48 protein-coding genes, 1 tRNA gene and 1 riboswitch (1 of these 50 only partly in view) are annotated in these 56,150 nt (G+C 73.1%); of the genes, 19 read left to right on the top strand and 30 right to left on the bottom strand.

What is annotated here, in order from left to right; all coding sequences use genetic code 11:
- Positions 1–358, top strand: partial view of a type III PLP-dependent enzyme domain-containing protein gene (locus tag AC07A6_RS11610; protein ID WP_478776971.1) — the end only. 989 nt of this gene lie to the left of the window's left edge; the window shows 358 of its 1,347 coding nt (coding positions 990–1,347); its start codon lies beyond the left edge, outside the window; the stop codon is at positions 356–358.
- Positions 359–660: 302 nt separating this feature from the next.
- On the opposite strand, the gene AC07A6_RS11605 is transcribed toward AC07A6_RS11610, so the two are convergent.
- Entirely contained in the window at positions 661–1,221 is a 561-nt protein-coding gene (locus AC07A6_RS11605) for a TetR/AcrR family transcriptional regulator (RefSeq protein WP_478776970.1), read from the bottom strand.
- Positions 1,222–1,339: 118 nt separating this feature from the next.
- Between AC07A6_RS11605 and AC07A6_RS11600 the strand changes: the two genes are divergently transcribed.
- Positions 1,340–2,503, top strand: a complete 1,164-nt coding sequence (locus tag AC07A6_RS11600) for an FAD-dependent oxidoreductase (RefSeq protein WP_478776969.1) — start codon at positions 1,340–1,342, stop codon at positions 2,501–2,503.
- Between the two features lie 53 nt (positions 2,504–2,556).
- Here the strand turns inward: AC07A6_RS11600 and AC07A6_RS11595 are convergent, their stop codons facing one another.
- A complete protein-coding gene (locus tag AC07A6_RS11595; protein ID WP_478776968.1) occupies positions 2,557–3,399 on the bottom strand; it encodes a MurR/RpiR family transcriptional regulator in 843 nt (280 codons plus the stop codon).
- 148 nt (positions 3,400–3,547) lie between these two features.
- Between AC07A6_RS11595 and AC07A6_RS11590 the strand changes: the two genes are divergently transcribed.
- Entirely contained in the window at positions 3,548–3,919 is a 372-nt protein-coding gene (locus tag AC07A6_RS11590) for a hypothetical protein (protein WP_478776967.1), read from the top strand.
- 354 nt (positions 3,920–4,273) lie between these two features.
- Here AC07A6_RS11590 and AC07A6_RS11585 read toward each other — a convergent pair whose 3' ends face one another.
- Complete coding sequence (locus AC07A6_RS11585) at positions 4,274–5,656, bottom strand: cystathionine beta-synthase (protein WP_362474637.1); 1,383 nt, start codon at positions 5,654–5,656, stop codon at positions 4,274–4,276.
- A 125-nt stretch (positions 5,657–5,781) separates the two neighbouring features.
- On the opposite strand from AC07A6_RS11585, the gene AC07A6_RS11580 reads away from it, so the two are divergent.
- From AC07A6_RS11580 to AC07A6_RS11570, 3 genes are all read left to right on the top strand, one after another.
- Positions 5,782–6,813: an SGNH/GDSL hydrolase family protein gene (locus AC07A6_RS11580; protein ID WP_386271532.1), complete on the top strand. Its 1,032-nt coding sequence runs from the start codon at positions 5,782–5,784 to the stop codon at positions 6,811–6,813.
- Positions 6,814–6,957: 144 nt separating this feature from the next.
- A complete protein-coding gene (locus tag AC07A6_RS11575) occupies positions 6,958–8,178 on the top strand; it encodes an acetyl-CoA C-acetyltransferase (protein WP_362474629.1) in 1,221 nt (406 codons plus the stop codon).
- 314 nt (positions 8,179–8,492) lie between these two features.
- Entirely contained in the window at positions 8,493–9,326 is an 834-nt protein-coding gene (locus AC07A6_RS11570; protein ID WP_362474640.1) for a hypothetical protein, read from the top strand.
- Here AC07A6_RS11570 and AC07A6_RS11565 read toward each other — a convergent pair.
- On the bottom strand, positions 9,310–9,666 hold the full coding sequence (locus tag AC07A6_RS11565) for a hypothetical protein (RefSeq protein ID WP_478776966.1): 357 nt from the start codon (positions 9,664–9,666) through the stop codon (positions 9,310–9,312). The genes AC07A6_RS11570 and AC07A6_RS11565 overlap by 17 nt on opposite strands.
- Positions 9,667–9,768: 102 nt before the next feature.
- Here AC07A6_RS11565 and AC07A6_RS11560 point away from each other — a divergent pair, with 102 nt between their 5' ends.
- A complete protein-coding gene (locus AC07A6_RS11560) occupies positions 9,769–9,999 on the top strand; it encodes a DUF4287 domain-containing protein (RefSeq protein WP_362474634.1) in 231 nt (76 codons plus the stop codon).
- 100 nt (positions 10,000–10,099) lie between these two features.
- On the opposite strand, the gene AC07A6_RS11555 is transcribed toward AC07A6_RS11560, so the two are convergent.
- Positions 10,100–10,954 carry a Bax inhibitor-1/YccA family protein gene (locus tag AC07A6_RS11555; RefSeq protein WP_478776965.1) on the bottom strand — a complete coding sequence of 285 codons (855 nt, stop codon included), beginning with the start codon at positions 10,952–10,954 and terminating at the stop codon, positions 10,100–10,102.
- A gap of 136 nt (positions 10,955–11,090) precedes the next feature.
- Positions 11,091–11,173, bottom strand: a tRNA-Leu gene (locus tag AC07A6_RS11550).
- 442 nt (positions 11,174–11,615) lie between these two features.
- On the opposite strand from AC07A6_RS11550, the gene AC07A6_RS11545 reads away from it, so the two are divergent.
- Complete coding sequence (locus AC07A6_RS11545) at positions 11,616–12,383, top strand: ABC transporter ATP-binding protein (RefSeq protein WP_385762965.1); 768 nt, start codon at positions 11,616–11,618, stop codon at positions 12,381–12,383.
- A gap of 78 nt (positions 12,384–12,461) precedes the next feature.
- Positions 12,462–15,011, top strand: a complete 2,550-nt coding sequence (locus tag AC07A6_RS11540; protein ID WP_478776964.1) for an ABC transporter permease — start codon at positions 12,462–12,464, stop codon at positions 15,009–15,011.
- 97 nt (positions 15,012–15,108) lie between these two features.
- Here the strand turns inward: AC07A6_RS11540 and AC07A6_RS11535 are convergent, their stop codons facing one another.
- Entirely contained in the window at positions 15,109–16,497 is a 1,389-nt protein-coding gene (locus AC07A6_RS11535; RefSeq protein WP_478776963.1) for a class I SAM-dependent methyltransferase, read from the bottom strand.
- A 204-nt stretch (positions 16,498–16,701) separates the two neighbouring features.
- Positions 16,702–18,087 carry an NAD(P)/FAD-dependent oxidoreductase gene (locus tag AC07A6_RS11530; protein ID WP_042800997.1) on the bottom strand — a complete coding sequence of 462 codons (1,386 nt, stop codon included), beginning with the start codon at positions 18,085–18,087 and terminating at the stop codon, positions 16,702–16,704.
- A 576-nt stretch (positions 18,088–18,663) separates the two neighbouring features.
- Here AC07A6_RS11530 and AC07A6_RS11525 point away from each other — a divergent pair.
- A complete protein-coding gene (locus AC07A6_RS11525; protein WP_362459069.1) occupies positions 18,664–18,951 on the top strand; it encodes a hypothetical protein in 288 nt (95 codons plus the stop codon).
- 70 nt (positions 18,952–19,021) lie between these two features.
- Here AC07A6_RS11525 and AC07A6_RS11520 read toward each other — a convergent pair whose 3' ends face one another.
- The 7 genes from AC07A6_RS11520 to AC07A6_RS11490 form a co-directional block, all read right to left on the bottom strand.
- Entirely contained in the window at positions 19,022–19,963 is a 942-nt protein-coding gene (locus tag AC07A6_RS11520) for a Ppx/GppA phosphatase family protein (RefSeq protein WP_362459072.1), read from the bottom strand.
- Positions 19,960–20,514, bottom strand: coding sequence for a DUF501 domain-containing protein (locus tag AC07A6_RS11515; protein WP_362459075.1), 555 nt, complete (start codon positions 20,512–20,514; stop codon positions 19,960–19,962). Before AC07A6_RS11515 ends, AC07A6_RS11520 begins: the two co-directional genes overlap by 4 nt.
- Positions 20,515–20,565: 51 nt before the next feature.
- Positions 20,566–21,054, bottom strand: coding sequence for an FtsB family cell division protein (locus AC07A6_RS11510; RefSeq protein WP_362459078.1), 489 nt, complete (start codon positions 21,052–21,054; stop codon positions 20,566–20,568).
- 126 nt (positions 21,055–21,180) lie between these two features.
- Entirely contained in the window at positions 21,181–22,467 is a 1,287-nt protein-coding gene (gene eno, locus AC07A6_RS11505; RefSeq protein WP_362459081.1) for a phosphopyruvate hydratase, read from the bottom strand.
- Between the two features lie 316 nt (positions 22,468–22,783).
- On the bottom strand, positions 22,784–23,530 hold the full coding sequence (locus AC07A6_RS11500) for a transglycosylase family protein (RefSeq protein ID WP_362459084.1): 747 nt from the start codon (positions 23,528–23,530) through the stop codon (positions 22,784–22,786).
- A gap of 2 nt (positions 23,531–23,532) precedes the next feature.
- Positions 23,533–23,707: riboswitch (cyclic di-AMP (ydaO/yuaA leader) on the bottom strand.
- A gap of 275 nt (positions 23,708–23,982) precedes the next feature.
- Complete coding sequence (locus AC07A6_RS11495; protein ID WP_478776962.1) at positions 23,983–25,032, bottom strand: LysM peptidoglycan-binding domain-containing protein; 1,050 nt, start codon at positions 25,030–25,032, stop codon at positions 23,983–23,985.
- Between the two features lie 127 nt (positions 25,033–25,159).
- Entirely contained in the window at positions 25,160–26,386 is a 1,227-nt protein-coding gene (locus AC07A6_RS11490) for a cytochrome P450 family protein (protein ID WP_478776980.1), read from the bottom strand.
- A gap of 197 nt (positions 26,387–26,583) precedes the next feature.
- On the opposite strand from AC07A6_RS11490, the gene AC07A6_RS11485 reads away from it, so the two are divergent.
- Positions 26,584–27,756, top strand: coding sequence for a globin domain-containing protein (locus AC07A6_RS11485; protein ID WP_478776961.1), 1,173 nt, complete (start codon positions 26,584–26,586; stop codon positions 27,754–27,756).
- Here AC07A6_RS11485 and AC07A6_RS11480 read toward each other — a convergent pair.
- Positions 27,753–28,775, bottom strand: coding sequence for a nucleoside triphosphate pyrophosphohydrolase (locus tag AC07A6_RS11480; RefSeq protein WP_478776960.1), 1,023 nt, complete (start codon positions 28,773–28,775; stop codon positions 27,753–27,755). The two genes, AC07A6_RS11485 and AC07A6_RS11480, sit on opposite strands and share 4 nt — an antisense overlap.
- 28 nt (positions 28,776–28,803) lie before the next feature.
- Positions 28,804–29,430, bottom strand: a complete 627-nt coding sequence (locus AC07A6_RS11475) for a SurA N-terminal domain-containing protein (protein WP_362459095.1) — start codon at positions 29,428–29,430, stop codon at positions 28,804–28,806.
- Between the two features lie 177 nt (positions 29,431–29,607).
- Between AC07A6_RS11475 and AC07A6_RS11470 the strand changes: the two genes are divergently transcribed.
- On the top strand, positions 29,608–32,013 hold the full coding sequence (locus AC07A6_RS11470; protein WP_478776959.1) for a YfhO family protein: 2,406 nt from the start codon (positions 29,608–29,610) through the stop codon (positions 32,011–32,013).
- 31 nt (positions 32,014–32,044) lie between these two features.
- Here AC07A6_RS11470 and AC07A6_RS11465 read toward each other — a convergent pair whose 3' ends face one another.
- The 3 genes from AC07A6_RS11465 to AC07A6_RS11455 form a co-directional block, all read right to left on the bottom strand.
- Positions 32,045–33,559, bottom strand: coding sequence for a protein kinase domain-containing protein (locus tag AC07A6_RS11465; RefSeq protein WP_478776958.1), 1,515 nt, complete (start codon positions 33,557–33,559; stop codon positions 32,045–32,047).
- Positions 33,556–34,233 carry a hypothetical protein gene (locus tag AC07A6_RS11460; RefSeq protein WP_362459104.1) on the bottom strand — a complete coding sequence of 226 codons (678 nt, stop codon included), beginning with the start codon at positions 34,231–34,233 and terminating at the stop codon, positions 33,556–33,558. Before AC07A6_RS11460 ends, AC07A6_RS11465 begins: the two co-directional genes overlap by 4 nt.
- 106 nt (positions 34,234–34,339) lie before the next feature.
- Positions 34,340–36,403: an N-6 DNA methylase gene (locus tag AC07A6_RS11455; RefSeq protein ID WP_478776957.1), complete on the bottom strand. Its 2,064-nt coding sequence runs from the start codon at positions 36,401–36,403 to the stop codon at positions 34,340–34,342.
- A gap of 168 nt (positions 36,404–36,571) precedes the next feature.
- Here AC07A6_RS11455 and AC07A6_RS11450 point away from each other — a divergent pair, with 168 nt between their 5' ends.
- The 3 genes from AC07A6_RS11450 to AC07A6_RS11440 all read left to right on the top strand — a co-directional run bounded on the left by AC07A6_RS11450 (position 36,572) and on the right by AC07A6_RS11440 (position 39,066).
- Positions 36,572–37,354 (top strand): hypothetical protein, encoded by a 783-nt coding sequence (locus AC07A6_RS11450; RefSeq protein ID WP_478776956.1) that lies wholly within the window; start codon positions 36,572–36,574, stop codon positions 37,352–37,354.
- 67 nt (positions 37,355–37,421) lie between these two features.
- Positions 37,422–38,177 carry a hypothetical protein gene (locus tag AC07A6_RS11445; protein WP_478776955.1) on the top strand — a complete coding sequence of 252 codons (756 nt, stop codon included), beginning with the start codon at positions 37,422–37,424 and terminating at the stop codon, positions 38,175–38,177.
- Between the two features lie 31 nt (positions 38,178–38,208).
- Positions 38,209–39,066 carry a hypothetical protein gene (locus AC07A6_RS11440; RefSeq protein ID WP_478776954.1) on the top strand — a complete coding sequence of 286 codons (858 nt, stop codon included), beginning with the start codon at positions 38,209–38,211 and terminating at the stop codon, positions 39,064–39,066.
- Positions 39,067–39,085: 19 nt separating this feature from the next.
- Here the strand turns inward: AC07A6_RS11440 and AC07A6_RS11435 are convergent, their stop codons facing one another.
- Both AC07A6_RS11435 and mfd read right to left on the bottom strand, forming a co-directional pair.
- Positions 39,086–39,640 carry a GNAT family N-acetyltransferase gene (locus AC07A6_RS11435; protein WP_478776953.1) on the bottom strand — a complete coding sequence of 185 codons (555 nt, stop codon included), beginning with the start codon at positions 39,638–39,640 and terminating at the stop codon, positions 39,086–39,088.
- Positions 39,641–39,666: 26 nt separating this feature from the next.
- Complete coding sequence (gene mfd / locus AC07A6_RS11430) at positions 39,667–43,203, bottom strand: transcription-repair coupling factor (protein WP_386271547.1); 3,537 nt, start codon at positions 43,201–43,203, stop codon at positions 39,667–39,669.
- Positions 43,204–43,433: 230 nt separating this feature from the next.
- On the opposite strand from mfd, the gene AC07A6_RS11425 reads away from it, so the two are divergent.
- A complete protein-coding gene (locus tag AC07A6_RS11425; RefSeq protein WP_478776952.1) occupies positions 43,434–44,849 on the top strand; it encodes a DUF2079 domain-containing protein in 1,416 nt (471 codons plus the stop codon).
- A gap of 162 nt (positions 44,850–45,011) precedes the next feature.
- Here AC07A6_RS11425 and AC07A6_RS11420 read toward each other — a convergent pair whose 3' ends face one another.
- Complete coding sequence (locus AC07A6_RS11420; protein WP_478776951.1) at positions 45,012–47,585, bottom strand: FtsX-like permease family protein; 2,574 nt, start codon at positions 47,583–47,585, stop codon at positions 45,012–45,014.
- The gene (locus AC07A6_RS11415) at positions 47,582–48,358 is read right to left on the bottom strand and encodes an ABC transporter ATP-binding protein (RefSeq protein ID WP_385764792.1); all 777 of its coding nucleotides are present in this window, start codon (positions 48,356–48,358) and stop codon (positions 47,582–47,584) included. Before AC07A6_RS11415 ends, AC07A6_RS11420 begins: the two co-directional genes overlap by 4 nt.
- 417 nt (positions 48,359–48,775) lie before the next feature.
- Between AC07A6_RS11415 and AC07A6_RS11410 the strand changes: the two genes are divergently transcribed.
- Both AC07A6_RS11410 and AC07A6_RS11405 read left to right on the top strand, forming a co-directional pair.
- Positions 48,776–50,419, top strand: a complete 1,644-nt coding sequence (locus AC07A6_RS11410) for an MDR family MFS transporter (RefSeq protein WP_478776950.1) — start codon at positions 48,776–48,778, stop codon at positions 50,417–50,419.
- Positions 50,420–50,546: 127 nt separating this feature from the next.
- Positions 50,547–51,398, top strand: a complete 852-nt coding sequence (locus AC07A6_RS11405) for a hypothetical protein (RefSeq protein ID WP_478776949.1) — start codon at positions 50,547–50,549, stop codon at positions 51,396–51,398.
- Positions 51,399–51,448: 50 nt separating this feature from the next.
- Here the strand turns inward: AC07A6_RS11405 and AC07A6_RS11400 are convergent, their stop codons facing one another.
- From AC07A6_RS11400 to AC07A6_RS11390, 3 genes are all read right to left on the bottom strand, one after another.
- Positions 51,449–51,973 (bottom strand): hypothetical protein, encoded by a 525-nt coding sequence (locus AC07A6_RS11400; protein WP_478776948.1) that lies wholly within the window; start codon positions 51,971–51,973, stop codon positions 51,449–51,451.
- Between the two features lie 140 nt (positions 51,974–52,113).
- Positions 52,114–52,503: a hypothetical protein gene (locus AC07A6_RS11395; RefSeq protein WP_478776947.1), complete on the bottom strand. Its 390-nt coding sequence runs from the start codon at positions 52,501–52,503 to the stop codon at positions 52,114–52,116.
- The gene (locus AC07A6_RS11390; RefSeq protein WP_478776946.1) at positions 52,500–53,060 is read right to left on the bottom strand and encodes a CGNR zinc finger domain-containing protein; all 561 of its coding nucleotides are present in this window, start codon (positions 53,058–53,060) and stop codon (positions 52,500–52,502) included. The genes AC07A6_RS11395 and AC07A6_RS11390 overlap by 4 nt, the downstream gene beginning before the upstream one ends.
- A gap of 82 nt (positions 53,061–53,142) precedes the next feature.
- Between AC07A6_RS11390 and AC07A6_RS11385 the strand changes: the two genes are divergently transcribed.
- Entirely contained in the window at positions 53,143–54,003 is an 861-nt protein-coding gene (locus tag AC07A6_RS11385) for an alpha/beta fold hydrolase (protein WP_478776945.1), read from the top strand.
- Here the strand turns inward: AC07A6_RS11385 and AC07A6_RS11380 are convergent.
- The 3 genes from AC07A6_RS11380 to AC07A6_RS11370 form a co-directional block, all read right to left on the bottom strand.
- A complete protein-coding gene (locus tag AC07A6_RS11380; RefSeq protein ID WP_478776944.1) occupies positions 53,978–54,424 on the bottom strand; it encodes a hypothetical protein in 447 nt (148 codons plus the stop codon). The genes AC07A6_RS11385 and AC07A6_RS11380 overlap by 26 nt on opposite strands.
- Before the next feature lies 1 nt (position 54,425).
- The gene (locus AC07A6_RS11375) at positions 54,426–55,034 is read right to left on the bottom strand and encodes a DUF7691 family protein (RefSeq protein ID WP_362459155.1); all 609 of its coding nucleotides are present in this window, start codon (positions 55,032–55,034) and stop codon (positions 54,426–54,428) included.
- Positions 55,035–55,119: 85 nt separating this feature from the next.
- Positions 55,120–55,992, bottom strand: coding sequence for a cellulose-binding protein (locus tag AC07A6_RS11370; RefSeq protein WP_478776943.1), 873 nt, complete (start codon positions 55,990–55,992; stop codon positions 55,120–55,122).
- Positions 55,993–56,150: the final 158 nt, after the last annotated feature.

Genomic DNA, 56,150 nt, shown 5'->3' with positions numbered 1-56,150 from the left:
CGCGCCGGCGGCCTGGCCGCTGCGGATCCTGGCGTACGACGCCGGGGGCGTCCCCAGGACCGGCGCCCCGGTGGCCCAGGACGTCGCGGGCCCGGCCTGTTTCGCGGGGGACCTGCTGGCCACCGCCCGGGAGCTGCCGCAACTCTTCCCGGGCGACGTGATCGCCGTCCCGGACACGGGCGCGTACGCCTTCACGGCCCACTACGGCTACAACAGCCTCCCCCGCCCGGCGGTCCACGGCTTCACGGCGGACGGCGGCCCGGGCAGCCACGTGCGCTTCACCCTGGCCCGCCCGGCCCAGACCCCGCAGGAGATCGTCAAGGAGGCAGGCGCCGACCACCGGGACGCGCTGCTGTAGCAACCGGGCCCGAACGGGCACCCCCGGCCCCGCCGACACCCCCTGCACCTCCGGCCCCGGCCGGCACATTCCAGCCTCGCCGGCGTTTGAGGCGCGGGGGTCTGGGGGCGGAGCCCCCAGAAGGGGTCCGGGCGCAGCCCGGGGAACGGTGGAAGGGCGGGTAGGGGACCCAGCCCCGCGCAGCGGCACCCCCGCCCCACGGCCGGCCCCCGCCGATGCGCACGCCCCGGCGGAGCCCCGGGCCCGGGTGGGGGGGACCCGCCCGGCCGGACCCACCCCCCGGCGGAGCCCCCGCCCCGGGACTACGCCCCCGCGAGGGTGGCCGCGAGGCCCGGGGTGAGCCCCGCCACGACCTCGTCCGGGTCCAGGTCGGCCACCCCCGGCAGCCGCAGCAGGTAGCGGCTCAGCCCGAGGCCGAGAAGCTGGGCGGCGACCAGCCCGGCCGCCCGCGCGGCCCGCTCCGGGCCCAGGGCGGCCGCCAGCGCCGGCGCCACCTGCGCGGCGAACACCTCCCGCATCCGGCCCGCCGCCCGCTCGTTCGTCACCGCCGACCGCAGCAGCACCAGCAGCGTGTCGTCCGCCGGGTCGCCCTCCCAGCGCTCGACGAAGTGGCGCACCAGGGCGGCCGGGAGTCCGCCGGCGGGCACGGCGGCCAGGTCCGGCAGCCGCAGGTCCACCGCGAGGGCGGCGTCGAAGAGCCGCTCCTTGCTGCCGAAGTACCGCATGACCATCGAGGGGTCGATCTCCGCGTCGGCCGCGACGGCCCGGATGGTGGTGCGCTCGTAGCCCTGCGCGGCGAAGCGCTCGCGCGCGGCCCGCAGGATCGCGGCCCTGGTCTCGTCGGAATTGCGTCGTCCGGTCACGCCCCCACGGTAGGCCAACAACCGTGGGCCAACAACTGTTGACTTACCGGCCGGTAGAGCGCACATTGAAGTCAACAGCCGTTGGCCAACAAGCGTTGGCCTGCCGGAGGAGGCCCGCATGACCAGCACCGCCGCACTCCCGCTCCCCGCCACCACCGAGGTGGCGATCGTCGGCGCCGGGCCCACCGGGCTCGCGCTCGCCGTGACCCTCGCCGAGGCGGGCGTCGGCTTCGTCCTCCTCGACCGGCAGGCCGAAGGCGCCAACACCTCCCGCGCCGCCGTCGTCCACGCCCGCACCCTGGAGGTCCTCGACGAACTCGACCCCTCCGGCACCCTCTCCGCCGCACTGGTCGCCCGGGGCGTCCCCGTCACCCGGTTCCAGGTCCGCGACGGCGCCCGCCCGCTCGCCCGCATCCCCTTCGACGGCCTGCGCACCGCACACCCGTACGCCCTGATGGTCCCCCAGTACGAGACGGAGGCCGTGCTGCTGGAGCGCCTGCGCGCCCTCGGCGGCGAGGTCCACCGCCCCTACGAGGTCACCTCCGTCACCCAGGACGCGGACGGGGTCACCCTCACCACCGCCACCGGCGAAACCCTGCGCGCCGCCCATGCCGTCGGCGCGGACGGCATGCACAGCACGGTCCGCGAAGCCGCCGGGATCGGCTTCACCGGCTCCGCGTACGGGGAGTCCTTCGTCCTGGCCGATGTCGTCATGGACTGGGCACCCGGCCCCCGCGAGGTGTCCCTCGCCTTCGGCACGAGCGGCCTCACCGTCGTCGCACCGCTGCCCGGAGGGCACTACCGGATCGTCGCCACCGTCGCCGAGGCCCCCGCCGAACCGGACCTCCCCTTCGTCCGGGCCCTGCTGGACGAGCGCGTCCCCGGCCAGGCCACCGTCCGCGAACTCGCCTGGTCCTCCCGGTTCCGCATCCACCACCGGGTCGCCGACCGCTACCGCGCCGGGCGCCTGCTGCTCGCCGGCGACGCCGCCCACGTGCACAGCCCGGCCGGCGGCCAGGGCATGAACACCGGGATCCAGGACGCCTACGCCCTCGGCCGCGCCCTCGCCTCGAAGGACCCCGCCGCGCTCGCCGGCTACGAGGCCCGGCGCCGCCCCGTCGCCCGGCGGGTGGTGGCCCTCACCGACCGGATGACCCGCATCGCGACCACCCGGCACCCGGCCCTGCGCGCCGTGCGCAACACCCTGCTCCCCGCCCTGTCCCGGATCCCGGCGCTGCGCGGCCGACTGGCCAGGGAACTCGCCGAACTCGACTACCGCTGAGGTCCCGCCCGGCGGGGCGGTGGCGGTGGCGGTGCAACGGCAAGGACAAGGACCTACTCCACGAACAGCCCCCGCGCGGCGGCCCGCGCGTCGAAGTCCTCCAGCCGTGCCTGCGCGTCCGGGAGGGCGTCCGCCATCGCCTCCAGCAGCACCCGGCCCAGCAGCATCGGCGCGCACGCCGTGTCGAAGGCCAGCCCGGTGCCGACCGGCGCCGGGATCAGCAGGTCCGAGTGCCGGGCGACGGGCGCGAAGGCCGAGTCGGCGACCGTCACCGCCGTCAGCCCCGCCGCCCGCGCATGCTCCAGGGCCTCCACCACCTCGCGCGGGTGCCGCGGCAGCGCGAAGCACAGCAGCGCCGAGGCCCCGGCGGCGGCCGCCGCGTCGATCCGGTCGGCGAGCATGGAGCCGCCCTCGTCGAGGAGGCGCACGTCCGGGTGCACCTTGGCCGCGAAGTACGCGAACCCGCGCGCCTGCGAGGACGCCGCCCGCAGCCCGAGCACCGGCAGCGGGGACGACCCGGCCAGCACCCGGCCCGCCTCCTCGACCGGAGCCGGGTCCGCGAGCATCGCCGAGAGCCGCTGGAGGTTCTCGATCTCCCCCTGCACGGCCTGCTGGTACTCGTTGTACTGGCCCTCGCGCGCCGGCTCGGGACGCCCGGCCGGAGCGACCTCGCGCAGGTGCCGGCGCAGCGCCGGGTACCCGTCGAAACCGAGGGCCACGGCGAACCGGGTCACCGAGGGCTGGCTCACCCCGGCCAGCTCGGCGAGTTCCACGCTCGACAGGAAGGGCACCTCCGCCGCGCCGCGCACCATGCAGTGCGCGATGCGCCGCTGGGTCGGCGTCAGCCGGTGTCCCTCGAACAGCTGTTGCAGCCGTGCGGCCGGGCTGTCGTTCATCGCCGCCCCCTCCGTCCCGTCCCCGGTCAGATATTCAGTCACCCTGCACTCTGCATGTGTCTATGCAGCTCGGCAAGCCGGTGACCGCGATCCGGATACGGGGGCTACCCCCAGTGCGGGCCGCGGCGGCCCTTCCTACGGTGGCCGCATGACAGAGCTCAAGAAGGATCTCGCCGCCACGCTGGAGGCCCGGCGGGAGCTCGGGCCCGAGTACGAGGCCGCGCTCGTGGACTCCTTCGTGGACAAGGTCGACACCCAGGTCCGGCGCCGCCTCGCCGAGGAGCGGCTGCTCCAGGCGCGCGGCGGGACGCGCGGGCAGGGCCCCGGCGGATCCCAGGTGAGCGCCTTCGGGGAGCGCTTCGGCTTCGCGATCGTCACGCTGGTGCTGGCGGTCCCGCTGTCGGCCATCGGCGTCACCCAGGGCATCGGCGGCCTGGTGGCGACCTGGGCGGGCATCGTGGGCGTCAACCTCGCCCACACCGGCCGCCTGCGCCGCCCCGGCCGCGACCCGCACGCCTAGACCGCCCCACCGCGCCCTTCGCGCAAACGGTACGGGGGCGACACGTGACGGCAGCACCCGCTTAACACGGCTGCGCCACAGTGGTTGTCGTCGGCAGGGGATCCCGGGAGACCGGGAGGCAGCGACCCCGGCCGGCGCCTCGCACGGCGCCCGCGCGCCTCCGGAGCGGCTCCCGGAACGCGCCGGTGCCACGGACGCGGACGGCCCTGACCCGGCCCGTGTCCCGGGCGGGGACCGCCGTCGTCCCGCCCCCCGGCCCGCCGGGGGTGCGGCGGTCCCCGCCTTCTGCGCGACCGCGGGGAGCCGGCGGCCCCGTGGCCCGCCGCCTCCCCGTCCGCGCAGGCGTACGCGGTACTACTTGGCCGTCTTGGCCAGGAACGCCAGCAGGTCCTGACGGCTCACCACACCGGTGGGCTTGCCCTCGACCAGCACGATCGCCGCGTCGGCCTCGCCGAGCACCGACATCAGCTCGGACACCGGCTCACCGGAGCCGACCTGCGGCAGCGGCGCGCTCATGTGCTTCTCCAGCGGGTCGCCGAGCGAGGCCCGCTGCGCGAACAGCGCCGCGAGGAGCTCCTTCTCCACGACCGAGCCGATGACCTCGGCGGCCATCACGTCGGGGTGGCCGGCGCCCGGCTTGACGATCGGCATCTGCGAGACGCCGTACTCGCGCAGCACCTCGATGGCCTGGCCGACGGTCTCCTCGGGGTGCATGTGGACGAGCGACGGGATGCCGCCCTCCTTGTCGGCGAGGACGTCGCCGATGCGCGCGGCGGGACCCGCCTCCTCCAGGAAGCCGTGCCCGGCCATCCACTCGTCCGAGAAGATCTTGCTGAGGTAGCCGCGGCCGCTGTCCGGCAGCAGGACGACGACCACGTCGTCCGGGCCCAGGCCCTCGGCGGCGCGCAGCGCGGCGACGACCGCCATGCCGCAGGAGCCGCCGACCAGCAGGCCCTCCTCCTTCGCCAGGCGGCGGGTCATCTGGAAGGAGTCCTTGTCGGACACCGCGATGATCTCGTCGGTGACGTTCGGGTCATATGCGGTCGGCCAGAAGTCCTCGCCGACACCCTCGACGAGGTACGGGCGGCCGCTGCCGCCGGAGTAGACGGAGCCCTCCGGGTCCGCGCCGATGACCTTGACCTTCCCGCCGCTGACCTCCTTGAGGTAGTTGCCGGTGCCGGAGATCGTGCCGCCCGTGCCGACGCCGGCCACGAAGTGCGTGATCTTCCCGTCCGTCTGCTCCCACAGCTCGGGACCGGTGGTCTCGTAGTGCGAACGGGGGTTGTTCGGGTTGCTGTACTGGTCGGGCTTCCAGGCGCCGGGCTCCCGCGCGAGGCGGTCGGAGACGTTGTAGTACGAGTCCGGGTGCTCGGGGTCGACGGCGGTGGGGCAGACCACGACCTCCGCGCCGTACGCGCGCATCACGTTGATCTTGTCCATGGACACCTTGTCAGGGCAGACGAAGATGCACTTGTAGCCCTTCTGCTGGGCCACGATGGCGAGTCCGACGCCGGTGTTGCCGCTGGTGGGCTCCACGATGGTGCCACCGGGCTTGAGGGCACCGCTCTGCTCGGCGGCCTCGATCATCCGGACGGCGATGCGGTCCTTCACCGAACCGCCGGGGTTGAAGTACTCGACCTTGGCAAGCACGGTGGCCTGCAGGCCTTCGGTCACGCGGTTGAGCTTCACCAGCGGGGTGTTGCCGACGAGGCTGATCATCGAGTCGTGGAATTGCACCATGTTCTCCAAGAAGGGGACTCCACGGGTTCTCCGGGAGGTCCGGCCAGAGTATGCGGAAAGGGATTGGCCGACCGGCAGTACGGGGCAGGTAGGTCAACACGACGCAGGAGGTGGCTCCAAGGGTGTCCAGGGCGAGGACGGCCCGCCGGATCGCGGCGGGGGCAGCGTACGGCGGTGGCGGTCTCGGGCTGGTCGGGGTCGCCGCGTTCGGGCTGGTGCTGGCGGAGGTGCAGTTCGCGAAGCGCACGGTGGGCAACGGGCTGGGTGATCCGCCGCGCGCGGACGGCCTCTACGGGAGCGAGTTCAGCGGGCCGGAGATGAGTCCCGGCCCGCTGCGGATGGGCATGCTCGGCGACTCCACGGCGGCCGGGCTGGGCGTCCACCGGGCCCGCCAGACGCCGGCCGCGCTGCTGGCGTCCGGTCTGGCGGCGGTGGCCGAGCGGCCGGTGGAGCTGCGCAACGTGGCGCTGTCCGGGGCCATGTCGGACGACCTGGACCGCCAGGTGAGCCTGCTGCTGGACGGGCGCGGGCCGGCGCCGGACGTGTGCGTGATCATCATCGGCGCGAACGACGTGACCAGACGGATGCCGCTGACGCAGTCGGTGCGGCTGCTGACCGCGGCGGTACGAAGACTGCGGCTCGCGGGCTCGGAGGTGGTGGTCGGGACCTGCCCCGACCTGGGCACCATCGAGCCGGTGTACCAGCCGCTGCGGTGGATGGCCCGCCGGGTGTCGCGGCAGCTGGCGGCGGCGCAGACGATCGGCGTGGTCGCGCTGGGGGCGCGCACGATCTCGATGGGCGACCTGCTGGGCCCGGAGTTCGCGGCGAACCCCCGCGAGATGTTCGGCCCGGACTCGTACCACCCCTCGGCGGAGGGTTACGCGACGGCGGCGATGGCGGTGCTGCCGACGCTGTGCGCGGCGCTGGGGCTGTGGCCGGGGTCGGACCGGCTGGACGTCTCGCGGGACGAGGACATGCTGCTGGTGGCCAAGGCCGCCTCGGCCGCGGCGGGCGAACCGGGCACGGAGGTCACCCCGGCCCGCGGCCCGTGGGCCCTCCTGAAACACCGCCGCCGCCGGCGCCTCCCGGAACCCGAATCCCCGCAGCCGGCCGCCACCTCCGGCTCCGCCGCCGCCCACGAAGACCCGGCGTGACCCCGCCCCGGCCGGGGCCGAGCCGCGCGAGCGGCACGTGAAAAGGAGTCCGGGGTCACATGCTGCGCACCGTGACCCCGACCGTACGGGGCGGTAACTTCGCTTGCGGTCCCGCAACGACGCACGCACCCCCTTGGAGTCCCGATGCCCGAAGCCGTCATCGTTTCCACCGCCCGCTCCCCCATCGGGCGCGCCGGCAAGGGCTCGCTGAAGGACGTGCGCCCGGACGACCTCACCGCCACGATCATCCAGGCCGCCCTCGCGAAGATCCCCGAGCTGGACCCGCGCCAGATCGACGACCTGATGCTCGGCTGCGGCCTCCCCGGCGGCGAGCAGGGGCACAACCTCGCCCGTATCGTCGCCGTGCAGATGGGCATGGACTACCTGCCCGGCACCACGATCACGCGCTACTGCTCCTCCTCCCTCCAGACCTCCCGGATGGCGCTGCACGCCATCAAGGCGGGCGAGGGCGACGTGTTCATCTCCGCCGGCGTCGAGACGGTCTCCCGGTTCGTGAAGGGCTCCTCCGACGGCCTGCCGGAGACCCACAACCCGCTCTTCGCCGACGCCGAGGGCCGCACGGCCGCCGTCGCGCAGAGCGAGGGCAGCGACTGGCACGACCCGCGCGAGGACGGCCTGATCCCCGACGCGTACATCTCGATGGGGCAGACCGCCGAGAACCTGGCCCGCCTCAAGGGCGTGACCCGCCGGGACATGGACGAGTTCGGCGTGCGCTCGCAGAACCTCGCCGAGGAAGCCATCAAGAACGGCTTCTGGGCCCGCGAGATCACCCCCGTCACCACCCCGGACGGCACGGTCGTCAGCAAGGACGACGGCCCGCGCGCCGGCGTGACGCTGGAGGGCGTGGAGGGCCTCAAGCCCGTCTTCCGCCCCGACGGCCTGGTCACGGCCGGCAACTGCTGCCCGCTCAACGACGGCGCCGCCGCGCTCGTCATCATGAGCGACACCAAGGCGCGGGAGCTGGGCCTGACCCCGCTGGCGCGGATCGTCTCCACCGGCGTCACCGCCCTGTCCCCCGAGATCATGGGCCTGGGTCCGGTCGAGGCGTCCAAGCAGGCCCTGAAGCGGGCCGGGCTGACCGTCGGCGACATCGACCTGTTCGAGATCAACGAGGCCTTCGCGGCCCAGGTCATCCCGTCCTACCGCGACCTGGAGATCCCGCTCGACAAGCTGAACGTCAACGGCGGGGCCATCGCCGTCGGTCACCCGTTCGGGATGACCGGTGCCCGCATCACCGGCACCCTGATCAACAGCCTCCAGTTCCACGACAAGCAGTTCGGTCTGGAGACGATGTGCGTCGGCGGCGGCCAGGGCATGGCCATGGTGATCGAACGCCTGTCGTAGTCCCGGGCGGCCCCGGCGATCACGGGATCGAGCGGGGCACCCAGGCCCCGCAAGGGATCCTCCAGGTCCGTGCGCTCTACTGACGGCAAATCCAATCCCGTCGCGGCCGAGCTGTGACCGAATCTCCCCCAGGATGTGACCTTTGTCCTGGGGGATCGGCATTTGCCCAGGTCAGAAGCCATCCCCCATGGCCCGCAAGGACGAAAGACCTGTCCATTTCATGACGTAATGCACTGCACGCCATTCCCAGCACAGGACAAGCTGATGTAGGAAGTCGGGGGATCGAATCAACCAGGAGTTAGTCAGTGAGCGCCATGTCTCTTGCCCTGCTGCTGACCACGGCCGCTGCCACGGCCGTGGGCGCTGCTGCGCTGCACGCCGTCCACGGACTGCGCAAGCAGGTCACCGCCCTGCGCGGTGAGCTTGCGGTGTCGGCCCACCCGCGCGCCGCCGCGACCGTCCCGCACGCCCGCGCCGCGGTGCAGTCCCCCGCTGCCGAGATACGAGCCGCCGTCGCCGAGGCCCTGGCCGAGGAGCGCGAGCGCGAGCTGGCCGAGGCGCGGGCCTTCTGGGCCGCGCAGGAGGCCCGCGACGCCGCCGACGCTTCCCCCCGCTTCGCCGGGGAGACCCCGACGTCGCTGCTCGGCGGCCTGCCCGGCCTCGGTGAGGACGGCCCGCTCTTCCTGCCCCGGCAGGCGGACATGGTCGGCCTGGAGCCGGTCCTGGGCGACGACCTCGCCGACGAGTACCCCGAGGATTCGGCCGAGCTGGCCGCGGCCCGCCGCCGCCACCCCTCGCACCCCGACTTCGTCCCGGTCCAGCCGAACCCCGGCGCCGACCACGAGCGCACCGTCAGCCGCCTGGAGGAGCTCGCGGAGGCCCGTACGGCCCTCGCGGACGTCCGCCCGGGGCCGCTGGGCACCCTCGACGTGTACGTGTTCACCGACGGCACCACGCTCTGCATGACCCCGGGCCACCGGGAGACCGCGGAGCGCCTCGCCGAGGCCCTTCGCTCGGGCACCGCACCGGTCCTGCTGGGCGGCTCCGGCATCTCCGGCGCCTACGCGCTGACCTTCTCCTGCGGTGACGCCGAGGACCCCGACAGCAACGTCTACATCCTCGCGGACCGGGTCATCGCATCGCTCTGACTTCCGCCCGCTCCACCAGCGCCACGGCCTCGTCCAGCACCTCGGACGGGGCCTTCGCGCCGTCCGGGCCCGTTCCGGGGGCCGCCGCGCGCAGCGCCTCGGCGAGGTCGAGGCCGGCCACCGCCACCTGGTCCCCGACGGTGAAGAGGCCCGCGTCCGGCATCACGCGCGCCGGAGCCGCCCCCTCGGGGTCCTCCAGCCGCTGGGCGCGCTGAGCGAGCTCACGGGCCAGCTCCAGGGCCTCCGCGGCCGCACCCTGCTGGAGCCGGCTCTGCGGGGCGGCCCGCAGCCGGTCGGCGAAGCGTTCCACGGCGGCGTTCAGGGGTGAGGTATCGAGCACCCGGCCGACCTTACGCGCCGCCCCGGCACCATTGCCAACGGGCGAACTCTGCGGCACGGTGACGTGAAGAGAACAGCACGGCGACACCCCCCGGAGGCGCCCATGTCCGTAGAGTTCTCCGAGAAGACCCACCGCAACATGATCGAAAGAATCCCCCAGACCACCGGTCGTGAGATCTCCGACTGGCTCCGCACCGTGGACGAAGGCCCCTCCCTCGTCCGGTTCGAGGAGAAGGTCAGCTGGCTGCTCGGCGCACACGAGCTGTCGCACGGCCAGGCCAAGGCGATCATCCACGAGTACGGCCTGCGCAGAGCCGCCCGCAGGTTCGGCTGACCGCACCGACGACCCGTTGCCCCCTCACGAGCCCAGAACGCGGGAAGGCCCCGCGAGCGGTCCGCTCGCGGGGCCTTCCCCTTGGTCCTTACCGGTACGGCTAGTCGTCGCCGGAGAGGATCTGGAACAGGCGCAGCAGCTCCAGGTAGATCCACACCAGGGTCAGCGTGAGGCCGAAGGCCGCCAGCCAGGCCTCCTCGCGCGGAGCGCCGTACGTCACGCCGTCCTCGACCTGCTTGAAGTCCATGGCGAGGAAGCAGGCGCCGAGGATGACGCCGACGATGCCGAAGACGATGCCGAGCGGGCCGCTGCGGAAGCCGAGGCCGTCACCGCCGCCGAACAGCATGAACAGCGAGTTCGCCAGCATGAGCAGGACGAAGCCGAGGGCCGCGGCCATCACGAAGCCGGTGAAGCGGCGGGTGACGCGGATCCAGCGCATCTTGTAGGCGACGAGCACCGCCGCGAAGACGCACATCGTGCCGAGCACGGCCTGGACGACCACGCCGGGGCTGATGTAGGTGCTGGTCACCATGGAGATCACGCCGAGGAACACGCCCTCGAACGCCGCGTAGCCGAGGATCAGCGCAGGCGTCGGCTTGCGCTTGAAGCTCTGGACCATGGCGAGCACGAACGCGACGAGCGCCGAGCCGACGGCGACGCCGTACGACTTGCCGACGTTGGCCGCGTCCACGGGCAGGGCGATCCACGCGAGGGTCGCGGTGACGATCAGGGTGCCGAGCGTCATGGCCGTACGGGTCACGACGTCGTCGATGGTCATCGCGTTGCCGCGGACCGGGGCCGCCGGCATGCCGGTGGTCGGGTCGGTGGCGTAAGGATTCGTCGCGTACGGGTTGGTCGCGGTCCCGGCCTGCGCGTGCTGCGCCTCGAAGCCCGCGTAGCCGCCGTTGTCGCGGCTGAACCCCCGTCGCGAGAAGACCGGGTTACTGCTCCTCATCTCACTCCTCCATGGCCACCGTGCGCGGCCTTGCCTCAAGAGTAATGCGCTCGCAAAAAAAGCACCCTACTGCTGGAGGAGGATCTTAGGAGAAGGCGCGGCGGACCGCCGCCGATAAACGGAAGAGCCGCATGTGTGCCCGGAGCCGGACTTGAACCGGCACGGCCCGAGGGCCAGCGAGGTTTAAGCTCGCCGTGTCTGCCATTCCACCATCCGGGCAAGGCGCGGCGGGCCCCGTGGAAAATGCCTTGAACGCAGTGACGAGCCTATCCGGAACACCCCCGCCGACAGGGGGCCCTCTATCCGATGTTGTCTGATTTTATTGGCGATTGAGTGGCCGTCAGACCCGATAAGTCGCGGTCGGCCCCCTTCCGGAGGATGCGTCGCCCCGCCCCGGGATTGACCTGATTCCGCTGCCTCCGCGCCACCCCGCCCGCCACCCCGGGCCACCCCGGGCCACCCCGCGCGCCGGACCCCCGGACGGGCCGCCGCGCCCGCCTCCTGTCATACCAGAGGAGGAGACGGCGCCGCCCGTGGTCAGACTCCAGTGGGCCGTCGAACGGGCACCTCGGCTGATCCCCGGCGGGGGTACCCCCGGTGAGGATGGAAAGGTCCCGCCCCAGCGCAGAAACCGTTCGACAGGAGCCCCCACGTGACCGCCATGAACTACGCCCGGCAGCACACCGCACAGGCCGTGGCCGCCCGCGCCACGCAGCTCTCCAAGGTGTACGGCCAGGGCGAGACCCAGGTGGTCGCACTGGACAACGTCTCCGTCGACTTCGGCCAGGGCCAGTTCACCGCGATCATGGGCCCCTCCGGCTCCGGCAAATCCACCCTGATGCACTGCGTCGCCGGCCTGGACACCTTCTCCTCCGGCTCCGTCCGCATCGGCGACACCGAGCTCGGCTCCCTCAAGGACAAGCAGCTGACCCAGCTGCGCCGCGACAAGATCGGCTTCATCTTCCAGGCCTTCAACCTGCTGCCGACCCTGACCGCCCTGGAGAACATCACCCTCCCCATGGACATCGCCGGCCGCAAGCCCGACAAGCAGTGGCTGGACACCGTGGTGGACATGGTCGGCCTCTCCGGCCGCCTCTCCCACCGCCCCACCCAGCTCTCCGGCGGCCAGCAGCAGCGCGTCGCCGTCGCCCGCGCCCTCGCCGCCCGCCCCGAGATCATCTTCGGCGACGAGCCGACCGGAAACCTGGACTCCCGCTCCGGCGCCGAGGTCCTCGGCTTCCTGCGCAACTCGGTCCGCGAGCTCGGCCAGACCGTCGTGATGGTCACCCACGACGCGGTCGCCGCCTCCTACGCGGACCGCGTCATCTTCCTCGCCGACGGCCGCATCGTCGACGAGATGTACGCGCCCACCGCCGACGGCGTGCTCGACCGGATGAAGGCCTTCGACGCCAAGGGCCGCACCAGCTGACCCGGAGCCGGACCGCCCCGCTCCGCGGAGCCCCCGCAGCCCTCCTCACAGACTTCCAGCCCCAGGACTGAGATCCCCATGTTCCGTACCGCCCTGCGCAACGTCCTCGCGCACAAGGCGAGGCTGCTGATGACGGTGCTCGCCGTCACCCTCGGCGTCGCCTTCGTCTCCGGCACCCTCGTCTTCACCGACACCCTCAGCAACGCCCTGTCCGGCCAGTCGGCCAAGAGCTACAGCGGCGTCGCCGTCTCCGTCACCTCGCACGGCCAGGCGCGCGGCGAGGACGGCCAGAAGGAGGGCGACCCCGGCATCAGCCAGCAGACCCTGGAGAAGGTCAAGGCCGTCAAGGGCGTCGCCTCGGTCTCCGGCCGCGTCTCGGGCTTCGCCGGCGTCGGCGACGAGAGCGGCAAGCTGATCGGCTCCGGCTGGGACAACAAGGGCTCCAACTTCGCCCCCGTCAAGGACGGCAAGGACCCCCGCTACACGTTCACCGACGGCACCGGCCCGGTCAGGGACGACCAGGTCGCCCTCGACAAGGAGACCGCCGCCAAGGGCGGCTACAAGACCGGCGACAAGGTCCGCGTCGCCACCAACGGCCCGGTCCGCGAGTTCACCCTCTCCGGCGTCTTCAGCACCGAGGACGGCGCCGTCAACGCCGGCGGCAGCCTGGTCCTCTTCGACACCAAGGTCGCCCAGGAGCTCTACCTCCAGCCCGGCTTCTACGACGAGCTCTCCGTCGCCGCCGCCCCCGGCGCCTCCGCCGACCAGCTCCTCGCCGACATCAAGCCGCTGATCAACGAGAAGAGCGCCAAGGCCCAGACCGGCGCCGCGCTCGCCGCCCAGCAGGCCAAGGACATCGAGAAGGGGATGAGCAGCATGAGCACCATGCTGCTCGCCTTCGCCGGCATCTCCCTCTTCGTCGGCGTCTTCCTGATCTACAACACCTTCACCATGCTGGTCGCCCAGCGCACCAAGGAACTGGCCCTGCTGCGCGCCGTCGGCGCCAACCGCGGCCAGGTCATGCGCTCGGTGCTCACCGAGGCCCTGGTCGTCGGCGCCCTCTCGGCCGCCATCGGCCTGGCCGGCGGCATCGGCCTCGCGGTCGGCATGCGCTCCCTGATGGACACCATCGGCGCCAAGATCCCCGCCGGGGACCTGGTCGTCGCCCCCGGCACGATCATCGCCGCCCTGGTCATCGGCGTCCTCGTCACCACCGTCGCCGCCCTGCTGCCCGCCTGGCGCACCGGCCGGATCGCCCCGGTCGCCGCCATGGGCAGCGCCCACCTGCCGGCCTCCGCCAAGTCCCTCGTCGTCCGCAACGTCATCGGCTCCGTGATCAGCCTCGCGGGCATCGGCATCGTCTTCCTCGGCGTCTCGATGGGCGGCGACGGCCGCATGGTCATCGGCGGCGGCGCGGGCCTCATGCTCATCGGCATGATCGTGCTGCTCCCCCTGCTGTCCCAGCCGGTCATCGCCGCCGTCCGCCCGGCGCTGCAGAAGGTCTTCGGCGTCCCCGGCAAGCTGGCCGCGCAGAACGCCGTGCGCAACCCGCGCCGCACCGCCGTCACCGCCGCCTCCCTGGCGATCGGCCTCACCCTCGTCACCACCATGTCCGTGCTCGGCGTCACCATGGGCAAGGCCATCGACCGGATGAGCACCGACAAGCTCAAGGCCGACTACAAGGTCAGCATGTCCGGCGGCATCGGCAGCCTGGACAAGTCGGTGGCCGAGACCCTGGCCAAGGCCCCGGGCGTCAAGGCGGTCTCCCCGCAGGCCGCCGGCTACTTCAAGATCGGCGAGAGCTTCCGCTCGGCCTCCGGCGTCAACCCGGCCGCCATCGGCCAGGTCCTGAACATCAAGGTCGTCAGCGGCTCCCTGGACAGCCTCGGCAAGGGCGAGGTCGCCGTCGCCGAGAAGACCGCGAAGAAGCAGAACCTGACCGTCGGCTCCGCCCTCCAGGCGCAGTTCGAGGACGGCCAGAAGGCCACCCTGAAGGTCGGCGCGGTCTACGAGGACCTCGACGGGCTGCTGTCCCCGTACGTCCTCGACAACAAGATCCTCGCCGCGCACACGGACCAGCAGTACATCCCCGAGGTCTACGTCAACACCACCGGCGGCCAGTCCAAGGCGAGCCAGCAGGCCGTCATCGACGCCCTCGGCAAGAACCCGGCGATGACCGTCGCCACCCAGCAGGACATGCGCAACGAGATGGGCGGCCTCATCAACACGATGCTGAACATCATGTACGGCCTGCTCGGCATGGCGCTGATCATCTCGGTGCTCGGCGTGGTCAACACCCTGGCGATGTCCGTCTTCGAGCGGACCCAGGAGATCGGCATGCTGCGGGCGATCGGCCTCGACCGGGCCCGGGTCAAGAACATGATCCGCCTGGAGTCCGTGGTCATCTCGCTCTTCGGCGCGGTCCTCGGTGTCGGCATCGGCGTCTTCCTCGCCTGGGCCGTCGGCTCCACCCTCACCAAGTCGGTGCCGAACTACGAACTGGTCCTCCCCTACGACCGGATCGGCGTCTTCCTCCTGCTGGCCGCCGTCGTCGGCGTCCTGGCCGCCATGTGGCCGGCCCGCAGCGCCGCCCGGCTGAACATGCTGACCGCCATCAAGACCGAGTAGCGGTACGGGCGTACGCGCCGCGCGCGCGAAGGACACCGAAGGGCCCCGGGGCAACACGCCCCGGGGCCCTTCCCGTTGCCCTGACGGCAGGGCGGGGCTACGCGGGCCCCGCGCCCCAGACGCGTGCCCGCAGCGGCATCCCCGAGGCCCCTCCGCCCCCGGGGCGCACCGCCAGCACCTGGTTGACCCCGAGGCGGCCGTGCTCGAAGCCCAGCGCGGACGCCGCCATGTACAGCAGCCACACCCGGGCCCGGCCGGGCGAGGTGAGGCGTACGGCCTCGTCCCAGTGCCGCTCCAGGCGGGCCACCCAGGCCCGCAGGGTCAGCGCGTAGTGCTCGCGCAGCGCCTCCACGTCGCGGACCTCGAAGCCGGCCCGCTCCAGCTCGCCGACGGTGGTGCCGATCGGGGAGAGCTCCCCGTCCGGGAAGACGTACGCGTCGATGAACTCGTCGATCTCGTACGCCCGCTCGTCGTGCTCGGGGGGCCGCCCGATCTGGTGGTTGAGCAGCCGGCCGCCGGGGGCCAGCAGGGCGTGCAGTATCCCGGCGTACTCGCGGTAGCGCGCGGAGCCCACGTGCTCGGCCATGCCGATCGAGGAAATGGCGTCGTACGGGCCGTCCTTGACGTCCCGGTAGTCCTGCACCCGGATCTCGACCAGGTCGGTCAGGCCCTCGTCGGCGATCCGCTTGCGGGCGTACGCGGCCTGCTCGCGCGAGAGCGTGATGCCGGTGACGCGCACCCCGTACTCGCGGGCGGCGTGCAGGGCCATGGAGCCCCAGCCGCAGCCGACGTCCAGGAGGCGCTGCCCCGGCTCCAGGGCGAGCTTGCGGCAGACCAGGTCGAGCTTGTCCCGCTGGGCGTCCTCCAGGGTGCCGTCCGCGGTCCAGTAGGCGCACGAGTAGACCATCGAGGGCCCGAGGACCCGCTCGTAGAAGGCGTTGCCCACGTCGTAGTGGTGGCTGATCGCCTCGCTGTCGCGCCGCTTGGAGTGGCGCGGCCCGCCGCTGCGGACGGCCTCCTCCGGCGGCGGCGCGGGCGCCGCCCACGGGCGGGCCAGGGCCACGAGGTCGCGTACGGCGGCCCGTGCGGCCGGGTCGCGCAGCAGCGCGGCGGTCCCGGCGGGGCCGGAGCCGAGCCCGGGCAGGTGCGGGCGCAGGGCGGCGAGCTTGCCCAGCCCCGAACGGGCCGGGACGGGGGCGGGCGCCGGCGCCGGGTGCTCCCGCTCCCACAGCAGGCCGCCCACCCGGTCGAGCAGTTCGAACAGGTCGCCCTCGACGGTGAGGTCCCCGGCGACCCAGGCGCGGGCGAGCCCCAGCTCGCCCGGCTTCCACAGGATCCGGCGCAGGGCGCGCCGGTTTTCGATCACCAGCACGGGGCCGGCGGCCGGGCCGGCCTCACTGCCGTCCCAGGCCCGTATCCGCACGGGCACGGGGGCGCCCAGCAGGGTTTCGGCAATCGCTGCCAGCCGCGGCGCGGCGTCGGTCATCTCAGGCACCTCCAGAAGTTCCGTGGAACGACTTCCCACTTCCCCTCTGGGGCAATCACGACCGGTTTGCCCGCTGGAGCGTCCCTCGACCGGGGCTCCACCGGGCCGTGCCGGACCCCGGGCACGCCGAAGGGGCCGCCCGCACCACGGATGGCGGGCGGCCCCTTCGGGGTCGTGCTCAGGTTCCTGCCGGGCGGGCCCGGGTCAGGAGGCCTTGGCCTTCTCGGCCGGGGCAGCGGCGGCGGCCGGAGCCGGCGCCGGCTTGGCGGCCTCGTAGAACTCCTCGCGCGGGGTCTCCAGTGCTCCGAGGGAGACGACCTCGCGCTTGAGGAACATGCCGAGGGTCCAGTCGGCGAAGACGCGGATCTTGCGGTTCCAGGTCGGCATGGCCATGCCGTGGTAGCCACGGTGCATGTACCAGGCGAGCCGGCCCTTGAGCTTGATCTTCATCTTGCCCATGACGATCATCGCGACACCCTTGTGGAGGCCGAGGCCCGCCACCGCACCCTTGTTGGAGTGCGAGTACTCCTTCTGCGGGAAGCCCCGCATGCCGGAGACCACGTTGTCGCCGAGGACCTTGGCCTGGCGCAGCGCGTGCTGGGCGTTCGGCGGGCACCAGGCGTTCTCGACGCCGGCCTTGCGGGCGGCGACGTCCGGGACCTGGGCGTTGTCGCCCGCGGCCCAGATGTAGTCCGTGCCCTGGACCTGGAGGGTCGGGGCGGTGTCCACGTGGCCGCGCGGGCCCAGCGGCAGGCCGTAGCGGGCCAGCGCCGGGTTCGGCTTGACGCCCGCGGTCCACACGATGGTGTTGGAGTCGACCTCGAGGCCGTTCTTCAGCACCACGTGGCCGTCCACGCAGGAGTCCATGGAGGTGCTGAGGTAGATCTCGATGCCGCGGGACTCGAGGTGCTCCTTGCCCCAGGTGCCGAGCTTGGGCCCGACCTCGGGAAGGATCTTGTCCGCCGCGTCGACCAGGATGAAGCGCATGTCCTCGCGCTTGATCGTGGAGTAGTACTTCACGGCGTCGCGGGCCATGTCCTCGACCTCGCCGATCGTCTCGGCGCCGGCGAAGCCGCCGCCGACGAAGACGAAGGTGAGCGCCTTGCGGCGGACGTTCTCGTCCGTCGTGGACTCGGCCTTGTCGAGCTGCTCGAGGACGTGGTTGCGCAGGCCGATGCCCTCTTCGACGCCCTTCATGCCGATGCCCTGTTCGGCCAGGCCGGGGATCGGGAAGGTGCGGGAGACGGCGCCGAGCGCGATCACCAGGTAGTCGAAGGGCAGCTCGTACGCCTCGCCGACCAGCGGCGTGACGACGGCGACCTTGCGGTCCTGGTCGATGGTGGTGACCCGGCCGGTGAGAACCTCAGCCTTGGGCAGCACGCGTCGCAGCGGGACGACAACGTGCCGAGGCGAGATGTTGCCTGCGGCCACTTCGGGGAGGAAGGGCTGGTAGGTCATGTACGACCGCGGGTCGACGACCGTGACGGTCGCCTCGCCGTAGCGCATCTTCTTCATGATGCGCTTGGCCGCGTACAGACCTACGTACCCACCTCCTACTACGAGGATCCTGGGACGCTCCGTGGTGCTCATGGAATGAGTATCCAGCACCCCAAGGGGTGACGCTCGTGAGCCCCTTCACAAGGTGACACAAGGTCTCTGCTACACTGCGCGGCCCGCGTGACCCAGATCATGGCGCGCAACGGGAACCAACGTATAACGGGAGTCGTTGTTCACCCGGTCTGAACTGGCCTCCAAGGCCCCAACCGGACTGGACCACTGGGTTTCGTCCTTACCTCTGATACGAAACCCGTCGCGGCCGCGCATCGCACAAACAGGTGCCGAAACGGCCCTGCGACCCCCAAGAAGGCCCCGAAGGGCCTCCTCGTTGACCCGGCAGACCCTTTTTCCTTGTGAAGAACTTCACGAACCTCGTTCCCGGAGGGGCTCTTTCGGCCGCTCCAGGGGCCTCCTACGGCCCCCGCACTGCCGCCGCACCGGCCCCCCTCCCCCCGGCCACCAGCCGGCCATCGGGCGGAACACGATGTTCAGCCCCACGACCGCACGACAACCGCTGCACGGCCGCCCGGGAACCGGTCGAGGCCGGGGCCGCCGGAGCGGGTGGCCGGAGCGCGCCGCCGGGCGCCGGGCCGCTCGTACGCTGAGTCCATGATCGAAAAGGACACCCTGGAAGCACGGCTCGCCGAGCTGCGCGCCCTCATGGCCGAGCACATCGGTGCCGCCCTCGCCCACCTCGACGGCATCCAGGACCCGCTGGAGCGCGAGCGCGCGGCGCGCCTGCTGTCGGACGACCTGCTCCCGCACGCCGTGCGCTCCGCGCGGCAGGCCCGGACCGCCGCGGTGCTGGAACTGCGCCACGGGCGGACCCTCAGGGAGGTGGGGGAACTGCTGGGCCTGTCCATACCGAGGGTGGACCAGCTGGCCAGGGGCAAGTAGCGGCCCGGAACGGGCGGGAACGACGAGGGCCCCCGCGGTGCGCGGGGGCCCGTCGCGACACTGCGCCGGATCAGGCCGCGGACCAGGCGATGCCGTCCAGGATGTCGTGCTCGGAGACCACGACCTCGGTGGCGCCGATGCGCTCCATGATCGCGAGCAGGACCAGGGCGCCCGCGCCGATCACGTCGACCCGCCCCGGGTGCATCACGGGGATGGCGGCGCGTTCGGCGTGGGTGGCGGTCAGCATGCGCTCGCTGATCTCGCGCACCTGCTCGTAGGAGATCCGGGAGTGGTGGATCGCCGACGATTCGTACTCGGCCAGGCCGAGCGCGATCGCGGCGACGGTGGTCACCGAGCCCGCGAGGCCCACCAGGGTGCGGGCCTCTGCCAGCGGGACCGTCTCGGCGGCCAGGTCCAGGGCCGCCTCGATGTCGGCCCGCATGGCGGCGATCTGCGCCCCGGTCGGCGGGTCGGTGACCTCGCCGTCCACCACCAGGTGGCGCTCGGTCATCCGGACGCAGCCCACGTCCACCGAGCGGGCCGCCCGTACGTGGTCCTCGCCGACGACGAACTCGGTCGAGCCGCCGCCGATGTCCACCACCAGGAACGGCCGCTCCAGGTGTTCGTGCGCGACGAGCTCCCTGGTGGCGCCGGTGAAGGAGAACTCCGCCTCCTGCTCGCCGGAGATCACCTCGGGCTCGACGCCGAGGATGTCCAGCACGCCCCGGACGAACTCGTCCCGGTTCTCCGCGTCGCGCGAGGCCGAGGTGGCCACGAAACGCACCCGCTCGGCGCCGAACTCCTTGATCACCTCGGCGTACTCGCGGCAGGCCGCGAAGGTGCGCTCCAGCGCCTCCGGGGCCAGCCGGCCGGTCCTGTCCACGCCCTGGCCGAGCCGGACGATCGTCATCCGCCGGTCGAGCTCGACCAGCTCGCCGGTGGCCGGGTCGCAGTCGGCGACCAGGAGGCGGATGGAGTTCGTACCGCAGTCGATGCCCGCGACCCGGGTCACGCGTCCCCCTCCCCGGTCTCCTCTGCCTTCTTCTCCCCGCACGGCGTGACGCAGGCGCCCTTGGCCCACCACTCCGGCAGCATGGCCAGCGCCTCGTCGCCGAACGGGTTCACCCCGGGGCCGGCGGCCAGCGAGTGGCCCACCAGCACGTGCAGGCACTTGACCCGGTCCGGCATGCCGCCGGCGCTCGGGAAGCCCTGGAGCACCTCGATGGCGTCGCGGCGCTGGATGTAGTCCTCGTGCGCCTTCTGGTACGCGGCGGCGAGCTCCGGGTCCTCGGCGAGCCGGGCCTGCATCTCCTTCATGACGCCGTTGGCCTCCAGCGTGCCGATCGCGGAGGCCGCGCGCGGGCACGTCAGGTAGTACAGCGTGGGGAAGGGGGTGCCGTCGGGCAGCCGGGGTGCGGTCTCGACGACGTCCGGCTGGCCGCAGGGGCAGCGGTGCGCGATGGCGCGCAGCCCGCGCGGCGGGCGGCCGAGCTGCTGCTCGAACGCCTCGATGTCCGCGTCGGTCGGCTCGGTCCGGTCGGTCTGGGGCGGGGGCGTCTGCATGCCTGGAGGAAGTCTCTTCGTTCGGTCGTGCGTGATGGGTGGGTCAGTGCGTCATTCGCCGGGGCGGTCGGCCTTGTCGACGCCGTCCCAGACGTTGGAGTACCAGGGGCGGTCGGAACCGTCCTGGCCGCCGCGGCGGTGCTCCGGGGCCGCGGCGCCGGGGTCGGTCATGATGTAGCCGATCTCCCCCGGGCGCAGGAAGTGCAGGTGCTTGCGCGCCTGCTGCTCCGCGTAGGCGGGGTCCTGCCAGCGGGCCTTCTCGTCGCGGAGCTGTTCGAGGCGCTTGCGCGCGGTGTCGGCGGCCCGCTGCTGGTCCGTGATCTCCGAGCGCTGGGAGACGTACTGGCGCATCGGATACGCGAGGGCGACGACCAGCGTACAGAGGACGAGGACCAGCAGTGCCGCGCGGCCGGTGAGCCGGCTGCGGCGGATGTGGCGGCGGGACTGCGAGCGGTAGACGTGGGCCGCGGTCCGCTCGCCGAGCTGCTTGAGCCGGGTCGCCGTCGAGAAGGTGGAGAACCGATCCCGGTTCCCGGCCATGGCCCCGCCTCCCCTGTGCGCGCACTACGCAATACGTCCCCGCACACGGTACGGGACCGAGTGCGGGGACGTACGGAGGCTGGGGCACCAGGGGTGTCCCCCGGGGGCCTTCGCCCTGAGGCGGTGTCAGCCCTTGAAGCGCGGGAAGGCGCTGCGGCCGGCGTACACGGCGGCGTCGTCGAGGATCTCCTCGATGCGCAGCAGCTGGTTGTACTTGGCGACGCGGTCCGAGCGGGCCGGGGCGCCGGTCTTGATCTGACCGCAGTTCACGGCGACGGCGAGGTCGGCGATGGTGACGTCCTCGGTCTCACCGGAGCGGTGCGACATCATGCACTTGAAGCCGTTGCGCTGGGCCATCTCGACGGCGTCGAGGGTCTCGGTCAGCGAACCGATCTGGTTCACCTTCACGAGCAGGGCGTTCGCGGAGCCCTCCTCGATGCCGCGGGCCAGGCGCTCGGGGTTGGTGACGAAGAGGTCGTCGCCGACGATCTGGACCTTGGAGCCCAGGCGGTCGGTGATGGTCTTCCAGCCGGCCCAGTCGTCCTCGAAGAGCGGGTCCTCGATGGAGACGAGCGGGTACGCCTCGACGAGCTCGGCGTAGTAGTCCGTCATCTCGGCGGCCGAGCGGGACTGGCCCTCGAACTCGTACTTGCCGTCCTTGTAGAACTCGGACGCGGCGACGTCGAGCGCGAGCGCGATGTCCTTGCCCGGGGTGTAGCCGGCCTGCTTGATGGCCTCGAGGATGAGGTCGAGCGCGGCACGGTTGGACTCCAGGTTCGGGGCGAAGCCGCCCTCGTCACCGAGACCGGTGGAGAGGCCCTTGGTGTGCAGGACCTTCTTGAGGGTGTGGTAGACCTCGGCACCCCAGCGCAGCGCCTCGGAGAAGGACTCCGCGCCGATCGGGGCGATCATGAACTCCTGGATGTCGACGTTGGAGTCGGCGTGCGACCCACCGTTGAGGATGTTCATCATCGGAACGGGCAGCAGGTGCGCGTTCGGGCCGCCGAGGTAGCGGAACAGCGGCAGGTCCGAGGCCTCGGACGCGGCGTGCGCGACGGCGAGGGAGACGCCGAGGATGGCGTTGGCGCCGAGCGAGCCCTTGTTGTCGGTGGCGTCGAGGTCGAACATGGCCTGGTCGATCAGGCGCTGCTCGGTGGCGTCGTAGCCGACGAGCTCCGGCCCGATCTGCTCGATGACGGCGAGGACGGCCTTCTCCACGCCCTTGCCCATGTAACGGTTGGGGTCACCGTCACGGAGCTCGATGGCCTCGAAGGCACCGGTGGAGGCGCCGGACGGAACGGCAGCACGGCCGGTGCTGCCGTCGTCGAGGCCCACCTCGACCTCGACCGTGGGGTTGCCTCGGGAGTCCAGGATTTCCCGGGCTACGACGACGTCGATGGACGGCACGAGCATCTCCTTCTGGGATGTGACGCTGGGTGTGCGGTGGCGTGTGGGCCGTGGGACGGCCCTGCCGACTAGAGCCTAACCGGCTCCGGGGTGTGGGCTGCCCGACCGCCCGGCTCCTGGGACGAAAAAGGGTCCGAATACCCGTCTTCCGGGACATAGGACCCTTGATTTCGTGCGCATGCGGGGGTGCCGGGCAGCGGAGGCCGGTGCTCCGGTTCCGGAATGCGGTGACCTGCGGACGACACGCCGCCGCCCGGCGCGTGGGGGGATACGCGCCGGGCGGTGGGGATGCTGCGGGGTGCCGCGAGTGTTACGCGGACGTTCAGGCGAGCTTCAGCTTCTGGCCCGGGAAGATCAGGTCGGCGTCGGAGACGGTGTCCTTGTTGAGCTCGAAGAGCTTCTCCCAGCCGCCCTTGACCTTGTTGGCGTCGGCGATGGTGCCGAGGGTGTCGCCTTCCTTGACCGTGTAGGTGCCACCGGTGGCCGGGGTGCCGGTCGACGGCTTCGACGGCTTCGACGGCGTCCAGTTGCCGGCACCGGAGCCGGAGCCCTTGGTCTCGGTCTCGGTCTTCGGCGTGGACGGCTTGGCCGGGGCGGGCTTCGCCGGGGCCGGCTTGGCCGGAGCGGGCTTGGCCGGGGCCGGCTTCGTCTCGGGCTTCGGCTTGGCCGGGGTGGTCGAACCGCCGCCGTTGTACGAGGAGTTGGACAGGCCGACGCCGCAGTGCGGCCAGGCGCCCTTGCCCTGGCCCTTGAGGACCTTCTCGGCGATGGCTATCTGCTGGCCCTTGGTGGCCTGGTTGGCCTGCGAGGCGTACGCCTTGCCGCCGTACGCGGCCCACGTGGAGGCGGAGAACTGCAGACCGCCGTAGTAGCCGTTGCCGGTGTTGATGGACCAGTTGCCGCCGGACTCGCAGGCGGCGACCTTGTCCCACTCGGCCGCGGTGGCGGCGCTGGCGGTACCGGCGGCCATCAGCGGGGCCGCGACGGCGACACCGGCGACACCGGCGAGCGTGACGATGCGGACGGCCTTGGAGCCGCGGCGGTGCTTGCCCTTGCCGGAAAGCAGCATGGATCTCTCCTCACCGACGCCTTCGAGGTGAGCTGTCGGGTTCGGGCGGATGAGTTGCCCGGTCACGCGGATTGCGGCGCGTGTCTTCACCCCTAGCCGGTACGCGGACCGTCTCTCAACGGCCTTTCCCGGCGCCTACCTTGGTTCCCCCGCTCCTGCCTTCGGCGCTTGCGCGACGACTGTTCCCTCCGTCCGCCGGCAGGATTCGGCGATGCGGTCGAAGGAGCCCGCGGTGGCGAGCGATTCAGAAGGTAGACAGGTCTCTCCCCGATGTTCAACGTGCGATTTTGGGGAGAAACCGGCCTACTTGCCACTCTCGGAAGCACGTTTGTGCAGGTGAGAGGGGGGTTTGCAACAGTTCCGGAACGAGACACGCCAGTTGTCCGGAAGAGATGCATGTCTCATTTGGCGATAACGGACATTCAACTCTTAATGGATGTCCGAACTGCCCCCTATTTCTTGGTTAGATCCAGGTTCTGCCCGGGCTTGATGAGGTCCGCGTCCCCACCGATGACCTGCTCGTTGGCCTTGTAGAGCTCGCCCCAACCGCCCTTGACGCCCTTGGCCTTCGCGATGTCCGAAAGGCTGTCACCCGGCTTCACGGTGTAGACGGGCTCCGCGGCGGGCGCTGACGCCGTGCCAGGCGCCGCCGGCACCTCGACGGCGGCCGGGCCGCGGTGCTTGCCCGAGCCGTCGGCCGCCCCGGCGGACGGGGTGCCCGTCGGGTCGCCCGGGGTGGCCGGGGCGGTGGGCGTGGCGCCCGGGGCGGGAGTGGCGCCCGGGGTGGCCGGGGCCGTCGGGGTGGCGCCCGGAGTGGTCGGGGTGCCCGGCGCCGTGGGCGTGGGCGTGCCCGGGGTGGGGGTGCCCGGCGTGGGCGTGGCGGGGTTGGTGGGCTGGACCGTGAAGTCCGGCTCGGGCATGACGGGCAGTCCGCTGGAGGGGCCCAGCGGGTAGTCCGGGAGCCCGCTCGGGTTGGACGACGCGCCCGGCGCCGGGGTCGGGGCCCCGAAGTCCGTGGACGGCTTGCCCTTGCCCGTCTTCGGCACCGAGTCGTCGGGCCGGGTCGGGGTGGGCGCGACGGGCCCGGGGTTCAGCTTGTCGCCCGGGTCCACCTCGGGCGCGGGGCCCTGCTGGGTCAGCCCGGCCGAGGCGGAGCACAGCGGCCACGCCTGGGGGCCCTGGGAGGCCAGCACCCGCTCGGCGACCGCGATCTGCTGGGAGCGGCTGGCGAGGTCGGGGCGCTCCGCGTACGCGAGTCCGCCGGCGTTGCGCCACTGCTCCAGGGTGAACTGCAGGCCGCCGTAGGCGCCGCTGCCGGAGTTCGCGCTCCAGGTGCCGCCGCTCTCGCAGTCGGCGACCTTGTCCCACGTGGCGGTGTCGGCCGCGTTCGCACCTGTGGCGGCGAGCAGCGGCATGGCCAGCGCGGAGCCTGTGACTCCTGCGGTGACGACGATCGCGGGTACCTGGCGGGGGCGTCTGTGGCGGCCGTTCCCGGGAAGCATGAGACTGCACCTTTCGCATAACGGCGGGGTAACGGCAGAACCTAGCCGCCTTCGAACGGATGTCACAAGTTCGACGGTGGACCTATGTAGGAACTGACTTCCGGTCAGTCCGGCTTCCCCCGCGCCCTCAACCGTTCGGGACTGTGAAGCGGACGGGGAGGGTGCGCAGGCCCCTCATGATGAGCCCGCCGCGCCAGCGCAGGTCCGTAGGGGGAATCGCAAGTTCCAGATCCGGCAGACGCTTCAGCAAAGTTCCGAGCGCCGTCTGCCCTTCGAGACGGGCCAGCGGAGCGCCGAGGCAGTAGTGGATCCCGTGGCCGTATCCGAGGTGCTGGTTGTCACTCCGGGAGAGGTCCAGGGTGTCCGGTTCGGCGAACCGCTCCGGGTCGCGGTCGGCCGCCGCGAGGACCACCAGCACGGGGTCCCCCGCCGCGATGTCCTGCCCGCCGAGGGTCAGCGGCCGGGTGGCGAACCGCCAGGTGGCGAGCTCCACGGGGCCGTCGTAGCGCAGCAGTTCCTCGACGCCGGTCTCCAGCAACGCGCTCTCCCCGGCCGCGAGGGAGGCCTGGAGGCGCTCGCGCTGGTCCGGGTTCATGAAGAGGGAGTGGATGCCGTTGCCGATGAGGTTGACGGTCGTCTCGAAGCCGGCGAAGAGCAGGATGAAGGCCATCGCGGTGGCCTCCGCCTCCGTCAGGTGGTCTCCGTGGTCACTTGCCCGGATCAGATCGGAGATGAGGTCATTGCCCAGATCATCCCGCTTGCGGTGGATGAGTTCCCCGAGATAGGTACGCATCTGCTTCACCGAGCGGGCGACGCCGCCGCGCGGGCCGCCACCGTGCCGGATCATCATCCCGGCCCAGTCGCGGAAGTCGTCCTGGTCCTCCCGCGGTACGCCGAGCATCTCGCAGATGGCGTAGATGGGGAGCGGGAACGCGAACTCGTGGATGAGGTCCGCCTCCCCCTTCTCCATGAACTGATCGATGAGGTGGTCGGTCAGCTCCTGCACCCGCGGAGTGAACTCGGCCACACGGCGCGGGGTGAACGCCTTCGACACCAGCCGCCGCAGCCGGGTGTGGTCCGGCGGGTCGATGTTCAGCAGGTGCGTCATCAGCTCCGCCTTGCGCTCCCCCGGGATCCCGGTCTTGCCCTTGGCGTGCGCCGGCTCCGCGTGGTGCGCCGGGTTCTTGCTCAGCCGCTGGTCCGCGAGGGCCTGGCGGGCGTCGGCGTACCGCGTCACCAGCCAGGCCTCCACCCCGCTGGGGAGCCTGGTGCGGTGCACCGGGGAGTGCTCGCGCAGCCAGGCGTAGGCCGGATACGGGTCGGTCGCGAACTCCCAGTCGAAGAGCACCGGCATCTCGGGGAGGGACGGGTCGGGCTGGGCGGCGGAGGTCTGATCGTGCACCCGTCGACCGTATCCCGGCTCGCCACCGGCCATCCCTTATGGCCGCTTCGTCGCGGCTGTCCGCAGATCGGACATCACTTGACGTCAGGTTCTGCGACATTCCTACTTTCGGTTCTGTGGATGTGAGGATCTTGAAAAGCAGTTTCGCGGTGGTGGAGAGAAGGGCCGAGCACGCGGTCAAGTACTTCTACTCCCACCTCTTCTGGCACAACCCCGGACTCCGCGGACTCTTCCCGTCCTCCGCCGAGGACATGGAACGCCAGCGCGACCGGCTCTTCGCCGCGCTCACCCACGTCGTCGCCCACCTGGAGAGCGGGACCCTCGTCCCCTATCTACGCGACCTCGGACGCGACCACCGCAAGTTCCTCGTCGGCCCCGAGCACTACGCGGCCGTCGGCACCAGCCTGGTCGCCGCCCTCGCCCAGACCTCCGGCGACGCCTGGACCCCGGCCGTCGAGAAGGCCTGGTACGAGGCCTACCAGGTCATCGCCGACACCATGACGGCCGGCGCCGCCGACAGCGACGAACCCCCCTGGTGGGAGGCCGAGGTGGTACGCCACCTCCAGTACGGCGAGGACATCGGCGTACTGACCCTCGCACCGCGCACCCCGCTGCCCTACAGGCCCGGCCAGTACGTCAGCGTGAGCAGCGCCCGCGTCCCGACCACCTGGCGCACCTACTCCCTCGCCAACGCCCCCCGCCCCGACGGCACCGTCGACCTGCACGTCAGCCGCATCGACGGCGGCCGCCTCAGCACCGCCCTGGTCCGCGACGTCCTGCCCGGCGAGGTCCTGCGCCTCGGCGCCCCCGGCGGACGGCTCACCCTGCGCCGCGAGGACCGCCCCCTCACCCTCATCGCCGCCGGCACCGGCTGGGCGCCGGTCCGGGCCCTGCTGGAGGAACTCCTCCAGCACCCGCCCGGCCACGACGTACGCCTCTTCGTCGTCGCACGGGACGCCGCACACCTCTACGACCGGCCCCTGATCGACCGGCACGCCGCCGCCTGCCGCTGGCTCGGCGTCACCTACATCACCCCCGCCCCCGGGCAGCACCGCAACCAGGCCACCGACCGGCTGGCGACCGCCCTCGGCAACCGCGCCCTGTGGCGGGAACAGGACGTCTACCTCAGCGGGCCGGCCCTGTTCGTCGAGGAGACCTCGCACCTCCTCCTGGAACTCGGAGCCCGGCCCGACCGCCTCTTCCACGACGCCGTCCCCGTCGCCGGCTCCCAGCGCACCCGCCCGCTGGGCTTCGGCGAGTGGTTCCTGCACCGGCCGTCCCCGCACTGGCACAACCCCTCGGCCCGCGCCCCGCGCGACTAACCGGCGTCTTCGACGCCCTCGGCCGCCCGGATCGCGTCCCGGTAGACGCGGGCCGCCGCGCGCAGCGCCGTCTCCGGGTCGGTCCCCGACGCCTCGGCACGGGCCGCCAGCTCCAGCAGCTCGTACCCGATGCCCTCGCCCCGGGGCAGCTCCACGGCCACCCCGCCCGTACGCGCCCGCCCGGCGAGCTTGGCCGCCAGCGCCAGCCCCGGCTGGCCCAGCGGGATCCCGTCGGTGACCGAGTCCCGCTGCTTCTCCACCGCCTTGGTGGCCTGCCAGTGGGCGCTGACGTCCTCCGGGGACTCGGCCGTGGCGTCCCCGAACACATGGGGGTGGCGCCGGATCAGCTTGTCGACCAGGTCACCGGCGACGTCGTCGATGGAGAAGGCCTCCGCCCCATCCCCGTCTTCGCCGCCGGCCGCCTCCTCGGCGATCCGCGCGTGGAAGACCACCTGGAGCAGCACGTCGCCCAGCTCCTCGCGCAGCGCGTCCCGGTCGCCGTCCTCGATCGCCTCGACCAGCTCGTACGCCTCCTCGATGGCGTACTTCACCAGCCCCTCGTGGGTCTGCCGCGAGGTCCACGGGCACTCCCGCCGCACCCGGTCCATGACCTGCACCAGGTCCAGCAGCCGCGCCCCCGGCAGGTCGTACGAGCCGGGCAGCAGCTCCAGGTCGGGCATGGCGACCCGGCCCGACCCGGCCAGCCTGGCCAGCCCGTCCGTCAGCCGCTGGTCACCCTCCCCGGACGGCAGCACCACGACCGTCCGGCCACCGGCACACGCCGCGACGAGCTCGTGCGCGTCCGGGCTCCCCTGCTCCACCTCGACCCCCGCCTCGCGCAGGTACGGCAGCTGCGGGTGGCCCGGGTCGGCGCACAGCACCCGGTCCGCGGCGTGCAGGGTCTGCCAGGCCGGCCAGGACAGCAGCCCCGGTGCGACCCGGTGGCTGGCGGTCAGCAGGACGATCCGGCCCGTGGGCTCGGCGGGAGCGGCGGCGGAGGAGGCAGGGGTGTCGTTCACCCCCCGAACCTACCTCCGCCCGCCGCCCTCAGGCTCCGGCGGGTGCCGCCTGCTCGGGACGGGTCCGCTGGGTGATCCACGGCGTCTCCTGGTCCCCCAGCAGGATCTGCTGCGCGTCCCAGTGCCCGTAGCGCGGGTTGACCTCGATGTGCAGCGCCTTCGCCGCCTCGCCCAGCTTGGCCAGCGCCTTGTCCTGGCTGCCGTAGTGCGCGAAGAGCTTGTCCCGCAGCAGCTTGAAACGGGTGTCCGCCTCGATCTGCCCCGGCGCCAGCTGCGCCTGCTGCAGCGCCGCGTCCCGCAGCGCCGCCTCCCCGCCCAGCTGCTCCAGCTGCGCCTTGCGGACGTCCTGGACCTCCTTCGGGCTCACGCTCAGCCCGGCGTCCGCCGCGGCCCGCTCCAGGACGGCGCTCTGGATCATCTTGTTCAGCTTCAGCCGCTCCAGCCCGGCGGTCGCGCCGATCAGCTGCGCACCCTGCTCGGACTTGTTCTGCGCGGCGCGCACGTCGCCGACCTGGGCCTGGAGCGCCGAGGTGGTGATGCGCTCACCCCCGACGACGGCGGCCGTACCGGGCCGGGTCTCCCCGGAACACGCGGTCAGCAGGGGGGCCGCCGCGAGCAGGACGGCGGAGACGGAGAGCGCAGTGCGACGGTGCAAAAGAGCCTCCAGGGCCGGGAGATTGTGCTTCGGTGCACAAGGGCCTTGCGGTGATCGATGGTATGCAGTCAGGGTGGCCCGAGCCACCGGTTCGACCAACGATTCCGGTGGTGTTGGGCTACGAATTCACCCCCCGGTCACCGCGGAGTCCTCCGTTCCTGAGATCGTCGGTGCACCATGCCGACATCTCAGCTCGCCCAGCGTCAGACTCCGCAGCGGCCCGCGACACAGGTCCCGCACGGGTCCGGGCGGCGGGCGGGAGTCCTCGGGGCGGTGTTCGCCGCCGTCGTCACCGCCGTCGCCGTGTGCGGTGGGGACGCCGTCGCGCGGGTGTTCCCGTACGGGAGCCGCCATCGCAGCGTCAACGACCTCGGCAACCAGTTCGTGCCGTTCCACGCGCACCTGTGGGACCTGCTGCACGGGCGGGCCGAGGGCGGGCTGCTGTTCAACTGGCAGTCCGGGTACGGGACCAGCTTCCTGCCCGATCTGGGGACCTACCTGACGAGTCCCTTCGCCGTGCTGGTGGCGCTGTTCCCGCGCGAGGACATCGACCTCGCGGTGTACGTGGTGACCGTGCTGAAGATGACGGCCGCCGCGGCCGCGATGGCCTGGCTGCTGCGGACCCAGCGGCGCGGGCCGTGGTGGGCGGCGGGGCTGCTGGGGGCCTCGTACGCGCTGTGCGGGTGGTCGGTGATCGAGGCCGCGTACAACCCGATGTGGCTGGACGGGCTCGTCGCCTTCCCGCTGCTGTGCCTGACCGGCGAGTGGGCGCTGCGCGGGCGGCGGCCGGTGCTCGGGGTGCTGGTCGTCGCGGTGGGGTGGACCGCCAACTTCTACACCGCGTACATGGCCACGCTCGGCGCGGCGCTGGTGCTGGTGGTGCGGGTGGTGCTGACCCGGGAGGGGGCGCGCGAGCGGGCCCTGGTGGTCGGGCGGGCGGCGGTGACGACCCTGCTGGGGATCGGGCTGTCGGCGCCGGTGCTGGTGCCGCTGTTCCTCAGTACGAAGCAGGCCTACCCGGGCTGGTCCAAGGAGTTCGGGCCGGTGCCGTGGTCCGACTTCTTCGCCCGGCTGCTGCCGGCCACGTACTCCTTCAACTCCCCCGCCGTGTTCGTCGGCACCGGGACCCTGCTGCTGGTGGCGGCGCTGCCGTTCCACCGGGCGCTGGCGGCCCGGACCCGCTGCTGGTGGGCGGGGCTGGTGGTGGCGGTGGCGCTGTCCCTGCAGTGGGAGCCGACGCATCTGCTGTGGCACCTCTTCGCCACCCCGAACGGCAGCGCGTACCGGCAGACGTTCGTGCTGGCCGGCATCGCGGTGATCGCCGCCTGGACGGGCCTCGCCGCGGGCGTGCCCGGGGTGCGGGCGCTCGCCGCGGGGGCCGGGCTGCTGACGGCGGCCGCGCTGTGGGCGGCCGGCAGCGCCCTGGTGACGACGTGGGGGTACGCGCTGTTCGCGGGCGGGCTGCTGCTGGGCGCCGCGGCCTGGCGGGCGCTGGGCCGGCGGCGGCTGCGTCCGGCCGCCGCGGGGCTGCTCGCGGCGGTGCTGGTGGCGCAGGCCGCGGCGGCGACGGCGTACGGGCACAAGGGCAAGCTGGCCGGGCTGGACGACTACCCGTCCTGGAACCGGGCGCACACCGCGCGCGCCCGCGCCCTGGCGGGGGCGGAGGGCTGGCCGGCGTACCGGACGGACGCGGGCCGGCCGGCGCTGTCGGGCAACGACCCGCTGCTGCTGGGCGGTGAGGGCGGCGCGTACTACAGCAGCCACACCCCGGACGTGTTCACGCGCACGATGACGGCGCTCGGCGCGGGTTCGACCTCGCGCGGGCGCAGCGTGCAGAGCCTGGACAACCCGGTGACGGACGCGCTGTTCGCGGTGGGGGCCCGGCTGAAGCCGGACGGCTCGGTCGCCCGCGCCGCGGCCCTGCCGCTGGTCACCGTCCAGTCGGCGCAGGTGCCCGGGGCGTACGGGGAGTCGCCGTTCGCCAACCAGGAGCTGCTGCTGGGCGCGAAGGTGTACGAGGACCCGGTCGCGCCCGGGGTCTGCCGGGCGGGGACGGAGGCGTTCCTGTGGGCGCCGGAGTACAACGCGACGGCCCGGCTGGCGGGCGGGCGCCCCTTCAAGCTGAACGGGAACCCGCCGAAGAACCGGGCGGCGCTCCAGTCGCTCGGGCTCTCGCGCGGCCCCGCCTCGAAGCTGGTCTTCGACCGCCCGGCCCCCGCCCGGTGGGCGCTGTCCTGCCTGGACGGCACCCGGCTGGGCGCGGCGGTGGCCGGGCTGCGGGCGAAGGCGGCCACCGGCGTGCGGGTCACCTCGTCGGGGCTGACCGCCACCCTGCCCCCGGGCAGCACGGGCACGGCGGTGGTGTCGGTGCCGGCCATCGCGGGCTGGAGCTGCGACGGCCGCCCGGGGCGATCCCGCCTCGGTCTGCTCGCCGTCCCGCTGGACGGCCGCACCACCACGGTGACCTGCGAGTTCAGCCCGCCGGGGCTGCCGGCCGGAGCAGCCGTGGCGGGGGTGTCCGTACTCGCGCTGGCCGGGATGGCGCTGCGGCGCCGTCAGCGGGGCGCGGGCGCGGGGGCGTAGACCCGGGCGGGCGGCCGCCGCCGGGGCCGGGTCACCGCACCTGGCCCAGCCATTGCAGGGTGCGCCGGATCTCCACCGGGAGGGGGTGGGCGGGGCCGTGGACGCGGTCGGCGTCGTAGAGGAGGCGGACCAGGGTGTCGTGGGCGGCGGGGCGGTCGCCGAGGGAGAGCAGCAGGTGCGCTATCCGCCGGCGGACCTCCAGCGGCAGGCCGGGGTCCGGGTTGGCGTAGTGGTTCTCGAACAGGGGCAGCAGCGAGCGGTACTCCGCGAGGGCCGCCGCGGGTTCGCCGAGCTGCTCCAGGCACTGGGCGGCGTCGTAGCGGAAGCGCAGCGACTGGGGGTCCCCGGCGGGGAACTGGTCGGCGAGGCGCCGTAGTTCGGGCAGGGCTCGGCGGTACTGGCCGTCGTCCATGAGGGTGGCGGCGTACTGCTTGCGCAGGCTGCGGACCACCGGGGAGTGCTCGCCGTGCTCGGCGGCGGCCGCGGGGAGGATGTCGCCGAGGATGTCCACGGCCTGGGTGAGCCGGCCCTGGTCCAGGAGCTTGCGGGCCTCGTCGACGGCGCCGGGGATGTCGGGGCGGGGCGGCGCCGGGGGTGCGGCCGGGCGCGGGGGCACGGCGGCGGCCCGGTCGGGCCAGGGCGCCTGGGGGCGCAGGAAGGGCCGGGTCGGGTCGAGGGGGCCGGAGGGGTGGCGGCTGCCGGGGGCCGGGAGCAGCGGTACGAGGGCTTCGTAGACCTCCTGGGCGGAGCCGGGGCGGTCCTGGGGGTCCTTGGCGAGGAGGCGCAGCAGGACGGCTTCCAGTTCCGGGGGGATCTCGGGGCGCAGGGGGCGGATGGGGGCCGGGGGTTCGTAGAGGTGGCGGTGGAGGACGCCGAGGGCGGTGGTGCCGGCGAAGGGGACGCCGCCGCTGAGGAGTTCGTACAGCAGCACGCCGAGGGCGTACAGGTCGGTGTAGGGGCCGACGGCGCCGCCCATGGCCTGTTCGGGGGCCATGTAGGCGGGGCTGCCGATGGGTGAGCCGGTGCTGGTGAGGCGGGTGGTGTCGGTGTCCATCACGGAGGCGACGCCGAGGTCGAGGACGAGGACGGTCCCGTCGGGGCGGATCATCACGTTCCGCGGTTTGAGGTCGCGGTGGACGATCGGTACGGCGTGCACGGCGGAGAGCACCGCGCACAGCTGTGCCACCACGGCGACGGCCCAGGGCCAGGGGTAGGGGTCGTGCTCGGCGAGGTGGTCGGCGAGGTCGGAGCCCTCGACGTAGCCCATGACGAGGTAGAGCTCGTCGCCGTCGCTGCCGGCGTCGTGGACGGTGACGAGGCCGGGGTGGTCGACCTGGGCGGTGACGCGGCATTCGCGGACGAAGCGGCGGCGCAGTTCCTCGGCGACGGTGCCGGGGCCGGCGACCTTGTCGGGGCGCAGCAGCTTGACGGCGACGCGGCGGTCGAGGCGGCGGTCGTAGGCGGTCCACACCTGGCCCATGCCGCCCTGGCCGAGGATGGTGGCGAGCTGGTAGCGCTCGCCGATGAGGCGTTCGCGTTCGGTCACCGCTGCGGGTCCTGGAAGGCCGTGGTGTTCGGGTCCTGGTAGGGGCCGCCGGGCTGCGGGGGCCGGGGCGGGTTCTGCTGGCGCAGGAGTTCGCTGAGCTCGTCGAGTTCGGCGCGGACCTGGCCGAGGCGCGGGGGCGTGGCGGGTTGCTGCGGGGGCGCGGGCGGGCGGCCGTCCTGCTGTCCGGCCGGCGGGTAGCCGTAGCCGGGGGTGGTCTGATGCGGGGGCTGCGGCTGGTGGAGGCCGGGCTGCTGGTGCTGGGCGTACGGGGCCTGCGGCGCGGGCGGGTACCAGGGTGCGGGTGCGGGCGCCGGGGCGAGGGCCTTGGCCTCGTGGTGCTTGATGTCGGCGACGAGGTAGTACACGCAGATGGCGAAGCCGGTGAAGATCGAGCCACCGGCGCCGAGGTTGCCCTGCCAGCCGTTCGTCTCCTCCGTCGGGTCGAGCTCGATGAAGGTGATCCACACGACGGACAGCACCAGGCTCAGCACCAGCAGGGCCCAGTCCCGGGACTTGCGGGTGAGGATGGCGAGCCGCAGCATCGAGCCCCAGGCGAAGAATCCGCAGCTGAGGACGGGCAGCGCCGTGAACAGCACGCGCAGCGTCATCGCGGCCCCGGAGAGGGGCCGGTGGCCGTGGGGGCCTTGCTGCGGCGGGATGCCGGGGCCGTGCATCGGTGCTCCTGACGGGCCGTGCGGAAAGGTGACGGCTCGAAGCGTATACAGCGTTTCCGGCCGTTCGTGAGGGGATGGACCCAACCGTTGCAGGGTCGCAGCACGGTCACTCCGGTGTGACGCTGCCGTCCGACAGTCCGTCGTAGAGGCCTTGTACGAGCTGCTCCCCCAGGCGTCCCGCCAGCCTCAGCGCGTCCTCGAACTCGGCGAGGGCCCGGAAGCGGGCCCCGTAGCGCCGCTGTTCCGCGGGGGGCAGCCGGGGCAGCTGGAGCCGGCGCACGTCGAGGCGGGTGGCGGTGGAGGCGTGGCTGCTGGCGCGGCGGGTGTTGGCGGTGCCGCGGAGGAACCCGGCGAGGAACCAGGGGTCGAGGGCGGCCGGGTCGGGGCGCAGCAGCTGGAGGTTGCGGCCGATGACGGCGCCGGCTCCGCTGGCGGGGTCCTCGGTGACGACGCGGGCTGCGGAGAGGGCGCCGACGACGGGGACGACGACGTCGCCGGGTTCGGCGACGAGGGTCTCGATGGTGTCGGGGCCGGGGGTGGCCGCGGTGCCGGAGGGGGCGGTTCCGGCGTAGACGTCGTACTCGGTGAGGACGGTCAGCCCGTCGGTGCCGGTGCCGGTTCCGGCGCGCAGCAGCAGGGCTCCGGCGCGGGCGAGTTCGCCGACGGTGGTCTGCGAGGGGGAGGCGGCCGCGGGCTGGGCGGCGGCCGGGCCGGCGGGGGGCGCGGGCGGCGGGGTGAGCCGGGCGGCGCGGGCGAGGGTGGCGTCGAGCCGGTCGCGTACGGCGGCCAGTTCGGCGGGGCCGCCGCCGGCGGCGGGCGGGGGCAGGTGGCGGGCGGGGGTGAGGTCGACGTCGTCGTCGAGGAGTTCGATGACGGGTACGACGCGGCTGACGCCGGGGGTCTCGGGGGTCGCGCCGGTGCGGTCGTACGCGGTCCAGGCGGCGAGGACGGCGTCGCGTACGTCGGGCCAGGCGGCCCGCGCCTGGGCGGGCCCGTCGGGGTCGAGGCCGGCGGTGTCGAGGAGCAGCAGTCCGGCCGGGGCCGCGGCGGCGGGGGCGGGCTTGCGCAGCACCCACAGCTGGAGCGGGATCCCGTAGGGGGGTGCGGCGCCCGCGGGGAGGGAGACGACGGCCCGCAGGGCGCCGCGGCGCAGCAGGTCGGCGCGGATGCGGCGGCCGGAGCGGCGGGCGGCGGCGGCGGGCGGCATGAGGAGCACGGCGGTGCCGCCCTCGCGCAGACGGGCCAGGGCGTGCTGGATCCAGGCGAGTTCGGATTCGGTGCGGGCGGGGAAGCCGTACTCCCAGCGGGGGTCGTAGGCGAGTTCCTCGTGGCCCCAGTTGCGTTCGTTGAACGGGGGGTGGCAGAGCACGGCGTCGACGGCGGCGTCGGGGAAGGCGTCGGCGCGCAGGCTGTCGGCGGCGGCCGCGCGGATCTGGGCGGAGCCGTGCAGGGCGAGGCGGAGCGCGGCGAGCGCGGCCAGTTCGGGGGAGGCGTCCTGGGCGTGCAGGACGGTGGTGCCGGTGAGGGCGCGCAGCGGGCTGCCGGTGCCGCAGGCGGGGTCGAGGGCGGTGCGGACGCCGGGTCCGGCGAGGCCGGCCATGAGTTCGGCGCAGCCGTCGGGGGTCAGCGTGTACTGGCGGGGGTTGGCCTCCAGGTGGCGGCCGAGGAGGAACTCGAAGGCCTGGCGGGCGCCGAGGCCGGCGGCGAGTTCGGCGACGGCCCGCAGCAGGGTGACGGCTCCGGCGGCGGGGCGCACGGTCACCGGGTGGCCGGGTCCCAGCCGGGCGGTGAGCGCCTCGTCCCGTACGGCGGGCAGCCGCTCGGCGAGCCGGTCGTCGGGGAGGGCGGCGAGCTCCAGCCACCGCGCGGGCCGGTCCCGTACGACGAGCAGTGCGGCGCCGGCTTCGACGAGGGCGGCGACGGCCCCGCCGGGGTGGGCGGTGACCTGCTGCCAGACGCGTTCGCGCAGCGGGACCTCGGCGAGCTTGCCCTGGGCCCGCAGCCACGCCTCGATTTCGGGCAGCGCGAAGGAGGGGCTGGTCTCGGTGCCGCCGACGGGCTTGGGGAAGTCGGGGTGGCGGCGGCGCCAGTTGCTCACGGCGGCCCGGCCGACGCCTGCCAGGCGGGCGATCTCGGCGGCGGTGACCTCGGGGACGTTCTCCTCCAGCATGCCGGGAGCATACCGGTACACAGCCCGGAATCCACTTCGATCCGCTTCACAGCGTGAATCCAATCAATCCTGTGAATCGTGTTGACTCGGTTCACAGGCTCTGTTGTGATGATCCCGTCAACAGCGGAGAACGCCGGCCGCACCGAGAGATCCGAGACAGGAGCACCCATGTCCCAGTCCTCCACCCCGCGCCACAGCTGGATCGCCCGCCACAGGGTCCTCACGGGCACCGGCGCGCTCGTCGCCCTCGTCGCGCTCGGCGCCTGCACCGGGGGCGGCGGTACGAGCGGCTCGAAGGACACCGGCGCGAAGAAGCCGGCCGCGGCCGGCAGCAGCCCCGCGGCGGGCAGCCCCGCGGCCGGCGGCAGCCCCGCGGCCGGCGGCAGCCCCGCGGCGGGCGGCAAGACGAGCGCGAAGCCGTCCGAGCCGAAGAAGGACGCCAAGAAGGCGGCGATGCGCGGCAGCGGCACCTTCCAGGTCGGCTCGGACCTCCAGCCCGGCACCTACCGCACCACCGGCAACAAGGGCCTGGGCTGTTACTGGGAGCGCGCCAAGGACGCCTCGGGCGAGGTCGAGTCGATCATCGCCAACGACAACGTCGTCGGCACCAGCTACGTGACCATCGAGGCGGGCGACAAGCTCTTCAAGTCCAACGGCTGCAACGACTGGGAGACCGTCGACCCGAAGGCCGTCTCCGACGCCCCGAAGACCGAGGCCGCGGGCGACGGCGGCATGTTCAAGGTGGGCCTCGACCTCGCCCCGGGCACCTACAAGTCGAGCGGCCCCGCCGCGGGTTCGGCCGGCTGCTACTGGGAGCGCGCCAAGAACGCCGCCCACGACGTCGACTCCATCGCCGCCAACGACAACCCCACCGGCCCGGCCGTGGTGACCGTCTCCGCGCAGGACGGCTACTTCAAGACCACCGGCTGCGCGAACTGGAAGAAGTCCTGACTCCAGCGCCTCCGGACACCCGCCGGATACCCTCCGGATCCTGAACGATCCCAGGGGGGACCAGCTCATGCGCACCACCATGCCCGCGACCACGACCACGACCGCGACCGCGACCGCACTCGCCTTCGCGGCCCTGCTGACCGCCACCGCCACCGGCTGCGGCCCCGGGGCCGGTTCCGCCGCGAGACCGGCGGCCTCCTCCACGAAGCCGGACCCGCTCGCGGGCAGGGACCCGGCCGCCGTCCTGCGCGCCGCGTACGAGGAGACGGCGAAGGCCGAGAACAAGAACGCGCTCGTCAAGCGCACCATCGGCGACCGCGAGATCAGCGCGGCCCTGACCTTCGAGGGCGACAGCGGCTGCTGGGGCAAGGTCACGGTCGCACGGGCCGGAACCGGGGAGATCCTGATGGAGGGCGGCCGGCTCTCCTTCAAGGGCGACGAGGGCTTCCTCAGGGACCAGTTCAGGGACCCGACCGCCTCGTACCCCGACAGCAGCCAGGGCTGGATCGACGCCAGGACCTCGGACCCCTCGGTGGCACACCTGCGCACCCTGTGCGCGGCGGCCCGGCCCGACCGGGCCTTCCCGGCGGAGCCCACCGCCGTCCGCCGTGAACCGGACGCCCGCCAGAACGGCAAGCCCGTGGCGGTGTTCAGCTCGAAGGCCCCCGACGGCACCGAGATCACCGACCACGTCCTGCTGGACGCGGTGCCGTACCTGGTCAAGCACGCGCAGCAGGGGCCGGACGCCGGCTCGGTCGAGTACACCGGCGTCCGCGGACCCGCCGGGACGGTGTCACAGGCACCGCCTAGTCTCGGATCCTGAGTCCTAGTCACCGTTCCACGGGGGAATCCAGATGCGCAGCCGTACGAAGACCACCGCGTCGGCACTGGCCGCCGCGGCCCTGATCGGAGGCGGCCTGACGGCGTGCGTGCCCGCCGACGGCCGGGCCTCCGACGTCGGCAGCCGGGCCCGCGCCGACCGGTCGCCCGGCGCGTCCGCGTCCGGGACCGCGTCGCCGTCCGCCCCGCCGGACGCCAAGGGCGAGCGGGCGCTGGCCGACCTGTCGGGGGCGGAGATCCTCACCCGGGCCGGCGAGGCCACCCGCAAGGCGCGGTCCATGCACGTCACGGCCACCGTGGAGTACGAGGCCAAGCCGATGAAGATCGACCTCTCCCTCGACAAGAACGGCAACTGCAACGGCGCCGTCCGCCTCGACGGCATGGGGACGATGGACATCATCAAGTCCCCCGACCTCGTCCACTTCCGCGGCGACGCCGACTACTGGCGGGGCGCCGCCAAGCAGAAGCACGCCTCCCAGAAGCAGACGGACCAGATGGTCGCCGTGCTCGCCGGCCGCTGGGTCAAGCTCCCCGCCACCGACCCGCGCGCCGCCCCGATGACCGGCAGCTGCAACCTCGGCAAGCTGACGGACGACCTCGGCAAGGGCAGCCCGCTCGCCCGCAAGGGGGAGACGGGCACCGTCGACGGCAAGCCGGCGCTGGCCGTCACCTCCCCCGCCCGGCAGGGCACCCAGACCGACTGGGTCGCGACGCAGGGCACGCCCTACATCCTGAAGTCGTCGATCAGCGGCGACACGACCGGCGCGGTCACGTTCTCGGCCTTCGACGTCCCGGTCGACACCGCCTCCCCGAAGGACTCCGACGTCCTGGACCTCTCCAAGACCGGCGGCGCGGTGGGCGAATCGGTCTGACCCGGACCGCACCCGCCGGTCAGGCCCCGGCGGGCCGGACGTGCAGGTGGCCGCTGAGCGGGAACTCGGGCGGGGCCGCGGGGAGGACGGCGCGGAAGGGGTAGCCGCTCTTCTCCGCGACCCGGCAGGAGGCCCCGTTGTCCTCCTGGTGCAGCAGTTCGAGGCGTTCCAGCCCGGAACCGGCGAACGCCTCGAACGCCCAGGCCGTCAGGGCCTCCAGGGCGCGCGGGGCGACGCCCCGGCCCCGCGCGCGGGCGGCGGTCCAGTAGCCGACCTCGGCCGACGGGCCGTCCGGCACGGCCCGCTTGAGCACCGCACCGCCCACCAGCCGGCCCGGCCCGCCCTCCAGTACCGCGAAGGCGAACCGCCGGCCCTCCTCCCAGCCCCGCCGCTGCTGCGCCACCCAGCGCAGCCCGCCGGCCTCGTCGTCCAGGGGCTCGGCGTTCCAGCGCCGCAGGAACGGATCCGCGTACGCCTCCACCAGCGCGGGGACGTCGTCCTCCCGCCAGGGCCGCAGCGACAGGGCAGGGAGTTCCGCCGTCGCGGCGGACCGGAGGGTCGTCGGAGTGATCATCGGCCGATGATACGCACGGGCGCGCGCTACGAGCCGAGGACCGTGGTGAGGAACTCCCCGGTCCAGGCCAGCAGTTCACGGCCGACCAGCGGCTTGCCGCCGACCCTGGCCGTCTTCGGGCGCGGCACCAGCACCTGGAGGGTGGCCGGCTTGAGGACCGTCCCCGGGTAAAGGCGCTTGAGGCGCAGCTCCTGCGACTCGCGCAGCTCCACCGGCCCGAAGCGGATGTTCGGCCCCTGGAGCGTGATGTCCCCGACCCCGCAGGCCCGCGCCAGCATCCGCAGCCCCGCCACCAGCAGCAGGTTCTCCACCGGCTCCGGCAGCTTGCCGTAGCGGTCCGTCAGCTCCTCCCGCACGGCCTTGATGTCGGCCTCGGAGTTCGCCGCCGCGATGGACCGGTACGCCTGGAGGCGCAGCCGCTCGCCGGGCGCGTAGTCGTGCGGGACGTGCGCGTCGACCGGCAGCTCGATCTTCACCTCCAGCGGCGGCTCCTCCTCCGCCCCGCCGCCCTCGACGGCGGCCCGGTAGTCGGCCACCGCCTCGCCGACCATCCGGATGTACAGGTCGAAGCCGACGCCCGCGATGTGCCCGGACTGCTCGCCGCCCAGCAGGTTGCCCGCGCCGCGGATCTCCAGGTCCTTCATCGCCACGTACATGCCGGCGCCCATCTCGGTGTGCTGGGCGATGGTGGCCAGCCGCTCGTGCGCGGTCTCCGTCAGCGGCTTCTCCGGCGGGTACAGGAAGTACGCGTACCCGCGCTCTCGGCCGCGGCCGACCCGGCCGCGCAGCTGGTGCAGCTGGCTCAGGCCGAAGTTGTCGCCGCGCTCCACGATCAGGGTGTTGGCGTTGGAGATGTCGATGCCGGACTCGACGATCGTCGTCGAGACCAGCACGTCGAACTTCTTCTCCCAGAAGTCGACCACGACCTGCTCCAGGGCCTGCTCGGACATCTGGCCGTGGGCCGTCGCGATCCGCGCCTCGGGCACGATCTCGCGCAGCTTCGCGGCCGCCCGGTCGATGGACTCGACCCGGTTGTGGATGTAGAAGCACTGGCCCTCGCGCAGCAGCTCGCGCCGGATCGCGGCGCCGATCTGCTTCTCCTCGTACGGGCCGACGAAGGTGAGCACCGGGTGGCGCTCCTCGGGCGGGGTGGTGATCGTCGACATCTCGCGGATGCCCGTCACCGCCATCTCCAGGGTGCGCGGGATCGGGGTCGCGGACATGGTCAGCACGTCCACGTTGGCGCGGAGCTTCTTCAGCTGCTCCTTGTGCTCGACGCCGAAGCGCTGCTCCTCGTCGACGATGACCAGGCCCAGGTCCTTGAACTTCGTCTCCTGCGAGAACAGGCGGTGGGTGCCGATGACCACGTCCACCGAGCCCTCCTTGAGGCCCTCCAGGGTGGCCTTGGACTCGGTGTCGGTCTGGAAGCGCGACAGCGCCTTCACGTTGACCGGGAACTGGCTGTAGCGCTCGGAGAAGGTCCCGAAGTGCTGCTGCACGAGGAGGGTCGTGGGGACGAGGACGGCCACCTGCTTGCCGTCCTGCACCGCCTTGAAGGCGGCCCGGACCGCGATCTCCGTCTTGCCGTAGCCGACGTCGCCGCAGACCAGGCGGTCCATCGGGACCGACTTCTCCATGTCCTCCTTGACCTCGGCGATGGTGGTGAGCTGGTCGGGCGTCTCCGCGTACGGGAAGGCGTCCTCCAGCTCGCGCTGCCAGGGGGTGTCCGGGCCGAAGGTGTGGCCGGGGGCCGCCATGCGCGCGCTGTACAGCTTGATCAGGTCGGCGGCGATCTCCTTGACGGCCTTCTTCGCCCGCGCCTTGGTCTTCGTCCAGTCGGCGCCGCCGAGCCGGTGCAGGGTCGGGGCCTCGCCGCCCACGTACTTGGTGACCTGCTCCAGCTGGTCCGTCGGGATGTACAGGCGGTCGCCGGGCTGGCCGCGCTTGGCCGGCGCGTACTCGACGAGGAGGTACTCGCGGGTGGCGCCCTGCACGGTGCGCTGCACCATCTCGATGTAGCGGCCGACACCGTGCTGCTCGTGCACGATGTAGTCGCCGACCTCCAGGGTGAGCGGATCGATGGACTTGCGGCGCCGGGTCGGCATCCGGCCGAGGTCCTTGGTGGCGGTGCGCTGGCCGGTCAGGTCGGTCTCGGTGAGGACGGCCAGCTTCAGCGCCGGGTCCACGAAGCCGTTGTCGAGGGAGCCGCAGGCGACGTGGACGATCGAGGGCTCCAGCGTCTCCAGCCTCGGCTCCAGCCGGGCCGCGATGCCCTCCCCGCCGAGCACCTCGACGGTACGGGCGGCCGGGCCGTGACCCTCGGTGAGGTAGACGGTGTGCCAGCCGTCGGCGATCCAGCCCTTGGTGTCGGCGAGGGCGCGGGCGGTGTCGCCCCGGTAGGCCTCGGGGGCGTGCATGCCGAGCTTGAGCACGTCACCGCCGATGACCTCGTCGCCGGCCGCGAAGGGGGACACCGACCACCACATCATGCCGAGCTCGCGCGCGTGCTCGCGGACGTCCGCGATCCCGCGCAGCGAGGCCGCGCCGACGTCGATGGGGGCCTCGCCGCCGCCGGCGGTGGCCGCCCACGAGGCCATCAGGAACTCCTGCGAGGTCGCCACCAGGTCGGCGGCGCGGGTGCGCACCCGCTCCGGGTCGCAGACGACGGCCATCGAGGCGGCGGGCAGGACGTCGATCAGCAGCTCCATGTCGTCGACGAGGACCGGGGCGAGGGACTCCATGCCCTCGACCGCGATCCCCTCGGCGATCTTGCCCAGCAGTTCGCCGAGCTCGGGGTGTTCCTCGGCGAGCGCCGCGGCCCGCTCGCGGACCTCGTCGGTGAGCAGCAGCTCCCGGCAGGGCGGGGCCCACAGCCCGTGCTCGGCGATCTCCAGGGAGCGCTGGTCGGCGACCTTGAAGTAGCGGATCTCCTCGACCTCGTCGCCCCAGAACTCCACGCGCAGCGGGTGCTCCTCGGTGGGCGGGAACACGTCGAGGATGCCGCCGCGCACGGCGAACTCGCCGCGCTTCTCGACCAGCTCGACGCGGGCGTACGCGGCCGCCGCCAGGGCCTCGGTGACCACGCCGAGATCGGCGGTGTCACCCTGCCGCAGGCTCACCGGCAGCAGGTCCCCGAGCCCCTTGACCTGCGGCTGGAGCACGGAGCGGATGGGGGCGACGACCACCTGGACGGGCCCGGCCGCCGGGTCCTCCTTGCTCGGGTGGGCGAGCCGGCGCAGCACGGCGATCCGGCGGCCGACGGTGTCGCTGCGCGGGCTGAGCCGCTCGTGCGGCAGCGTCTCCCAGGCCGGGTAGTCGACCACCTCGTCGGGGGGCAGCAGGGAGCGCAGCGCGGCGGCGAGGTCCTCCGCCTCCCGCCCGGTGGCGGTGACCGCGAGCACGGTCCGCCCGGTGCGGGCGGCCAGCGCGGCGATCGCGAAGGGCCGGGCCGCGGGCGGGCCGACGAGGTCCACGTGCATGCGGTTGCCGTCCCCGGCCGCGGTGACCGCCTCGGCGAGGGCGGGATCCCGGGTGACGGCGTCGAGCAGTCCGTGCAGGCTCATGAGACAGGCTTTCCATCCGGTGAGGGGCGAGGGGTGCCGGGGGCAACGCGAAGGGCCCGACACGTGAACGGGCCGGGGGTTCCCACCCTATGACGCCGCTCCCCCGGCCGCGCGGGGCATTCCGGCTCCGGGCGGGTGTGGCGGGGGCGGATGGTGCGGGAGGGACGCGCGGGATCTGCGGACCAGGGGGCGGAAGGAGGCATTCCGGTCGGGGGTGAGAATCTGTCCGGATGCCGATACCCGGAAGCCCCCCGAGCACCGGCGACCGCGCCGGGCGGCTCGCCCGCCGGGCGCCCCACGCACTCGCCGCCGCGCTGTTCCTCGCGTACGCCGTGCTCTCGGTGACCCGGCACCGGCGGATGGAGGAGGGCTCCTGGGACCTCGGGATCTTCGAGCAGGCGGTCAGGGCCTACGCCTGGCTCCGGCCGCCCCTGGTCGACCTGAAGGGGCCGGGCTTCAACATCCTCGGCGACCACTTCAGCCCGGTCATCGCCCTGATCGCCCCGCTCTACCGGGTCTTCCCGACCCCCGTCACCCTCCTGGTGGTGCAGGCCGCCCTGATCGCGCTGTCCGCGCTGCCCGTCACCCGCGCCTCGGTGAAGCTCCTCGGGCAGGCCCGGGGGCTCGCGCTCGGGGCGGCGTACGGGCTGTCCTGGGGGATCCAGCGGGCCGTCGAGTTCGACTTCCACGAGATCTGCTTCGCGGTACCGCTGCTGGCCTTCGCCCTGGAGGCGCTGCTCGCGCGCCGCTGGCGGGCCGCCCTGTGGTGGGGGCTGCCGCTGCTGCTGGTCAAGGAGGACCTCGGGGTGACCCTGGCCGCCCTGGCCCTCGTCACCGCCTGGCGGGCCCGGCGCGCCGACCCGCGGGCCGCGCGGCTCGCGGCGGCCGTCGCCGTGGCGGGGGCGGCCGCCGCGGCACTGGTGTTCACCGTGGTGATACCCGCCTTCGCCGCCGACGGCTACGCCTACTGGGAGAAGCTCGGCGGGGGCGGATCCGGCGGCGGGGCCGGCAGCGGCCCGCTGAGCGGCCTCGGCACGAAGCTGACCACCCTCGGCTGGGTGCTCGTCCCCACGACCGGGCTCCTCGCGCTGCGCTCCCCGCTGCTGCTGGTGGCCGCGCCCACCCTGGGCTGGCGGTTCCTGTCGGGGGACCCGCACTACTGGTCCACCGAGTACCACTACAGCGCCGTCCTGATGCCGGTCGTCGCCCTGGCCCTGGCCGACGCCCTCGACACCGCCCGGCGCAGCCCCCGGCCGCGGGTGCGGGCGTACGCCCACCAGCTGCCCGGTGCCGTGCTCGCCGCCGCCCTCGCGCTGAGCGCGACCAGCCTGCCGCTGGCCCGGCTCGGCGAGCGGTCCGCGTACGAGAAGCCGGCGCGGGTGGCCGCCGTCGAACGGCTGCTGGCGCAGATCCCGGACGGGGTACGGGTGGAGGCGGACCACGGCCCGCTGACCCGGCTGACCTCGCGCTGCCAGGTGTACTGGATCGGCGGCACCGAGGGGGTGCTGCCGGCCTTCCTGGTCTACGACGGCTCCGACGGCCGGGCTGGCGATCCCGTCGCCTTCGCCGAGCGGCTGCACCCGGGGTCGCGCTTCGCGCTGATGGGCGAGGCGGGCGGGTACGTCCTGCTCCAGCGGATGCTGTGAGCGGCTGAGCGGCTGAGCGGCTGAGCGGCTGAGCCTCTGAGCCTCTGAGCCGCTGGAGCACGACGCCGGCCCGGACCGTCCCTGCGGACGGTCCGGGCCGGCGCGTTCCCCCGTACTGCTCCCCCGTGTTTCCCCCGTGCTTTCCCCCGTACGACCGCCCCGCTATTCGCTGGCGATCGCGTTCAGAACGTTCATCCGCCCCGCCCGGAAGGCCGGGACCAGTGCGGCGAACAGGCCCACCAGGGCCGAGCCGGCGAAGACGCCGATGATGGTCGGCCACGGGATCTCCAGCACCTTCAGCCCCTGGAGGGCGAGGAGCTGCTGGGCGGTGGCACCCCAGCCCATGCCCAGGCCGAGGCCCAGCAGGGCGCCGAAGAGGGCGATGACCACCGACTCCAGGCGGATCATGCGGCGCAGCTGGCGGCGGGAGAGGCCGATGGCGCGCATCAGGCCGATCTCGCGGGTCCGCTCGACCACCGAGAGGGCCAGGGTGTTCACGACACCCAGCACCGCGACGATGATCGCGAGGGCGAGGAGCCCGTAGACCATGTTGAGCAGCTGCCCGACCTGGTCCTTGAGGTCCTGCTTGTAGTCGGTCTGGTTGAGCACCTTGTACTGCGGGTACTCGGCCATGGCCGCCTTGAGCGCCGTGTACGCGCTGTCGGCCTGCCCCTTCTCGGCCTTGGCCAGCAGCATGAACGGGCGTGCCAGCTGGTCGGCCGGGATGTTGGCCTCGGCGGTCGCGGTGCTGATGTACTTCACGCCCTTGTCGAGGTTGCCCTCGTCCGAGGTGATCGCGGCGACCTTCAGCTTGACGGTCTTGCCGCCGTTGAAGGCGACCGTCAGCTCGTCGCCGACCTTGACGTGGTGCTTGTCGGCGTAGAGGGAGCCCACCGCCATGGAGCCGGCCGCGTACGCGTCCTTGTGCGCGCCGGCGACCATCTTGCGGCGCACGTCCTCGGCGTACGTCGGGTCGGTGACGCTCAGGCGGTCCTGGGCGGACGTGCCGTCCGGGGCGGTGATCTTCGCCTCGACCTCGCGGTACGCGGTGACGTGGTCCAGGCCCTTGGTGCCGCGCATGGCCTGCTCGGCCTGCGGCATCATCGGCTGGCCGCCCTGCGAGGCGACGATGTAGTCGGCGCCGACGGTCCGGTCGAGCTCGTCGGTGGCGGAGGCCACCATGGAGGAGCCGACCACCGACAGGCAGGCGACCAGCGCCAGTCCGATCATCAGCGCGGCGGCCGTGGCACCGGTGCGGCGCGGGTTGCGCAGCGCGTTGCGCTCGGCGAGCCGGCCGACGGAGCCGAAGGGCCGCAGCACCGGGGCGGCGAGCACCCGGACCACGACGCCGGCCAGCAGCGGGCCGATCACGATGAAGCCGATCAGGCTGAACAGCACGCCGACGGCCAGCCACAGCGAGCCCGCGGAGGCCTTCTCGGCGGCCGCGGCGAGGAACAGGGCCGCCGCGCCGATGCCCGTGAGCACGAGTCCGAGGGCCGCGCGGACCTTGCCCGCCTTCTTGTCGCCGGGGGTACCGGCGTCGCGCAGGGCGGCCATCGGGGAGACCTTGCCGGCCCGGCGGGCCGGGACGTAGGCGGCGACGACGGTGACGACGATGCCCAGGACCAGGCCGATGACCGGGGTCGTCCACTTGACCGTCAGGTCGGCGGTGGACAGCTGCATGCCCATCTGGCCCATCAGCTTCATCAGGCCGACGGCCAGGCCCACGCCCGCCGCGACTCCGGCGAGGGAGCCGACGACGCCGAGCAGGAACGCCTCGATGAGGACCGAGCGGTTGATCTGGCCGCGGTCGGAGCCGATGGCGCGCATCAGGCCGATCTCGCGGGTGCGCTGGGCGACCAGCATCGAGAAGGTGTTGAAGATCAGGAAGATGCCGACGAGGAAGGCGATGCCGGCGAAGCCGAGCATCACGTACTTCATGACGTCGAGGAAGCCCATGTCCTTCTTGTTGGCGGCCGCGGCTTCCTTGGCGGTCTGCAGCTTGTAGGTGTCCGCGCCGACGGCGGCGGCGACGTTCTTCTTCAGCTGCTCGTGCGTCACGCCGTCCTTGGCGGTGACGTTGACGTGGGTGAAGGTGCCCGGGGCGCCGAGCAGCTTCTCCTGGGCGGTGGCGGTGTCGAAGTAGACGATGGCCGCGCCCGGGTTGGTCACGGTGAAGGAGGCGATACCGCTGATCTTCGCCCGGACGTCACCGGTGACGGCGATGGTGCGCAGCTCGTCCCCGAGCTTCAGCTTGTGCTTGTCGGCGGTGTCGGCGTCGACCATCACCTCGGTGGGGCCGCGCGGGGCGTGGCCGGAGGTGATCTTCATCGACTTGAGCTCGTTGTCGTTCCAGTTGCCCGCGATGGTCGGGGCTCCGGTGGTCGACCCCATGTTCTCGTTCTTGGAGTTGACGACGGTGACGGCCATCGAGACGACGCCGCCCTCGGCGGACTTGACGCCCTCGGCGCCGCGGACCTTCTCCACGACCGAGCCGGGCAGGGACTCCGGCTTGCCGCGGGCGGAGACCTCCTCCCCTTCCTCGGCTTCCTTGGGGCTGACGGTGACGTCGGAGCTGGTGACGGCGAACAGCTTGTCGAAGGTGGTGGTCATGGTGTCCGTGAACACCAGGGTCCCGCAGACGAAGGCGACCGACAGCAGCACGGCGACCGCGGAGAGCGCCATCCTGCCCTTGTGCGCGAGGAAGTTGCGCCGCGCGGTCTTCATGACGGTCACGAGGTCCGCCCGCGCGCGTCGAAGTCCTTCATCCGGTCGAGGACCTGGTCGGCGGTGGGCCCGTACATCTCGTCGACGATGCGGCCGTCGGCGAGGAAGATGACGCGGTCCGCGTAGGAGGCGGCGACCGGGTCGTGGGTGACCATCACGATGGTCTGGCCCAGCTGGTCGACGGACTGGCGCAGGAAGCCGAGGACCTCGGCGCCGGCCCGGGAGTCCAGGTTCCCGGTCGGCTCGTCGCCGAAGATGATCGCCGGGCGGGCGGCGAGGGCGCGGGCGACCGCCACGCGCTGCTGCTGGCCGCCGGACAGCTCGGTCGGGCGGTGCTTGAGGCGGCCCGCGAGACCGACCGTCTGGACGACCCGGTCCAGCCACTGCGGGTCCGGCTTGCGGCCCGCGATGTCCATGGGGAGGGTGATGTTCTCCAGGGCGTTGAGCGTGGGCAGCAGGTTGAAGGCCTGGAAGATGAAGCCGATCTTGTCCCGGCGCAGCTGGGTGAGCTTCTTGTCCTTCAGGCCGGTGATCTCGGTGTCCTCCAGGTGGATCTGCCCGCCGGTCACCGTGTCCAGCCCGGCCAGGCAGTGCATCAGCGTGGACTTGCCCGAGCCGGAGGGGCCCATGATCGCGGTGAACTGGCCCCGGTGGATGTCCACGTCCACGTGGTCGAGGGCGACGACGCGGGTCTCGCCCGAGCCGTAGGCCTTGACGACCTGGCGCGCCCGGGCCGCGACGGAGTTCTGTCCCCCGCCGCTCCCGTGCCTGGTCTCGGTCATCGCCGTTGTCACGGTGCTGTCTCCCCTGTTGGTGTGCCGGTGCCGCCGGCGCGTACGTGGCCGGTACGTGGCCGGTATGTGCCTGTGCCTGGCCGGTATCCGTACGGCCGCCGTCGAAGTCTGCGGTGCGGGAGGTCCCGGGCGCGCTGGTGCCCATCGCCGTATCCGCCGGGGGGTTAACCCCACCCCCACCCCCCGGCGGCCCCGCTCGTATGAACCAGTTAAGGACCTCGCGGGCCTTGCGTCCTCCTCCGCCGGGACGAACGTCCCCTGGGCCCAAATGCTGAGCCACCCCTAGGGGTTGTCCACCCTGCGGTGGACCGGGGGTAGGGGACACGGACGGGCCGGGCGTCCGTGAGACGGGGATTCCGCCCGGAGCGGCCCGGTGAGATGGTGTTCCCCGCAGACGAGGGGAACATGGTGGAAGCAGGAGAAAACCGGGCGAAAGGCTCCACGGAAGCGTCCGTGGAGGGCGCGGCGGACCCCGCCGGCCGCCCCGGAGGAAGCGCCCGCGCGAGCGCCCCCGGCCCCGGAACGGCCTCGGGGCCGGACTCCGGGCCGCAGGGGGCCGGGCCCGGGCGGCCGCCCACCCGGGTGGTGGCGGCGCTGATGCTGAACATGGCCCTGGTCGCGCTCGACAGCACGATCGTCTCCACCGCCGTCCCGCAGATCGTCGGGGACCTCGGCGGGTTCGCCGTCTTCTCCTGGCTGTTCTCCGGCTACCTCCTCGCCGTCACCGTCACCCTGCCCGTCTACGGCAAGCTCAGCGACACCTTCGGCCGCAAGCCCGTCCTCCTCTTCGGCACCGCCCTCTTCCTGGCCGGCTCCCTGCTGTGCGCGTCCGCCTGGAACATGGCCGCGCTCATCGCCTTCCGCATCGTCCAGGGGCTGGGCGGCGGAGCTCTGCAGAGCACCGTGCAGACCCTGGCCGCCGACCTCTACCCGCTGCGCGACCGCCCCCGCATACAGGCCCGGATGACCACCGTGTGGGCGAGCTCCGCCCTGCTCGGCCCGGCGCTCGGCGGGGTGCTGGCCGGGTACGCGGGCTGGCGCTGGACCTTCCTGATCAACGTGCCGCTGGCCGGGCTGGCCCTCTGGCTGACCGCCCGCCACCTCGTGGAGCCCGTACGCTCCCCCGCCCGCCGGGGCCCGGTGGACTGGGCCGGGGCCCTCGCCGTCTTCGCCTGCGGCGGGCTGCTGCTCTTCGCACTGGTCCAGGGCGGGGTGGCCTGGCCCTGGCTGTCGGCGCCCTCGCTGGGCCTGCTGGGCGCGAGCGCGGTCCTGGCGGCGGTGGTGGTCAGGGTGGAGCGCCGGGCCGAGGAACCGATCCTGCCCGGCTGGGTGTGGCGCCGGCGCACCATCGCCGCCGTGAACCTGGCGATGGCGGCGCTGGGGCTGCTGATGGTCGCCCCGATGGTGTTCATGCCGACGTACGCCCAGTCCGTGCTCGGGCTCGGGCCGGTCGGAGCCGGGCTCCTGACCGCCCTGATGACGCTGAGCTGGCCGCTGTCGGCCGCCTTCTGCCAGCACGTGTACCGGCGCATCGGCTTCCGCGACACCGCCGCCCTGGGCATCGGGCTGGGGTCGGCGGTCCTGTTCGCCTTCACCCTGCTGCCGTACCCGGCGCGGCCGTGGCAGCCCGCGCTGGTGATGCTGCTGCTGGGCGCCGCCCTCGGGCTGTTCCAGCTGCCGCTGGTGGTCGGGGTGCAGTCCACGGTGGGCTGGGCCGAGCGGGGCACCACGACGGCCTCGGTGCTGTTCTGCCGCACCGTCGGGCAGAGCGTGGGGGCCGCACTGCTGGGGGCGGTGGCCAACGCGACCGTCGCCGCCCGGCTGGCGGGGACGCCGCTGCCGGGGCTGCCGGAGCGCCTCGACGACGTGTCGCGGGCCCTGGCGGAGCCGGGCGGGCTGTCGCCGGCCGCCGCCGAGCACCTGCGGGCGGCGGTGGCGGCCGCGGTGGAGCACATCTTCCTCGGCGCGACGGCCGCCGGGGTGGCGGCGGTGCTGGTGCTGCTGCTGGTGGCGCCGCGCAGGTTCCCGGTGCTGCCGGAGCACGAGTAGGGGGCTCCGGGACGGGGCGGCGGTCCGCGGTCCGCGGCCCGCGTGCTCCGGGCGGCCCGCGCGTCGGGTTGTCATGTTCGGGCCCAGTGGGTGACCCTCTTGCCAGGACCGCATCCGGGGGGACGACATGGCATCCGCACTCTTCGCGCTCGCGTTACTGGCCGCCCTGGCCGGACCGGTGGCGCTGCGCCTGCGCCGCAGGCCGGGCTTCGTCACCGGCCGCGACGGCCGGCTCTCCACCTCGACCACCCTCGCGCTGGCCTGGACGGTGCTCCTGGTCTGGCTGCTGCTCGCGATCCTCGCGTACGGGCTCACGGCGGGCGGCGGCGTCTCCTACTTCCGCGCCGCCGGCTCCGACGGCCCGCTGTCGTCCCTGACCTCGGTCTACCTGCCGCTGCTCGGGGGCCCGTACGCGGCCCTGATCGCGGCGAAGGCGGTCGTCGGCTTCCGGCTGGAGAGCGGCAGCATGGCCAAGCCGGCCCCCAGGCCCACCCCGGACGGGCGCCGCCCGCTGCGGGAGCTGATCGCGAACGACAGCGGCCGGACCGACCTCGTGGACCTCCAGTACGTGGCCCTGAGCGCGGTCACGATGCTCTACGTCGTCCTCTTCTTCCTCTCCGACGTGGGCGGCGGGCTCCCCCGGCTGCCCGGCGAGATCTGGGCGCTGACCGGCGCTCCGGCCGGGGCCTACCTGGTCAACAAGATGGCCACCCGCGCCAACCCGGTGATCACCGACGTCACCGTCTCCCCCGAGGGGCTGCTCCGGGTGGAGGGCGGCGGCTTCACCGAGCCCCGCCTCACGGTCGACGGCACCCCGGTCGAGGCGACGCCGGATCCGGCGACGGGCGCACTGACGGCCCGGCTGCCGCAGACGGCGAAGCCGCCGTTCACGGTGGTGGTCGTCTCGCGCGGGCTGCGCAGCGACCCGTACCGGTACGAGGGCACCCCGGCCGCCGCGGCGGCGGCCCCGCGGGCATGACGGGGGCCCGGCACCCACCGGTGCCGGGCCCCGCGTTCGTCAGGCCGGGATCAGCCGAGCATACGGAACGGGGAGTCGAAGTAGTCGGACTCCTCGTCGGAGCTGTCGGAGCTGTCGGAGCTGTCGGCGGCGTCGCTGTCGCTGTCGGCCGGCTGCTGGACCGGGGCCTGGGCGGCCTCCTCGCGCTTGTCCTGCTCGCCCGGCTTGGCCGGCTCGCCCGGCTTGGCCGGCTGCGCCTGCTTGTCGGCTTCGAAGGCGACGGCGGAGGCCTCGAATTCACCGGCCTTCTCACCCGGGCCCGCGGCCGCGACCGGCTCGCCCTCGCAGTTCTTGTTGTCGAAGAACAGGGCCACCTTGTCGGTCTCGTTGACGACTTCCTCGATGGGGGCGTCGGTGACGGCCAGCGCGTGGCACTTGTCCTCGGCCAGGTCGCTCACCTGCCCGGTCTTGCTTTCGCCGTTCTGCTGGAAGCTGTAGCTGAGGACCTTGCCGTCGTCCGCGAGCGCGGTGGCGGCGGTCGGCAGGACGAGGGTGAGGGCTCCGGCGAGGGCTACGGCGGTGGTGCGAAGACGCATGAGGGGGTTCCGTTCTTCTCTTCCGCGGGCGGATGCCGGTCCGGTGGCATCCGGGAGGGAGCGTAGAAGCGCGACGCGTTGACGAAACCTTTCCTCAGCGGGAGCGCGCCCCGAGGTTCACCCACCCTGCCCCCACGGCCTCACCCCGCCGCCTCCTCGGGGGAGATCCGGTTCACCCGCCATCCCTCGGGGGTCTCGGTCAGCGTCAGGGTCCCGATCCAGTCCGCTCCGCCCTCGGGGTACTCCCATTCGGCCGGGTCCGCCAGCACCTCCGGCAGCGCCTCGCGCGGCACCGCCCCGCCCGGCTGAAAGCCCTGGGTCCCGTCGGGCGCGACCCACGGGACCACCCGGCGCACCTCGATCCACCCGCGGTCGACGAGGTCGAGCAGGACGGGCGCCAGCTCGGCGGCCGGCAGCTCCTTGTCCTCCTCGGCCAGGTCGCCCCAGACGCCGGGCAGGATGTCGATCTCGAAGGCGTTGATCATGAAGGCCCGCTGGCTCTCGGTCAGCGACTCCCACTCGCGGCTCACGCGCCCTCCCCCTTGTGCCGGGCGTAGTAGCGCGCGACCCGGGCCCGGTTGCCGCACGCCGAAGCCACGCACCAGCGGCGGCGCGGGTGCGCCGGCAGGAACAGCAGCACGCAGTCCGGCGCCTCGCACTCGCGCACCGACGTCACCCGGGGGTCCGTCAGCAGCCCCACCACGGCCTCCGCGAGCTCCGCGGCGAGCCGCTGCGCGGGGGCGGCCTCGCGGTACGGGGCCGCCGTCATGCCGGTCAGCGCCGTCCAGGCCAGCTCGGTGCGGGCCGGGGCGGCGGCGAGGATCCCGTTGAGCGCGGCCAGCGCGCCCGGCGGGGGCCGCTCACCGTGGCGGGCGGCGGCGAGCAGCGGCCCGGCCGCCTCCCGCACGGCGTGCACGGCGGCCACCTCGGCCTCCCCGACCTCCGCGACGCGGCTCAGCCGCCCGGGCTCCTCGGCCAGCCAGGCGGCGAGTCCCGCCCGGTCGGCGATGAGGTCGCCGGTGCCGGCGGGCCGGGTGTTCAGCAGGTCGAGGGCGAGGGGCTCGCCCAGCAGCGGGAAGAGGTTCACGCCGCTAATGCTAGCAATCCCTCTTGACCCATTAGCCACAGTTCCCGCAGACTAATGCTACCGAAGCCCAAGGAGGCATGTGATGATCGCTCACCGCACCGTCGACGTGGACGGCGTGACCGTCGCCTACCGCGAGAGCGGCCCGGCCGACGGCCCGGTCCTGCTGCTCCTGCACGGCTTCCCCACCGCCTCGCACCAGTTCACCCGCCTCATGGACGCGCTCGCCGGCACCCCCTACCGGCTGATCGCCCCCGACTACCCCGGCTTCGGCCGCACCACCGCCCCGCACGGGTTCACGTACACCTTCGACCGGCTCGCCGACGTCGTGGAGGGCTTCACCGACGCCCTCGCCCTCGACCGCTTCGCCCTGTACGTCTTCGACTTCGGCGCCCCCGTCGGACTGCGGCTCGCCACCCGCCGCCCCGACCGCGTCACGCACCTGATCGTCCAGAACGGGAACGCCTACGACGAGGGCCTCTCCGACGCCGCCCGCGAGTTCGCCGGACTGCGCCGCGAGGTACCCGGCAACGAGGAACGCGTCCGCGCCCTGTTCACCGAGGAGGGCACCCGCTTCCAGTACGAGACCGGCGTCGCGGACCCCGCGCTCATCTCCCCCGACAACTGGACCCTCGACGTCCACTACCTCGGGCTGCCCGGCCGCACCGACGCGCAGGCCGACCTCGCCTTCGACTACGCCTCGAACTTCGCCCACTACCCCGCCTGGCAGGCCTGGCTCCGCACGGCCGCCGTCCCGGTCCTCGTCGCCTGGGGCGCCGGCGACCCCTTCTTCACCCCGGCCGGCGCCAAGGCCTACCTCCGCGACGCACCCCACGCCGAGGTCCACATCTTCGAGGGCGCGGGCCACTTCGCCCTGGAGACCCACCTCCCCGAAATCGCCCAGCTGATCAGCGAGTTCCTCACTCCCACAGCCGCCGGCAGGTGACGCTCCCGGGGCCGCGCACCGCGAACACGCCGGCCCCACCCTCGTACGACGCGGCGACGACGGCGACACCGCCGTCCACGGCCATCGCCGTGAAGTCCGGGCGGCCCGCGCCGGCCCCGAGAAACGTTTCCGCACCGGCTCCCATCAGGTCCCACCCCTCCAGCAACCGCACCCGCCGCCAGCCGCCCTCCCCGCCCGGCGGCATCAGCAGGAACTCGCCGTCCTCACCGAACAGCCCCTCGGCCACGGCGAGCCGGTACCAGCACTCATTGAGCGCCTCCACCAGCCGCGGATCCGCGTACCGGACGTAGACACCCCCGGACACCTCCGCCGAGCCGTACCCCTCGACAGCCGGAACCATCCCCTCCGGCACCCCGCCGCGCACCACCCCGAGCCCGGCCCGCCCCAGCACCTCGCGCACCCTAGGACCGGAATCCCACGATCCCGAACCCCGGCCGCGCCTCGACCTGCCGCAGCCACCCCAGCACGTCCCCCACGGCCTCCGCCACCTCGCTGTCCAGCAGCGGAACGTCCCCCCGCCGCTTGGTCTCCTCGAACTGCTCCAGCGCCTTCACGCACTCCTCGTACGTCCACTCGCCGCACCCCGGCGTGTAGGTGGACGGCAGCCCGCCCGGCAGGTCCGAGAAGTCGAAGTCCTCGACCGAAACGGCGTCGATCTTCAGGGCCCGCAGCCCCGCGTCGACCATCCCCAGCCAGTCGCCCCGGTACGGGGAGAACGAGGAGTTGTCGAGGAAGGACCCCGTCAGGTCACAGAGCCGCTTGTACGCGTACGCGTACTGGAAGGCGTGCTCCCGGTCCTCACTGAACGGCCCGCCGTACACCACCGCGCGCAGCGCCTCGTACGCACTCGGCGCGCCGTTCTCGATCTCCGAGTCGAACCAGTCGTCGTCATGCGCGAGATCGGCGGCGAACCGCTCCCGGACGACCTCCAGGAGCGCGTCGTCGCGCGAGCCGACCAGGGCGTGGACGGCTTTCAGATCGAGCAGGTACACACTCAGCGAAGAACTCATACCGCGAGGCTAACGCCGCCCACTGACAACCCACTTGGCGGCGCCCCGCCCCGCGCGGCAAGCGCGCCGCCGCGCGGATCAGCCCCTACCCCTCCGCCGGCGCCCGGCCCGTCAGCGCCGCCAGACTGGAGCGGACGTGGCTCATGTGGGCCCGCATCTCCTCCTGCGCCTCCTGGTGCTCCCGCAGGATCCGGTCCGTCTCGCGCCCCGTCCGCTCCTCCCGGACCCGCGCCTGCGCCACCAGCTCCTCCGCCCGCGCCTGTGCGTCCTCCTGGCCGTGCCGCGCCGACTCCTCCGCCTCCGCGTACCCCCGCCGCGCCTCCGCCAGCCGCGCCTCCGCGTACCGCTCCAGCTCCGCGTACCGCGCGTCCTGCTCGTCCGCCCGCGCCGCCAGCTCCCGCCCCGACGCGTCCCACCGCTCGACCTGCTCCTGCTCCCGCTCCGCGAGCAGCGCCCGCGCCCGGCGCCCGGCCTCGGCCAGCGCGGCCTGCGCCTCGGACCGCCAGCCCGCCGCGTCCTCCCGCGCCTCCGCCCGCAGCCCGTCCGCCTCCCGCTGCGCCCGCAGCAGCCCCTGCCGCGCCCGCACCTCGGTCTGCTCGCGCACCGCCTCCGCGTCGTGCCGCGCCAGCTCGGCCACCCGGTCGGCGTGCGCCTCGGCCGCACCCGCCGCCTCCGCCGCGTCCGCCCGCGCCTCCTCCCGCAGGACCTCCGCCTCCTCCTGCGCCAGCTGCAGGATCCGCCGGGCCCGCTCGCTCAGCTCGTCGTACGTCTGCGGAGCCAGCGCGGCGACCGCCGCGCGCAACCGCTCGGCCTCCGCCTCCATCTGACGGGCCAGCACGGTCAGCCGCGCCACCCGCTCCCAGGCCTCGTCCCGGCTGCCGGACAGCCGCGCGAGATAGCGGTCGACTTCGTCCGTCCGGTAGCCACGACCGCGCACAGTCGCAAAGGGTGCAGTCATCCTGGGAGCGCCTCTCTCGCGGGGATTGCTGTCAAGGATGCGTCATTTGCTCGCAGAAGCCGGAATGGCCGGGGGGGGGGGCCCCCCCCAAGGGGGGGATCAACAGCGACAAACACATCCCTGCCATGACAGAAGAGGAAAAAATCTCCCCCTTCCCC

The sequence above is a fragment of the Streptomyces sp. NPDC044002 genome (assembly GCF_056434525.1).
Note: the sequence above shows the minus strand (reverse complement) of the source record. Positions and strands in the feature narration are given on the sequence as shown.

Bases quoted from the DNA above. Each gene is read 5' to 3' on its own strand.
- AC07A6_RS11600 (WP_478776969.1), top strand. From the start codon at position 1,340: ATGACCAGCACCGCCGCACTCCCGCTCCCCGCCACCACCGAGGTGGCG.
- AC07A6_RS11595 (WP_478776968.1), bottom strand. From the start codon at position 3,399: ATGAACGACAGCCCGGCCGCACGGCTGCAACAGCTGTTCGAGGGACAC.
- AC07A6_RS11590 (WP_478776967.1), top strand. From the start codon at position 3,548: ATGACAGAGCTCAAGAAGGATCTCGCCGCCACGCTGGAGGCCCGGCGG.
- AC07A6_RS11575 (WP_362474629.1), top strand. From the start codon at position 6,958: ATGCCCGAAGCCGTCATCGTTTCCACCGCCCGCTCCCCCATCGGGCGC.
- AC07A6_RS11570 (WP_362474640.1), top strand. From the start codon at position 8,493: ATGTCTCTTGCCCTGCTGCTGACCACGGCCGCTGCCACGGCCGTGGGC.
- AC07A6_RS11560 (WP_362474634.1), top strand. From the start codon at position 9,769: ATGTCCGTAGAGTTCTCCGAGAAGACCCACCGCAACATGATCGAAAGA.
- AC07A6_RS11555 (WP_478776965.1), bottom strand. From the start codon at position 10,954: ATGAGGAGCAGTAACCCGGTCTTCTCGCGACGGGGGTTCAGCCGCGAC.
- AC07A6_RS11545 (WP_385762965.1), top strand. From the start codon at position 11,616: ATGAACTACGCCCGGCAGCACACCGCACAGGCCGTGGCCGCCCGCGCC.
- AC07A6_RS11540 (WP_478776964.1), top strand. From the start codon at position 12,462: ATGTTCCGTACCGCCCTGCGCAACGTCCTCGCGCACAAGGCGAGGCTG.
- AC07A6_RS11535 (WP_478776963.1), bottom strand. From the start codon at position 16,497: ATGACCGACGCCGCGCCGCGGCTGGCAGCGATTGCCGAAACCCTGCTG.
- AC07A6_RS11530 (WP_042800997.1), bottom strand. From the start codon at position 18,087: ATGAGCACCACGGAGCGTCCCAGGATCCTCGTAGTAGGAGGTGGGTAC.
- AC07A6_RS11525 (WP_362459069.1), top strand. From the start codon at position 18,664: ATGATCGAAAAGGACACCCTGGAAGCACGGCTCGCCGAGCTGCGCGCC.
- AC07A6_RS11515 (WP_362459075.1), bottom strand. From the start codon at position 20,514: ATGCAGACGCCCCCGCCCCAGACCGACCGGACCGAGCCGACCGACGCG.
- AC07A6_RS11510 (WP_362459078.1), bottom strand. From the start codon at position 21,054: ATGGCCGGGAACCGGGATCGGTTCTCCACCTTCTCGACGGCGACCCGG.
- eno (WP_362459081.1), bottom strand. From the start codon at position 22,467: ATGCTCGTGCCGTCCATCGACGTCGTCGTAGCCCGGGAAATCCTGGAC.
- AC07A6_RS11500 (WP_362459084.1), bottom strand. From the start codon at position 23,530: ATGCTGCTTTCCGGCAAGGGCAAGCACCGCCGCGGCTCCAAGGCCGTC.
- AC07A6_RS11495 (WP_478776962.1), bottom strand. From the start codon at position 25,032: ATGCTTCCCGGGAACGGCCGCCACAGACGCCCCCGCCAGGTACCCGCG.
- AC07A6_RS11490 (WP_478776980.1), bottom strand. From the start codon at position 26,386: ATGCCGGTGCTCTTCGACTGGGAGTTCGCGACCGACCCGTATCCGGCC.
- AC07A6_RS11470 (WP_478776959.1), top strand. From the start codon at position 29,608: ATGCCGACATCTCAGCTCGCCCAGCGTCAGACTCCGCAGCGGCCCGCG.
- AC07A6_RS11460 (WP_362459104.1), bottom strand. From the start codon at position 34,233: ATGCACGGCCCCGGCATCCCGCCGCAGCAAGGCCCCCACGGCCACCGG.
- AC07A6_RS11455 (WP_478776957.1), bottom strand. From the start codon at position 36,403: ATGCTGGAGGAGAACGTCCCCGAGGTCACCGCCGCCGAGATCGCCCGC.
- AC07A6_RS11450 (WP_478776956.1), top strand. From the start codon at position 36,572: ATGTCCCAGTCCTCCACCCCGCGCCACAGCTGGATCGCCCGCCACAGG.
- AC07A6_RS11445 (WP_478776955.1), top strand. From the start codon at position 37,422: ATGCGCACCACCATGCCCGCGACCACGACCACGACCGCGACCGCGACC.
- AC07A6_RS11440 (WP_478776954.1), top strand. From the start codon at position 38,209: ATGCGCAGCCGTACGAAGACCACCGCGTCGGCACTGGCCGCCGCGGCC.
- AC07A6_RS11435 (WP_478776953.1), bottom strand. From the start codon at position 39,640: ATGATCACTCCGACGACCCTCCGGTCCGCCGCGACGGCGGAACTCCCT.
- mfd (WP_386271547.1), bottom strand. From the start codon at position 43,203: ATGAGCCTGCACGGACTGCTCGACGCCGTCACCCGGGATCCCGCCCTC.
- AC07A6_RS11425 (WP_478776952.1), top strand. From the start codon at position 43,434: ATGCCGATACCCGGAAGCCCCCCGAGCACCGGCGACCGCGCCGGGCGG.
- AC07A6_RS11415 (WP_385764792.1), bottom strand. From the start codon at position 48,358: ATGACCGAGACCAGGCACGGGAGCGGCGGGGGACAGAACTCCGTCGCG.
- AC07A6_RS11410 (WP_478776950.1), top strand. From the start codon at position 48,776: ATGGTGGAAGCAGGAGAAAACCGGGCGAAAGGCTCCACGGAAGCGTCC.
- AC07A6_RS11405 (WP_478776949.1), top strand. From the start codon at position 50,547: ATGGCATCCGCACTCTTCGCGCTCGCGTTACTGGCCGCCCTGGCCGGA.
- AC07A6_RS11400 (WP_478776948.1), bottom strand. From the start codon at position 51,973: ATGCGTCTTCGCACCACCGCCGTAGCCCTCGCCGGAGCCCTCACCCTC.
- AC07A6_RS11385 (WP_478776945.1), top strand. From the start codon at position 53,143: ATGATCGCTCACCGCACCGTCGACGTGGACGGCGTGACCGTCGCCTAC.
- AC07A6_RS11375 (WP_362459155.1), bottom strand. From the start codon at position 55,034: ATGAGTTCTTCGCTGAGTGTGTACCTGCTCGATCTGAAAGCCGTCCAC.
- AC07A6_RS11370 (WP_478776943.1), bottom strand. From the start codon at position 55,992: ATGACTGCACCCTTTGCGACTGTGCGCGGTCGTGGCTACCGGACGGAC.